Genomic DNA, 56,237 nt, shown 5'->3' with positions numbered 1-56,237 from the left:
GGCGGCGCCAAGGAAAATCTCACGGGCCCGGTTGGCGACCTTGCCGCCATGAGCGCCATGAGCTGCTACGACATTCCGCGCGCCATTGCGCAAAGCTCCGTGAGTTATACACCCGCGTTGTTCGGCGGCTCGCAGCGCGGCTTCGGCGGTCCTCAGGCTTATCTCGCCATCGAAACGCTCATGGACGAGGCCGCCCAGGCGCTGCACAAAAGTCCATTCGACATCCGGCGCACTAACCTGCTCCGCAAGCAGCACGGCAAAACGCTCACAGGCGCACCCATTCTGTTCCATCTGCAACTCGCCGAGCTGCTGAACCAGCTTGAAGCGCACGAGTTATGGCGCAACAGGGAAAGCGTGCGCGCGCAACGCCACGCGCTCGGGTTGCGATATGGCGTTGGGCTCGCCATGTCGAACCAGGCCTACGGTACCGGCAAAGACGCCGTATTCGCGATGGTGCAGATTCAGCCGAACGCGGGCCTGCACGTGCTCACGCATTACACGGACATGGGCAATGGCGCAGCGACGACGTTGGCCCTGGCGCCTGCGGCGTGCCTTGGGCAGAACGCGCAGAAAATCACCATGAACGAAGTCGAGGCGTTTCAAATACCGGGTTTCGATTACACAAAGCTGGGCATCCTGGATGCTCCCGGAAGCAAAGCGATCTCGGCCCCCTTTGGTTCTTCGAGCGCCTGCCTCGGTGCGTTCCATCACTTTCAGGCCGTAGACCGCGCCGCGATGGTGTTGTTGCTGCAAAGCGTGCTGCCCGCCGCACGTGCAATATGGACCAGCCCGCACGTCGAGCGGCATGACCTCGAGTGGACAAATGGCAAGCTGGGCGCCACCGGTCACCCGGCAATCAGCTGGCCCGCGTTGCTCGACGAGATCAACCGCCAGCAGTTGCCTACCGTGGCCGCCGCCCATGTCACCTATGCCGGCGGGTTCTGGAGAAGCCAGTACACGTTCGCGTCGGGCGCCGTCGTGATGGACTGCGACTACATCGCCGTTGGGCCCGATACGCACCATCTCAAGGGCTTGCCTCACGGCGCGTTGCTGCCGCCACGCGACACGTTCAATTTCGGGCGCACGAACTATGCGCCTTCGGCGGCGCTTGTCGCGGTCTCCGTGAGCCCCGAATCCGGGCACGTGAGGGTCGAACATGTCGTCACGACGCTCAGCGCCGGCCGCCTGATCTGTCCAGAGATCGTGCAAGGCCAGTCGCAAGGCGCGGTGGCCATGGCGATGAGCAATGTGCTGAGCGAATCGTGCCCGCTGGGCAATGACGGCCCCGGCAACGGTACGTGGAATCTCGACCGCTACCTGATCACGCGCATGACCGACGTCCCGCGGCAGGAACTGATCACGCTGCCGCCGCCAGATGGAGACCATCACAGCGCGCGCGGCATCGGCGAGGCCGTGATGTGCCCCATCGCGCCGGCGCTGCTGAACGCGCTGGCCATGGCGACCAGGCATCGCTTCAGGGAAACCCCCGTCACGCCCGACAAGATACGCGAGGCCCTGAAGTGAACGAAGCCAACATCAGGATTCACGTAAACGGACGCGCTGTCACGGTACCGGCCGCCGATACCGACATGAGCCTCGCCGAATTCCTTCACGAACGCCTGGACCTGACAGGGACCAAGGTGTGCTGCGGCATTGGCGCGTGCCGTGCGTGTACCGTGGGCCTGCGCGGCAGCCGCGACGCGCTGATGGAAAAGACCCTGGCGTGCGTCACGCCCGTGAGCGCGGTCGCGAATCAACATATCTACACCGTGGAGAGCCTCGCGGACGGCAACCGGCTTTCGGCGCTGCAGCAGACGTTTCTCGAGTCTTTCGCGTTTCAGTGCGGCTACTGCACGCCGGGCTTTTTGATGGCGGCGACCGCCATGCTCGAACATTTGAAGGCGTACCGTATCAGCGCAGATCAGCTCGAAACGGAAATCGACACCTGGGTGGGGGGAAACCTGTGCCGCTGCACAGGCTACGTGAAGTATCGCGAAGCGATTCGCAAAGTCGCGCAAATGCAGATGAAAAGCGGAGGATGACCATGTCTGTCCGCGCCCTCCTGTTCGCTCTGTGCTTCCTCTTCGCCGTGCCGCTTGCTGCCTTTACGCATGAGCAGACCTTGCTCGAATACGCCGATCAATGCGTGAGAGAAATTGGCGAGATGCCGCCATTCAACTGCAATGACGGGACGGATATTCCCATTACGATCGATGGAAAGCCGCCCGGGCTCAAAGAGTCCCCTACGCGATGCGACAAGCCTTCTTTGCTGAGCCCGACTTCAGAAGCAAAAGGTCAATGCATTCCGTTTTCGAAAATCCTGAATCTTTCGCGCGGCAGCACGCAAATTTCCGCGTATTGCCGTCGCGATGTGCTGCGCGAAGACAAGAGTCGGTTCTATGACCTCGTGGTCGTCGTGATGCATCACTCGGGCAACGGCAAGACCTGCTGGTTCGCCTCGAAGCCGCCACCGCCACCACCGATATCGCAAGCTGACGTGCCCGCGAGTAGCGGAATCGTTGCGACACGTGTGCCGCCGCCCAACGAGAGAAAGCCGCCTGCAGGACAGCCCTCCGCAGTCGAATTCTGGGCGACACCCACCATGGTTGCCACCAGCACGCCGAAGAACCCCACCTGCCTCAAATGCCACGACGCGGGCCCCTTCATCTTCAGCCCGTATATCGGGCAGGTGTGGGACAAGGTGCCCACCGACCCATGGGGGAAGTATTCGAGCATCGGTCAGGCTTTCTCGTCGTATCACCTCATGACGATGAGCACACCGGGCAACACCTGCATTGGCTGTCACCGCATTGGCAGCGAGCAAAGCTGCACCGCCTTTCTCGGGCTTTCGGTGGGCAAGCTGAAAGCGCCAGGCAACGACCAGCTCGCCAACACTTATCCACTAAACCACTGGATGCCGACCGACAACGCGATGAGCAAAGAGCAATGGGACAAGGCAAACGTCGCGTCGGTCGAGGCGTTACTGGCCTGCTGCAGTGATCCCTCGCACAAAGACCCGAATTGCACGTTCACACCCATGCCTTCGAGTTCGAACAACCGGTCATTGCACTGACCCAAACGAGGAGCCTGAAATGGCAGAGAACTTGAGCGCGAGCAACGTCATATCCGATGTCACGCAAACCCTGCAGACCTTCGATCTGCTCGAACTGCAGCAGGGCTACCTGGCGCAAAACAACACGCAGACCATCTTTACGGACCCCGACACGATCAACCGGTTTCAGACCGAATTGATCGCAGAGCACATGACGGCGAAAGCGCAGGGCTACACACTCGCCGCCGCACCATCGACCGCCACGCCGGCCGCGCTGGCCGTCAAAACCGCCGCGAAGACCACGACCACCGCTGCGGCCGCCAAAAAAATTGCGGCGGCGGCAAAACGCAGCAAGCGGAATTGAGCACTATCGTGCGGCCCGTTCAGGTCGGCATGCCAGCCCAGTAAGACACGGCGTCCTGCCGGTCGAACACGAACGTCTTGAGGGCGACCTGGCTCTCGGGAGAAAGCGTGTCGAACTCGAGACCATGCAGGGTGAGCCCTGCCTGTGGGGTATCGGCGCGCAGATTGCGTATCACGGCGACGGCCTGGAACGTCGCCCCGACGTTGCCTGCTTCGATGGGGAACACCACGCATATGCGCTCGCCGACCTCGCCGATCTTGCGTCCGGCGGCAAGCGACATCCCCAGCACGCTGATATCGCAGCCAATGCCGAGCCGGTCCAGTTCCGAGCCCGTCAGGTCCACGCCATAGCGCACCGCGAGTTGCGTGCGTATGCGCACGGCCCGGCGTTCGCGCAGCCGGCGAATCGTGCCCGGTTCGGAGAGCACGAGATAGCGGAACGGATGCGTGCAGACCGCCTCGACCGTGCAGACGAGCCAGAACACGGCTTGTGTTGCGATCGCAACGATCTCGACCTGTTCGCCCTGGAAGGGCTCCCACGCGGGCTTGGCCGCAGCGGGTGGCGTGACGAACATCGCGCCGCCCGGCCGGAAGCCGATCAGCCGGCACGGCAGCATCTCGCGCCCCGTGCCCGCCTGGCTGCGTATGCCCAGCAGCGCGCCAATGGCGAGGTTCATGTCGTCCAGCGTCAACGGCCCTTTGCCACGCTCGCCACGGTCGGTGTCTTGCGCGCTCGCGAGACTCGCCTGCTCCGCCGTGTTGCGATAAGGCTGGAAGTGCGCGAAGAGGAAGTCGCGCTGCTCGCCGTTCAGCATGCCGCCTTGCGGCAGCAGCATCGTTCCGTCATGGTGAAACACCGCCAATGGGAGCGGCGTTTCGAGGGGCAGTTGCCCAGGGTCCGCGAGGAGTTCCAGCGTTTTTGACGCAGTACCGCTGCCAGGCTCGTGAAGGTGCATGACCGATAGCGTGTGAATTTATTGGTTTTGTTCGACGCCTGCATTGTGACCGAAATATAGTGACCGATGTCAATAAAAATGCGGCTATCCCCGGTCTTGCTTAACGAATTATTCATGCCACATAAAACCGGAGATTACGCGTCACAATATTTCTCTTTCCGGATCGTCTACACGGGTATGGAACCGCCGCCCACCCCCAGCCCGCCAAGTACGCAGGACCGCGAAATCGCCGACACCGTCGCCCGCGAGCGCCCGAGGCTGCGCAATTTCATCCGCCGCCGCGTGCTCGACCAGGAGGAAGCCGAGGACATTCTTCAGGACGTGTTCGAGGAACTGGTTCAGGCGTGGCGGCTGCCGGAGCCCATCGAGCAGGTTGGCGCGTGGCTCTTTCGCGTGGCGCGAAATCGCATCGTCGACCGGTTTCGCAAACGCAAGGAAGTGCCGCTCGTCGAGCCGCAAGAAGATGAAAGCGAGTACCGCCTCGATCTTGCGCTGCCCTCGCCCGACGCCGGCCCCGAGGCCGCTTACGAACGCGCAGCGATGCTCGACGCGCTGCGCGCCGCGCTCGACGAATTGCCCGCCAGCCAGCGCGAGGTGTTCATCGCGCACGAACTGGACGGGCGTAGTTTCAAGGAACTGGCCGCTGCGAGCGGAGTTGGCGTGAACACGCTGCTGGCGCGCAAACGTTATGCGGTGCTGCATCTGCGCGAACGTTTGCGCGCGTCATGGGACGACCTCGAGAATTGAACCGAAGGAGAATGAAATGGAGTTTCGCCGCAAAATATTCGCCAAGGCGCTGCTGATGGTAGCGGTCATCGCCCTGCTGGGCGCCATCGTCATGGGCCTGTGGAACTGGATCGCACCGGCGATCGTGGCCAATGCGCATGCGATCGACTATCCACGCGCAATCGGCCTGCTGGTGCTGTGCCGGATCCTGTTCGGCGGCTTCCGCGGGCATGGCGGCTGCCGCCGGCGCATGCACTGGCACCAGTGGCAACAATGGCAGCACATGACGCCGGAAGAGCGCGAGCAACTGCGCAATGGCGCCGCGCCGCCCGCGCAGTAAGCCAGCCCATGGCCGGCCTCGCCCCGCCGCGGGCTGGCACAATCCCTTCATTGCCGATCCGCCAGGAAGCTCCATGTCAGATGTCGCCGCCCGCCGCCCTTCACGCGTCGCGCCCCTCTTCGCCCTTTTGCCCTTCCTGCGTCCCTACGCGGGGCGCTGGGCGCTCGCCTTCCTCGCGCTCCTGACCTCGGCGGGCGCGACGCTCGCGCTGCCGGTGGCGTTCAAGTACCTGATCGACCGTGGCTTCGCGAGCGGCGACCGTACGCATATCGACCGCTATTTCATCGCGCTTTTCGTGGTTTCGCTGATCCTCGCCGCGGCAACGGCGCTGCGCTTCTACTGGGTCTCGTGGCTCGGCGAGCGGGTGACGGCCGACTTGCGGCGCGCCGTGTACGACCACGTGATACGCATGAGCCCGCAGTTCTTCGAGACCACCCAAACGGGCGAAGTGCTCTCGCGCCTGACCACCGACACGACCCTGATCCAGACCGTGGTGGGCACCAGCCTCTCGCTGGGCCTGCGCAACGTGCTCCTCACGGTCGGCGGCGTGACGATGCTCGTTGCGACGAGCCCGGTGCTGTCCGGCTACATCATCGCGACACTGGTCGTTGTGGTCGCACCTATCGTCATTTTCGGGCGGCGCGTGCGGCGGCTTTCGCGCGCGAGCCAGGACAAGGTGGCGAGCGCCAGCGCCCTGGCGGGCGAAGTGCTCAACGCCATGCCCACGGTGCAGTCGTATGCCCAGGAGTCGTTCGAGGCCAAGCGCTTCGGCGGCGCCGTGGAAGCGGCCTTCGAAACGGCGCTCACCCGCATTCGGGCGCGTGCCGGGTTGACGGCCGTGGTGATCGTGTTCGTGTTCGCCGCTGTCGTGTTCGTGCTCTGGCTCGGCGCGCAGGCCGTACTGGCCGGGCAGATGAGCGCCGGCCAGCTGTCCCAGTTCATTCTCTACGCGGTGTTCACGGCCGGCGCCGTGGGCGCCGTTGCCGAAGTGTGGGGCGATCTGCAACGGGCCGCGGGCGCCACCGAACGGCTGCTGCAACTGCTCGCCGCGCGCTCGCCCGTGGCGCAGGCGGCGGCGACCGTGCCGCTGCCCGCTCACGGCGCGGGCATCCGCTTCGACAACGTTGGCTTCTCCTACCCTTCGCGCCCCGGCATTGCCGCGCTCGACGCCTTCTCGCTCGACGTGCGCCCGGGCGAGCATGTCGCGCTGGTCGGTCCGTCGGGCGCAGGCAAAACCACGCTCTTTCAATTGCTGCTGCGCTTTTACGACCCGCAATCGGGGAGCCTCAGCATCAACGGCGTGCCGACGCAACAGGTGTCGCTCGCCGCGTTGCGCCAGGCGATCGGCGTCGTGCTGCAGGAGTCGGTGATCTTTTCGGGCAGCGTGCTCGACAACATTCGTTACGGCTCGCCCGACGCCACGCTCGAAGCCGTCCAGCGCGCCGCGGCCATGGCGGCCGCGGCCGGCTTTATCGAGGAACTGCCGCAAGGCTACGACACCTTCCTCGGCGAGCGCGGCGTGCGCCTTTCAGGCGGTCAGCGTCAGCGCATTGCCATCGCGCGCGCGATCCTCAAGAACCCGCCCATTCTGCTGCTCGACGAGGCCACCAGCGCGCTCGACGCCGCGAGCGAACGCCTCGTGCAAACGGCGCTCGACAACGCTGCGCAAAACCGCACGACGCTCGTCATCGCGCATCGTCTCGCCACCGTGCAGCAGGCCGACCGCATCATCGTCATGGAGCAAGGCCGCATCGTGGCGCAAGGCCGGCATGCGGACCTGCTGCAGAGTTCGCCGCTTTACGCGCAGCTCGCGGCGCTGCAGTTCGGCGCGCAACACGCGCATACCGTCACGTAACCAGTAGCCGGGTGGCCAGCACCGATATTCGACGGCACGAATACGAACGCGGACAGCCTCGTCGGTTTCGACCGGTTGCCCGAAACACACGTGATCGACGACTGGCAGCGCTTCTTCCCGCGCGAGCATCCCTTGCCAGGCGAAAAAGGCGGCCCCGGACTCGACGGCGCGAACAAGGCCGCCGCCGGTGTTGCCGACGATGCTTCGAACGACGTCAAGCGTCTGCAATACGCGTACAAGCTCGATCCATCGCTCGTCGATCCGCTATCGCAACTCCCGCACAGCGTGTCCGAAGTGCCGATTCCCGTCGCGGCAGACAAGCTGGCATCGGCAAAGGGCTTTCGCTCGCTCGCCATGCTCAACCTGTTGCGCGGCAACGTCTATGGCCTGCCGAGCGGCGAGACGGTGGCAAGCGCGCTCGGCGTGACGCCGCTCGGTCCCGACGAACTCGTGGTCCGCACCCAGGTGTCGAGCAACCCGTCGAAGACCTTCCGCTTCGATCGCATTGCCTCACTGAATGCGGATGGCGCGAGCCCGGTGCTTGGCGACACGTTCAAGGACGACACGCCGCTATGGTTTTATATCCTCGCTGAAGCGCAAGTTCCGGTGCTCGAGCTTGCGCCCGTTGGCGAGATTTTCAGCGAGGACGACATGCTCGGCACGCAGGACGGCAAGCACGGCGTGGGCGCGTTGACACAGATCATCGCGTTCGCGACCGCCGGCGAATGGCGACTGATGCCGCTGAAGGCCGTCGTCGATCTGGCGGCCTGAAGTCCCCGCTACCGAGGGGCGGCCAGGCGCGCGACGCTGCGCGCCTGGCGCGGCAGCACGATATACATGCCCCATGCCACGAGCAGGATCGCACGCAGTGCGTTCGCGAGTGGCTGCGCAGAGGAGACCCCTACATTGGTAATGGCTAGGCTGGCCGGCAAGGTCCACGCGTAAGTGATCACGCCGAGCAGCGTGGCGCGCCAGAAGCCGAACTGCCGGGGCGCGGGCATGGCGTGCGCGGCCAGCCCGCGTCGCACCATGTACCCCACGAGCGGCAGGCTGAGCAGCAAATACGCGAGCATGGGCACGATGAAGGGCATGCCGGCAATCGCAAGCGAAATGGCCGGCGAGGATTGTGCGAGGTCGTGCGGCATCCGGTTCGCGGCGAACGCCATGAGCGGCGTCGCAATCTTTCCGAGCGAGAGACGCAACACGGAGAAGGCCACCACGAAGAGCAGCGCGCTCGCGAGCCACTGACGCCAGGCGCAGGACCACCAGAGATAAAGACGCCGGCCGAACGACACCCCGGGAGTCAGCGTAAACAGCGCCCACTTGTCCCGGCGCGCCCCGATGCATGCGAGCACAACGAACAGCATGCCCGCGATGACGAATACGTCCTCACTCCACACGATCAATTGCAGAGGCTGATTGACGCTCGCCGAAGCCGGCGTGGACGAGGCGAAATTCTGCAGATGCCGCGCAATATACTCCGAAGGGCTGAGGGCCTGCGAGGATAGCTGTGGAGTCATCGCGCCTCCGTCTTCCGTGATGCACTGCCGCATGGCGATTTCATTCAAAATACGCACACTGCATCACAACGTGATATATCATCGAGTTGTATAACAACGTCTCAACCCATGCCGATCAGGATGGAGCGATAGCAAGGGACGTATCACTTCTACCCGATCCGGCGAAGCCAACATCCCGGCCGATTGGGGCACGTTTTTTGCGCACCACCGGGACCCTGGTCATGCGTTTTGCATTGGCCATATCGCCCTTGCCTTGGGGGTGCGAAATGAATGTCGATCAACCGGGAGCCACGCTCCTTTCGGAGGAAGACGCCCATCGTCAGTTGCGCCGCGCTGTGATTGCCAGCACCATCGGCACGACGATCGAATGGTACGACTTTTTCCTCTACAGTATTGTCACCGGGCTTATCTTCGCGAAGCTGTACTTTCCCGAATCCGACCCGCTCGTTGGCACATTGCAAGCCTTTCTGATCTATGCCGTGGGCTTCGTCGCACGGCCAGTCGGCGCGGCCATCTTCGGCCACTACGGCGATCGCGTCGGCCGCAAAGCCACGCTGATCGTCACGCTGCTTCTCATGGGGCTCGCCACCTTCGCCGTGGCCTTTGTGCCGACCTATGCATCCATCGGCATCTGGGGCGCCGTTCTGCTCACGGTGCTGCGCTTCATTCAGGGCGTGGGCGTAGGCGGCGAATGGGGTGGCTCTGTCTTGATGTCGATGGAATGGGCGCGCACCAATTCGCACCGCGGCTTCGTCGCCTCCTGGCCGCAATTCGGCGTGCCGGCGGGACTCTTTATCGCCAATCTCGTGGTGCTCGCCGTCAGCGCGTTCTCCGGAGACGCCTTCATGACGTGGGGATGGCGGGTGCCGTTCCTGCTGAGCATCGTGCTCGTCGCGATCGGCCTCTATATCCGGCTGAGCATTCTCGAAACGCCGATCTTCGCGAAGCTCCTCGCCGAGAACAAAATCGAGAAAACGCCGATGCTCGAAGTCATTCGCCGCCAGCCCAAGGACATTCTCCTCTCGGCATTGGCGCGCATGGCCGAACAGGCGCCGTTCTACATCTACACGGCCTTCGTCTTCACGTATGGCGTGAAGACGCTGCACGTTTCGCGCGACCTCATGCTCACTGCGGTTCTGTCTGCCGCCGTGCTGCAGTTCGTGACCATTCCGTTCTTTGGGCACGTGTCCGACCTGATCGGACGCAAGCGCATGTACATGATCGGCGCGTTGGCCGCGGGCATCTTCGGCTTTATCTACTTCGGCATGCTGGATACGAAAAACACGGCTTTGATTTTCGCGGCCGTGGTGCTGTCGCTCGTGCCGCACGCCATGCTCTATGGTCCGCAGGCGGCGTTCATCGCCGAATCGTTCACGGGTCGGCTGCGTTACAGCGGCGCCTCACTCGGTTATCAGCTCGCTTCCGTGATTGCGGGCGGCCCGGCGCCGCTGATCGCAACGGCGCTCTTCGCGTACTACCGCACGGGTTATGCCATTGCGATCTATATCGCCGTGTGCGGTGTGATCAGTCTGCTCGCCGCCTGGCGCATGGGCGATTACACGAACAAGGATATTTCGCGCGAATACGACGACGCGCACGGAACAGGCGATCACGGGCACGCTTCCCACCCTGCGTGATCGCCTGCTGAAAAACACAGCGCGCCCCTGCTTGACGAATCTCGCAGGGGCGCGCTTCTTTTTACCCATCAACAACGGTCAGCGAACCTGAACGCTCAGACCTTCGGTGCCTTGTCGAGCGCCACGCCCGTCGTCGGGTCGAGGTACAGCCTGCGGTCTTCGTGGCCGCGGCCGCGGCGGTCGAAGTCGAACATGCCCATGATGCTGCCCGCCGTCGCATCGAACGAACCGCCGCCGATGCGCTGACCATCAAGCCAGTTGTCTTCGATGAAACGCACCACGGAAGACTGGTCGATCAGCGTATGGTCGACGTAGTTCTCGCGCGCCCACGGCGAGATCACGACGAACGGAATGCGCGTGCCCGGACCGCAGCGGCCGTTCACGGGCTTGCCGTTCAGGCCGGCAGGCGCCGAACCCGTGCCGCAGATGCCGGCGGCCGTCAGCTGGTCGGCCACGCTGTCGTACGAAGCGCTGGTGGGCTGCGCGTAGGCATGGTCGTACCAGCCGTCCGAGTCATCCCATGCCACGATCACGGCCGTATCTTCCCAGTCATGCTGTTCCTGCAGGAAGTTCACGACCTTCGTGACGAACGCCTGCTCGTCGAGCGGGTCCGAATAACCGGCGTGGCCATCCTGGTAGGCCGGAGCCTTCAGGAAGCTCACCGACGGGAAATTGCCCGCCTTCACGGCAGCGAAGAAGTCGTCGCTATCGTACTGGTGATTCGCCGGGTCGGGGTTGCCGTTCTTGCCTTCGGTGTGCCCGATCGCGGCGAGCGAGCTCGGACGCAGATGCTGCGGGTTCGACGTCGAAGCGTAGTACTGGAACCAGTTGTGGTGCGGAATATAGTCGGCCGTCGCTGCGCCCACCACCGGCGAGACCGTGCTGCGCTTGCAGCCGGTCGTGCCGTTGCTGTTCGTCGTCGCGAGGTTGAAGCCGCCCATGAAGCCACCCCACGAGACGTTACGCGCGTTCAGCAGGTCGCCGATATTCTTGCCGGTCATCTGCGCCTGATCGGTCGCGCTCGAGCAGAGGTCGTAGGCCGGATCGACGTCGTTGATCATCGTAAAGCCGTTCTGCCCGTCGTTCACATAGTACGAACCGGCGACCGAAGGCTTCTTGGTTGTGAGCACAACCTTCATGCCGTTGGTCTGGCCCGAGACCACTTCGAGCGCGCCGGGCGTCGACGGACCGTAGGTCGACGTATAGGCGTTGTCGCTCATCGCGAAGTGCTGGGCGTAGTTCCACAGCGCCGTGACGGTGTTGCCGTCGTAATAGCCCATCACCTGGCCCTTCGTGCCGAACGCGCCGGCGCCGCCGCTCGTGCCGTTACCCGTGTACAACGGGAACAGGTCGGCGTGGCCGTCGTCGTATGCCTGCTGCTCGGCCGTATACGCGTGGTTCTGGTCGGCCGTGGCCGCCTGCGTGCGATCCAGACGGAACGGATTGGCCGCGCCCGCGCCATTGGCCGTGTTCGTGAAGTTCGGGTTCTTCGTCAGCAGCGTGCCAGAAAGACCGTTCACTTCGGGCGTACCCGGTTGCGCCCGGAACGCAGGCTCGCCGGACGGGTTGGTCGCGTGCGGATAAGTCGCGAAGTAGTGGTCGAACGAGACGTTCTCGCCATAAATCACGACCAGGTGCTTGATCGGAGTGGCGGTGTGATTGTGTTCCGGATGATTCTTGTCGTGATCGTCACCAGCACTCCACGCAACTGTCGATGCGAGTGCTGCGGCTGTGAGCGAACCAACTGCGACATGACGCCATTGCATTTTCGGCTCCTGGTTGGTTTCGTATTGTCGGGATCACCGTGAAGCCGGGTGAAGGCGTTATGCAGCTCGCATCGTGGCGCTCATGCCAGCTGAATGCGGAGGCTACACGGCATGAGGATTAGAGCATCGAGGTATGAATGCTCGGCGTCAGACTCCTTACGAAATATTTTCGACTGGAAAGTTTGACGCCGAATCGCTGAAGCGATAAAGCCAGACTACATTCAGGTATGAAGATTGCGCAGCGCGCTGACGCGCACCGGTTAGCAAACAAGGTGAACCAATTGAACCGGGCCGCTACGCGGCGAGCCGAAAGTGAACAGGCGGCCTAGATGAAACTGACGCCGCCGTTGACGGCAATGGTCTGCCCCGTGACGAAACCGTTGCCGACCACCATCAACACGACCTGTGCGACCTCATCGGCTTCACCGAGACGGCCAACCGGCAGCCGCTCGGCGACGTTCGCGGCTTTCAGCGGCGCGGCCATTTCCGTGTCGATGGGTCCGGGCGCGACGGCGTTCACGGTCACGCCTTCCCGTGCCACGCGCGAGGCGTAGCCGCGCGTCAAGCCTTCGAGGCCCGCTTTCGAAGCGTTGTAATGAACGCCGACGAGGCCCCCGCCGCGCGCGGCCGCCGACGACAGATTGACGATGCGCCCCCAGCGGCGCGCGCGCATGCCGGGCAGCACCGCCTGCGTGCAAAGAAACGCCGACTTGAGATTGACGGCGAGCGTGTGGTCGAATTCGGCCTCTGTAAGCGACTCGATGTCGCTGAACGTGCCTGTACCGGCGTTGTTCACGAGCACATCGACCGCGCCGAGGCGGCGCTCGATCTCGCCGATCATGCTCGTGACCTCGCTGGCCGACGACACGTCGGCGCGCACCGCGAGAGCGCGGCCCCCGGCGCTTTCGATCTGCGCGACGACCTGCTCTGCTTCATTGGCGCGCTGCCGGTAGTTCACGCCGACCGCCGCGCCAGCCGAAGCCAGCGCCACGGCAATGGCGCGGCCGATCCCGCGCGAGCCGCCGGTCACGAGCGCAACGCGATGATTGAGGTCGGGTAAAAGAGCGGACATGGCGGACTCCTTCAGCGTTGGGTTGCCACTGCACCGCCGCCCTTGCGCAAGACGCTCGCCTTGACGCGCTCACGGCGCGGTGCCAATGCCGCCGCCCGGGCCCGCCAGTTCGCCGTCCACGCCCAGCCCGGCCGCATGGCCGTGGGCGTTCGCACGGCCGCCACGGCGCGAAAACGGCGGCGTGCGCAGCTTCGCGCGGCGACGCGGCCCGGAAACCGGGTCCAGATAAAACATGACGAGCGTGCCTGCCGCGGCAGCCGCCGCGAGATGGAACAGTGCCTTCATGGATGCCTCTCGATAGTTGCAACGCATGCAAAGCGCGGAAACCGGCGCGATCGGCGTGATCGAGTCGATCGGCCATTGCATCGATCCGCGCACCCAATTATGCCGCCGACAGCTGGGCGCAGGCATTGCTCCATTCCTTTGCAAAGCCCCTATGCCCACCCAGAATGAGGGACGATCATGCACCTCAATGTCGCTCAAAAACTCATCGCTTCGCATCTCGTACACGGCAAGCTTTCCGCGGGCGATGAAATCGGCATCTCCGTCGACCAGACCTTGACCCAGGACGCAACCGGCACGCTCGTCATGCTCGAACTCGAGGCCATGGGCCTCGATTACGCAAGAACGAAGCTCAGCGTGCAATACGTCGATCACAACCTGATCCAGGAAGATTACCGCAATGCCGACGACCACCTCTTCCTGCGCAGCGCCGCCGAACGTTTTGGCCTGTGGTACTCGAGGCCCGGCAACGGCGTGAGCCACCCCTGCCATCAGGAAAACTTCGGCAAACCCGGCGCAACCCTGCTCGGCTCCGACAGCCACACGCCCGCGGCGGGCGCACTCGGCATGCTGGCGATCGGCGCGGGCGGGCTCGAAGTGGCGCAGGCCATCGCGGGCGAACCGTTCCTCACGCGCATGCCGCAAATATGGGGCATCCGGCTCACGGGCAGCCTGCCCGACTGGGTCAGCGCCAAGGACGTGATTCTCGAAATGCTGCGCCGCCATGGCGTAGACGGCGGCGTTGGCAGGATCATCGAATATCACGGCCCGGGCCTTGCGTGTCTGAGCGCGATGGACCGTCACGTCATCGCCAACATGGGCGCGGAACTCGGCGCGACGGCAAGCATATTTCCCTCCGACCGCGAAACGCGGCGCTTCTTGCGCGCCTGGCAACGCGAGAACGACTGGAGCGAACTGGGCGCCGATGCGGGGGCGGCTTATGACATCGAGGACGAAATCGATCTCTCGTCGCTTGTGCCGCTCATTGCCATGCCTTCGAGCCCCGGCAATGTGGTCACCGTGAAAGAGGTGGCCGGCGAGCCCATTTATCAGGCCTATATCGGCTCCTCCGCCAATCCCGGTTACCGCGATTTCGCGGTGGCCGCGGCCATTGTGCGCGACAAGGCCGTGCACGAGCGCGTGTCGTTCGACGTCAATCCCACGTCACGCGCGCAGCTCGAGATGCTCTCGCGCGAAGGCTACGTGCAGGATCTGCTGCACGCGGGCGCACGCTTGCACCAGGCGGGCTGCAACGGCTGCATCGGCATGGGCCAGGCGCCGGCCACGAGCACGCTGTCGCTGCGCACCGTGCCGCGCAATTTTCCGGGCCGCTCGGGCACGCCCGAAGACAAGGTTTGTCTCGTGAGCCCGGAAACCGCCGCGGCGTCCGCGCTCGCGGGGGAAATCACCGACCCGCGCACGCTGCCCATGCCCTACCCGCGCATCAGCGACCCGGATCACCCCATTGTTCATCGCGCCATGTTCGCGAGACCGCTGGCGCGCGAAGACGCGGCCGAAGTCGCCTTGAAGAAGGGCCCCAACATCGCGAGCCTGCCGGACTTCGAACCCTTGCCCGAAAGCTTCGATTTACCCGTGTTACTGAAGGCGGCCGACAACGTGTCCACCGACGAAATCTTGCCTGCGGGCGCCCGCGTGCTGCCGTTTCGCAGCAACGTGCCGAAGCTGGCCGAGTTCGCCTTCGAGCGCATCGACGACACTTACGCGAAACGCGCGCGCGACACGGGCGATCACTGCGTGATTGGCGGCGGCAACTACGGGCAGGGCTCGAGCCGCGAACATGCCGCGCTCGCGCCGCGATTTCTCGGCCTGCGCGTGGTGATTGCCAAAAGCTTCGCGCGCATTCATGCCCAGAATCTAGTAAATTTCGGCATTCTGCCGCTCACGTTCGCCAATGAACAGGATTACGAATCGATCAAAGCCGGCGACACGCTCCATTTCGAGGGCATCCAGACGGCGCTAGCCTCGGGCAAGCCATTGAAGATCACGCTGGAGGACGGCAAACGCACGCTCGAAACCCGCCATACGCTGACGCAACGGCAGGTCGAGTACCTGCGCAGTGGCGGCGTGCTCAACTGGACACAGCAGCGATTGCAGCGTACGTAAGACGTGCGGCGTCGGCAGGGGCGCCGCGTTCAGGAAAAGCCTTCGTCCCAGCGTGTATCGCGCACCTGCACCATGCCCGCTTCCACGCGCACCGCGAACACCGCGACGTCCTCATACGCGGGCGGCGCGAGCACCTTGCCCGTCTTGATGCAAAAACGGGCGCCATGGCGCGGGCAAATCACCTCGTCGCCCTCCACGTCGCCACCCGTGAGCACGCCGCCGTCGTGCGGACAGGTGTCCTCGATCGCATAACAGGTCCCGTCGAGATTGAATACGGCGACCGCTGTGCCGTCCACATCGACGCTGCGTACGGAACCCGGTTGAAACTCGGCGTATGGCGCCACGTCCACCCAGTCGGCCATGTCAGAGCATCCCCAGTTGCAGCAGCGCCGCTTCGGACATGCGCGCCCTCGTCCACGGCGGGTCCCAGACCAGCTCCACGTTCGTCTCGCTCACGCCTTCCACCTCGTTCACGTATTCTTCGACCGTGCCGGGGAAGGTTTGCGCGACCGGGCAGCCCGGCGCGGTCAGCGTCATGCGGATCGTCACGTGACCCGTTTCGGCGTCCACGTCCAGTTGATACACGAGCCCCAGATCGTAGATGTTCACCGGTATCTCCGGATCGAACACCGAGCGCAGCGCGTCGATCACGCGTTCGCGCAGGTCGTTGCTCGCCGTTTGCGTATTCATCGTCAATTGCCTCCAGGCACGCGCAGAGTCATTCCGTCGAAACGGTCCCGCGCTCGTCGCGCAACGCGGCGTGCAGCGTGTGCCACGCGAGTGTCGCGCACTTGATGCGCGCCGGAAATTCGCGCACGCCCGCGAGCACCGCGAGCTTGCCGAGCCCTTCGGCAGAGGCCGGGCGGTCCGAAGGCGCCGTTGCCATCGCGTGAAAGCGTTCGAACAGCGCCTCGACCTCCGCTTGCGTGCGGCCCTTGAGCGCTTCGGTCATCAACGAGGCCGAAGCCGTTGCGATCGCGCACCCCGCGCCCTCGAAGCCGGCGTCCTTGACCACGCCGTCCTCGATACGCAGATACAAGGTGACGCGGTCGCCGCACAATGGGTTGTAGCCTTCGGCGCTATGCGTTGCACCGGGCACGGTGTGACAGTTCCGCGGCCGCCGGTAATGGTCGAAGATCGTTTCCTGGTACAGGTCGCGCAAGTCGCTCATAGCGGAAACACCTCCTCGACGCGCGCAAGGCCGTCCAGCAGCGCGTCGACTTCGGCGCGCGTGTTGTACAGCGCAAACGAGGCGCGCACCGTGGCCGGCACGCCATACCGGTCCATCACCGGCATCGCGCAATGATGGCCCGTGCGCACGGCCACGCCGCATTGATCGAGTATCGTGCCGATGTCGTGGGCGTGCGCGTTCTCCATGACGAACGAGACGATGCCGAGTTTTTCTTTCGCCGTTCCAATCCTTCGCACGTTAGGCATCGCACGCAATGCCGCGTCGGCATACGCGAGCAGATCGGCCTCGTGCCGTTGTGCCACTTCCAGGCCGATCGCACCGACGTAGTCCAGCGCGGCGCCGAGCCCGATCGCGCCGGCAATGTTCGGCGTGCCCGCTTCGAAGCGCCACGGAATGACGTTGTACTCGGTCTTCTCGAACGTCACGGAGCGGATCATGTCGCCGCCGCCCTGCCATGGCGGCATGGCTTCCAGCAGCGCAGCCTTCGCATACAGCGCGCCAATGCCGGTGGGACCGTAGATCTTGTGCCCCGAGAACGCGTAGAAGTCGCAATCGAGCGCGGCCACGTCCACGGGAAGATGCGCAATCGCCTGCGCGCCGTCGACCAGCACCGGCACGCCGCGCGCATGCGCAAGCCCGATCATCTGTGCAAGCGGATTGACGGTGCCCAGCGCGTTCGACGCATGCGCCACCGACGCCATGCGCGTGCGTGGGCCGAGCAGGCGTGCGAAAGCGTCGAGGTCGAGCGTGCTGTCGTCGTCGATCGGCGCCACCTTGAGCAGCGCGCCCGTCTGCGCGCAGACGAGCTGCCACGGCACGATATTCGAGTGATGCTCCATCGCGGTGATGAGCACTTCGTCGCCGGGTTGAAGGCGCGGCCGCGCGTAGCTTTGCGCCACCAGGTTGATCGCTTCCGTGGTGCCGCGCGTGTACACGATCTCCTTCTCGTGCGCCGCGTGAATGAAACGCGCAATGCGCGCGCGGGCGCCCTCGTAGGCATCGGTCGCCCGCTGCGACAGCAGATGCACGCCGCGATGCACGTTGGCATTGTCGTGCTCGTAATAGGCCTGCTCGGCGGCGATCACGCTCGCGGGCTTCTGCGTGGTCGCCGCGTTGTCGAGGTACACGAGCGGCTTGCCGTGCACGCTTTCCCGCAGAATCGGAAAGTCGCGGCGCCAGCCGATGACCGCTTCGGCGTCGGGAATGCCCACCGGTTCGAGTAGATTCATGACAGTCCCCGCAGGTACTCGCCGCCGGGCAGGCGCGCGAGCAGCTGTTGTGTGAGCCGGCCGCGCAGCGCGGCGCTTTCCACGCGATCCACGCTCACGCGCGCGAACGACCACACGAGGAGCGCCCGCGCCATGCGCTCGTCCATGCCGCGCGAGCGCAGATAAAAGAGCGGGCTCTCGTCGAGCTGGCCGACGGTCGCGCCGTGCGTGCACTTCACGTCGTCGGCGTGAATCTCCAGTTGCGGCTTCGTGTCGATCTCGGCGTTGCGCGAGAGCAGCAGATTGTCGTTGCCTTGGTGCGCGTTCGTCTGCTGCGCGTCCTGATGCACGATCACGCGGCCATCGAATACCGCATGCGAAGCGCCGTCGAGCACGCCGCGATAGTATTCCCGGCTCGTGCCGCGCGGCATCTCATGGTCGATGCGCGTGTGATGATCCACGTGCTGCCGCGCGCTGACGAAATACAGGCCGTTCAGGTCGGCTTGCGCGTCTTCCGCGTCGAGGCGCGTGTCGATCTGCGTGCGCGACAACGCGCCGCCGAACGCGAACGAGTGCGAGGTGAAGTGGCTCGCGCGCCGCTGCGAAACGCCCACGTGCGCGATATGAAACGCGCTGCGCGCTTCCTGCTGGATACGGCAATGCTGAACGTCGGCCTCTTCGTCGGCGACGATTTCCGTGGCGGTGTTGACGAAATAGGCTTCGTCGGTAATGCCCGCGAACTGCTCGACGATCGAGCAACGCGCCCCCCGCTCCGCCACCACCGCGTTGAACGGATGCATGGCGAGCGCGGCCTCGCTGCTGAAGAACAGCACGTGCAGCGGCAAGTCCAGCGCGCAGCCGGGCGGCAGCACGACCACGTAGCCGTCGCTGCGAAACGCGCCGTTGAGCGCCGCAAAGCCGTCCTCGGGCGCACGCCGCGCCATGATCGATTCGACCCGCTCAGGAATCCTGCGCATCGCCTGCGCGAGCGTGCCGACGAACGCGCCTTCCGGCAAAGGCGGCAAGGACGAGAGCTTCGGCACGTGGCGGCCGTTCACGAACACGATACGGCCGCCCGCGTCGGCGGGCACGAGGTCGTCGATCAGGCGGGCGTAGTCGGTTTGCTCGCCGTCCGAAGGCATGAAATGCCAATGCGGCTTCGCAATCGGCATCACATTGGTGTATTTCCACGCTTCGAGTTGCGTGCCAGGAAAGCCCAGCGTCTCGAACCGGTCGAACGCGTGCCGTCTCGCCTTACGCAACCACGGCAGCTCGACGCCCGCCAGCGTCCCCGCCATCGTGCGGAAGGCGTCGCGGTAATGCTCGCGCGTTGATTCGCTCATCGTTGCTCCCTGGCCGCTGCCGTGTGTTGCGTGCCGGCGCCTTGCCCCGCTGCCGGTCCGTCGTCATCCTGCTCGCCGAGCCAGCCATAACCCTTGCGCTCCAGCTCTAGCGCAAGCTCACGCGAACCCGAGCGCACGATGCGCCCCTGCGCAAGCACGTGCACCTGGTCCGGCACGATGTAGTCGAGCAGGCGCTGGTAGTGCGTCACGAGCACGATGGCCCGGTCCGCGCTGCGCATCTGGTTCACACCACGGGCGACGAGTTGCAACGCGTCGATATCGAGCCCCGAGTCGGTCTCGTCGAGAATGGCGAGACGCGGCTCCAGCACCGTCATCTGCAGCACCTCGTTGCGCTTTTTCTCGCCGCCCGAAAACCCTTCGTTCACGCCCCGGTAGAGCAGGTCTTCCTTCATCTCCATGGCCGCCATTTTTTCCTTCACCATTGCGAGAAAGTCCATGGCGTCGAGTTCCGCTTCGCCACGATGCTTGCGCTGCGCGTTGAGCGCGGCCTTGAGCAGATAGATATTGCTCACGCCCGGTATTTCCACCGGATACTGAAACGCGAGAAAGAGCCCGCGGCGCGCGCGCTCGTCGGGCGCAAGCGCGAGCAGGTCGCAGCCGTCGTACTGCACGCTGCCCCCCGTGACCACGTATTGCTCGCGCCCCGCCAGCACATGGGCGAGTGTGCTTTTGCCGGAGCCGTTCGGCCCCATGATCGCGTGAACCTCGCCCGCATTCACGCGTAAATCCACCCCGCGCAGAATCGGCTTGCTTTCCACTTCGACATTCAGATTGCGAATTTCCAGCATTCTTTTCTCCCTCTCAACCTACGCTGCCTTCCAGGCTCACGCCCAGCAGCTTCTGCGCTTCCACGGCGAATTCCATCGGCAGTTCCTTGAGCACGTCCTTGCAAAAGCCGTTGACGATCATCGACACCGCGTCCTCCTCACTGAGCCCGCGCTGCCGGCAATAGAACAACTGGTCTTCGCCGATCCGCGACGTGGACGCTTCGTGTTCGACTTTCCCGCTCGGGTTCTTCACCTCGATGTACGGAAACGTGAAGGCGCTGCAGCGGTCGCCGAGCAGCAGCGAATCGCACTGGGTGTAGTTGCGCGCGTTCTCGGCCGAGCGCGCCATTTTCACGAGCCCGCGATAGGCGTTCTTGCCGCGGCCGGCCGAGATCCCCTTGGAGAGAATCGTGCTGCGCGTATTGCGCCCGATATGCACCATCTTCGTACCGGTATCGGCCTGCTGATAGTGGTTGGTGAGCGCCGCCGAATAAAACTCGCCGATCGAGTTGTCGCCCTGCAGGATCACGCTCGGATACTTCCACGTAATGGCGGAGCCGGTTTCGACCTGGGTCCACGAAATCCTCGCGTTGGCCTCGCGGCAGTCGCCGCGCTTCGTCACGAAGTTGTAGATGCCGCCGCGCCCCTGCGCGTCGCCCGGATACCAGTTCTGCACCGTCGAGTAGCGGATTTGCGCGCCTTCCAGTGCGACGAGTTCCACCACAGCGGCGTGCAGCTGGTTTTCGTCGCGCATCGGCGCGGTGCAGCCTTCCAGGTAGCTCACGTAGGCGCCCTTGTCGGCCACGATGAGCGTGCGCTCGAACTGGCCCGTGTTGCGCGCGTTGATGCGGAAGTAGGTGGATAACTCCATCGGGCAGCGCACGCCCGGCGGGATATAGCAGAACGAGCCGTCGCTGAAGACGGCCGAGTTGAGCGTGGCAAAGAAGTTGTCGGTGTACGGCACGACCGAGCCGAGATACTGGCGCACGAGGTCCGGATGGTCGCGCACCGCTTCCGAGAACGAGCAGAAGACGATGCCAAGCTCGCCCAGCTGCCGGCGGAACGTCGTGGCGACGGAGACGCTGTCGAATACCGCGTCCACGGCCACGCCCGCGAGCATCTCGCGCTCCTGCAGCGGCACGCCGAGCTTTTCGTAGGTGCGCAGGAGTTCCGGATCGACCTCGGCGAGGCTCTTCGGACGGTTCGCCTGCGTGTGCGGCGCCGAGTAGTAGGCGATGTCCTGGAAGTCGATGGGCGGGTGTTCGATGCTCGCCCAATGCGGCTCGGTCATCGTGAGCCAATGCCGGTAGGCGGCGAGCCGCCATTCGAGCATGAAGTCCGGCTCCTGCTTGCGCGCCGAGATGAGACGGATCACGTCCTCGGACAAACCACGTGGCAACGTGTCCGACTGCACGTCCGAAACGAACCCGTGCCGATATTCCCGCCGCAGCAATTCCTCGAATGTTTTCGCTTGTGTATCCATGACGTTATTACGGTCTCCTTTACACTCATGACCTCATTCTAGAACCCCTGGCAAAACCCTGGCATGGCCGGGGTTTAACCGCAGCGCATGACGCGCGCAGCAGGCATGCCCGATGCGAAAGCCCCTTCTTACAAGAGAGAAATGACAACGCATCCGCGTGAAGCCGACCCTTCCACTACTGGCCGTCAGTTTCTTCGCCGCGGACGTGCAGGCGGGCGCGGGCCCCTTTCTCGGCATCTATCTGCAGGCGCATGGCTGGACGCCCGAAACGATCGGCACCGTGCTGACCATGGGCGCGGTGATCGGCACGCTCGCGACAGTGCCCGGCGGCGCGCTCGTCGACGCTGTTTATCGCCGCCGCGCGGTGGTCGTCGGCGCCAGCCTGTTGACCATCGTCGCCGCTTGCGTCATCTGGCTCTCGCACGGCTACTGGCCGATCGCGTTTTCGCAGACAGCCACAGCCGTCGGGGGTTCGGTCATGGGCCCCGCGTTGACGGGATTGACGCTCGGCATGGTCGGCCGCAAGAACTTCGACCGGCAATACGGGCGCAACCAGGTCGCGAACCATGCCGGCAACATCATCGCCGCGGCGTTGTCCGGCGCGCTCGGATGGTGGCTCGGCATTGCCTACGTGTTCGTGCTGGGCGCGGCATTCGGTCTCGCGTGTATCGCGTCCGTGCTGCTCATTCCCCCGCGTTCGGTGCACCGGCACTACGCGCGCGGCCTCGTGCACGACGACGCAAAAGATCGTTCGCAGGTGCGCGCCGAGCGCATGCGCATGCTGTTGCACTGCCGCCCGCTGCTGCTGCTCGCCGCGTCGCTCGCGGCGTTCAGTCTCGGCAATTCCGCTATGCTGCCGCTCTACAGTCTTGCCGTCGCGGCGGCGCATCACGGCGACGCCAACCAGATCACCGCCGCCAACATCATCATCTCGCAGGTCGTCATGCTCACGGCCGCAGTCTTCGCAAGCCGCATCATTCGCCGCTGGGGCTTCTGGTGGGTCATTCTCGCGACGCTCCTCACGCTGCCGCTGCGCGGCGTATTCGCCGCGTGGCTGGCGTCGCCGTGGGGCATCCTGCCCGTGCAGGTCTTCGACGGACTCGGCTCCGGTTTGCAGAGCGTCGCCATCCCCGCGCTCGTGGTGCATTTGCTGCATGGCAGCGGCCGCGTGAATCTCGGTCAGGGCGCCGTGCTTGCGGTGCAGGCCGCGGGCGGCTGCCTGAGTCCGCTGCTGGGCGGGTGGCTCGCCAACCGCTTCGGCTATCCAGCGGCGTTTCTCGCGCTCGGCAGCCTCGCCGTCGTCGCGCTGGCCATCTGGGTCACGCAGGGCGCGACCATCCGCCGGTCGTGCGACACGCGCCGCGACGAACTGGAACAACTCGCCGACGTCGACACATCGGCGTTGTTTCACTGACGACGATGGCCGCGAGTGCACGCGAGCAGGCATGCGATTCGCGACACCCTGCGGCACATGACGAAGAATGCCAACGGAGAAGCCATGAAGCCACTGCATGTTCCCGTCTGGGGCGCGATCGCCTGTGTGGCGCTCGTCGCCTCGCTGTCGGTCAACGCACAGACCCAAACACCCGCTCATCCCCCTGCGCCGCCGATGGTGAAGCCGCCGGCAGCCGTGCCTGGCACGGCAAGCGAATCGAACCCCACCAACCCCGACAACATGCCTGTGAAAAAACCCAAGGGGCCCGCCACCCACGACAAGATGATGCGCAGCGACCCCGCCAGCGACGCTCAGGCCAAGTAGCGCAAAAAGAAGCGCAAAAAGAACTCACCATTGGCTGCACCAGGCTCTACCCTTAAACGATAGAACTCACGGAGGACCAAGATGAGAATCGAATTCACGAGTCGCCGCCACGCTGTGGCTGCCGCACGCGTCGCGTTCGAAGCCAACGTGGACAACCGCCCGGTATGGTGCAGCGTGTCGCTCGACGCGCTGAACGATCGCTTCGGCAACACCGGCACCTCGGCGCATGCGCTATTGAGCGCCTTCGAGGCGAACCGCCCGAGCATCGAACTGGCCGCGCGGCACGCGCTGGAGAAAAACGGGGGCCAGTCCGTGGAGCTCGAAACGCGCGATCTGGAGTAAGCGCGCCGACGCAAGCGCAATCGCAACCGCAACCGCAACCGGGTTCGAATCGTCAGCCAGAGTGGCCTGCTCCAGGCAGGCCTCGATACTTCCCCAAAGAACTCAAGAGCGCTCGTCCGAGTGCCAGTCTGGCGAAGCCGAAGTGTCCACAATGGCCGGCATCCGTACACGCCCGCGCGGTTCAATTGCACATCGCAATCGGCTAATCTTTTCTTGCGTCCGCGACCAGCGCCACCCTTTCGTGTGCGTCGCGTTGTTTCCCCCGGCGCTTGCCGCGGAACGCACCCTGCCAGCCACACTACGCTTGAACCCGTTCGCCTCGACGCGACGGCCCTGACGTGACAAGGAGGCAGACATGGACGCACTGCAGTGGGGAACCGCCATCGGCGTCATGGTATTGGTCATCGCGGCCACGGCCGTGATCGCGCACTATCGCCGCGAACGGCGCCGCGCAAGCCTGTTGCGCAATCTCCACCATCACAACGGCATCCGCTCTTCGCACCTGCGCTAGCCGGCCTCGCGCCAGGCGTCTTGCGCGCACGTCGCGAGCATCGCGCGCAGCCGTCCGATATCGGCGGGCTTCGCGAGATGCGCATGGAAGCCGGCCGCCAGCGCGGCCGCCCGGTCACCGTCCGAAACATGGCCGCTCAGCGCGACCAGCATCACGTCGGCGTGATCCGGCATGGCGCGCATGCGCTCCGCCAGCTCGTAGCCGTTCATGCCCGGCATGCCGATATCGACGAGCGCGAGATGCGGCTTCCATTGCCTCAGCACAGTCAGTGCGCTCGTGCCGTCGCCGGCCGTTCTGACTTCATGCCCTTCCAGCTCGAGCAACGCGCCGAGTGCGAAACACGCGTCGGCATTGTCGTCGACGATGAGCACGCGCGCCGGGCCGTTGCCCGCCAGCACGGCGGCGAGCGGCTTGACGGCTTCGGCGCTGCCGGTTCGCACGGGAATCGAGAGACGCGCCAGCGTGCCGCGCCCGATCCCCTCGCTCGTCACGAGAATCTCGCCGCCATGCAGCTGCGCGAGCCGCTGCGCGATGGGAAGCCCGATGCCGAGCCCCCCTTCCAGCCGCGCACTCTTGCCCGCGAATTGCGCAAACGGCTCGAAAATGCGCGAGAGCACGGCCGGGTCGATCCCGATGCCGTTGTCGCGAATCGAGATCTCGACGCAGCGTGCGTCGCCCGTGTCCTTGTGTTCGACGACGAGCGCGATCTCGCCACCGTCGGGCGTATAGCGCACGGCATTGGACAGCAGGTTCACGATCACCTGCGTGAGCCGCGTCGGGTCGGCGAACAGCCGCAGGTCGCCGGCAAGCGGATGCACGCTCAGCGTATGCCTGCGCGCCTGCGCACGCTCGCGAATGGAGGCGAGCGCGTCGGAGAGGATTTCGTTCAACGACGCATCGGTGGGGTCGATGCTCAGCTTGTCATGGTCGAGGCGCGAGGCATCCTGCAGTTCGTCCATCAGACGTTTGAGCTGCGCGATCTGGCGCTGCGCAACCGCGAAGTATTCGCGCTGCGGCGCGCGGTCTTCGCAGATCATCTGGAGCGCCTGGAACGCGTTTTCGAGCGGCGCGAGCGGGTTGCGGAACTCGTGCGCGAGCACGGCGATCACTTCCGAATAGCGCTGCGTCTGCATGCGGCTATGGTCGCGCGCCTCGACCAAATCGAGCGCCGAGCCGGCCACGGCGGCAAACTCGCTGAGCACGCGCTGGTCTTCGCGGGTGAAGCGCGAACGTTCTTCGAGCGAGGCGGCCCAGATCGCACCCAGTTGCCGCTCTTTCGAAACGATGGGCAGGATGAGCGCCTCCTGCACGACGGCGCATGCGGGGGCGAGAACCGGGAAATCGTCGCTCAGCGCGGTGAAAAGCAGCGGCTTGCCGGCTTCGAGCACGACGGCGCACGGACAGTCGTTCCAGTGGATTCGGGTGCCGCACAGGTTCGCGAACTTGCCGGCCACGCTGTGCCAGCGAAAGTAGCGCTCTTCGCCTTCGTGTTCCAGCAAACTGATGCCGGCCGATTGCGCGCAGCACAGACGCATCGCAAAGTCAGCAATCCTCTGCAACAACACTTCGCGCGAGTCCAGTTGCGCGGTGACCAGAGCGAGCAGCGCCTGATTCTCGCGCGCATGGTCGGGCGCGCGAGACGGCCGCGCATCGATGTCGGCGATGGCGGGCGACCTGCCTTCCGGTGCCATTGCGGTCTCCTCCGGTGGCCCGATGAAGCTATTTATGGCGTACGTAATAGGGCTGAGCCATTTTATGCACCGCCGGAAAGAATGTTAATTGCCGCAGGTCGTTCGTAATGACAGCATTTCGGTCAGGCGCGTGCTGCACGCCGCAGCGCGACTTGCGCGCAATTCTGCCGACGAAAAAAGACGGGGACTGTGCCAGACGAGTGACAAGGGAAACGCCCGGAAATGCCGGGCGTTTCCCCTGAAGGGGACGCCGGCGGCTTCAGACCTTGCGCGCGCGGAGATATTTGAAGAACTCTGCGCCCTCCTGCAGGCGCCGCTTCATCATTTCCCAGCTCACCAGCATCTCGCGGACAATTTCCCAGATCTTCGACGGCCGGAAATAGAAGCGCTTGTAGAACTCCTCGACGCCAAGGTAGATCTCTTCGCGCGACAGGTGCGGATAGCCGATCGTCGAGGCCTGGGTGCCGGCCGAATTGATGAGTGTGATGACCTTGGTATCGTTCAGCCAGCCGTTTTCGACCGCCTGCTTATGCAGCACCGTGCCGGGATAAGGCGCGGCGAGCGAGACCTGAATGGTATGGGGATTGATCTCTTTCGCGTACTGAATGGTCTTCTGGATCGTTTCATGCGTCTCGCCCGGCAGGCCGAGGATGAAGGTCCCGTGAATCTTGATGCCGAGCTTGCGGCAGTCCTCGCTGAACTGGCGCGCGAAGTCCGTGCGCACACCCTTCTTGACGTTGACGAGAATCTGGTCGTCGCCGGATTCGAAGCCCACGAGCAACAGACGCAAGCCGTTGTCCTTCATCACCTTGAGCGTCGAGTACGGCACGTTCGCCTTGGCATTGCACGACCACGTCACGCCCAGCTTGCCCAGCCCGCGCGCGATCTCTTCGGCGCGCGGCCTGAGATCCGTGAACGTGTCGTCGTCGAACATGATCTCCTTGATTTCGGGCATGTTGTCCCGAATCCATTTCACCTCTTCCAGCACGTGCTCGACCGAGCGCGTGCGATAGCGATGGCCCCCCACCGTATGCGGCCAGAGACAGAAGGTGCAGCGGGACTTGCAGCCGCGCCCCGTGTAGAGCGAGAGATACGGATGCTTGAGATAGCCGCTGAAATAATGCTCGGGCGTGAGGTCGCGCTTGTAGATCGGCGAGACGAAGGGAAGCTGATCCATGTCTTCGAGGATCGGCCGGGCGTCGTTGTGCATGATGCCGCCGTCGGGCAGCCGATAGCTCAGGCCCAGGATCGAGTCGAACGGCCGCCCCTGGGAGATCTCGAGACACGTGAAGTCGAATTCTTCGCGGCACACGAAATCGAGCGCATTGCTTGCGGTCAGCGAACCATGCGGATCGACCGCCACCTTGGCGCCGATCATGCCGATGAGAATCGTGCTCTTGCGCCGCTTCAGGTGCTCGGCGAACTGGATGTCGCTCTGGAACGAGGGCGAACTCGTGTGAATGATAATGAGTTCGTATTCCTGTGCAATATCCAGGGTCGCTTCGAGCGTCAGGTCGTCTGCGGGGGCATCCACCACGCGGCTGCCTTCGACCAGCGCGGCGGGCTGAACGAGCCACGTGGGATACCAGAACGAACGGATTTCGCGCTTCGTCTGGAAGCGCGAGCCCGCGCCGCCATCGAAGCCTTCATACGAAGGTGCCTGCAGAAACAGCGTTTTCATGAATGCCCTCGGAGAAAAATCGTGAATTTGTCTCGAAGCCTACAAAAACATGACACTTTTGCTGGTTGGCGGCTTTGCCCGGGTCAAGAATACTACGACTTGCTGCCGCGGCACGTCGAAAAAACGTCTGTACCGCTTATCGAAAGCCCCACTTAACAAGGCCGCCGCCGGTCGAACACAGTAGAACCCCGCATTCGTCGGCATGAGCGATGCTTTCTGTACTATATTTTCCTGGCATCCGCAGCAGCATTCACAGCGCTCCAAACCGGGAGGCGATGTATGTCGCGATATCACGACATGCCGGAAGGCGTGCCGGTTGGCAATGGCCACCGTATCAGCCCAGCGGACTTTCTGCTGATGGCGGGCTTTCTCGCCTACCGTGCCCCGCTCGCATCGGTCGATGCCCGAGCGGCGGCCCGGCGTATCCTCGATGCGGTGCTCAGTGCAGCGGCCGCGCACGGCTTCGCGGATTCCGCCGTGCTCGAATCCATGATGGCGAGCGCCGAAAAATCGGCCGATGTGCGCAGTCTCGCGGAGCAAGCGAGCGCGGCAGTGGGTGACACGTTCGCTTACATGCAGGTGATACGCGGGGCGGGCGTCGCGCTGGAAGCCGACCCTTATACGCTGGTTACGTGAGATCCGGTGTTCCCGCGGCGGCGCGTATGCGCAGGACCGTCTGCCGCGAAGTGCCGAAGCGCCGCGCCACCTCGCTCACCGAGAGTCCGCTGCCCAGCGAGCTCATCACGCGCGCGCGGTCGTGCGCCGAGAGCGAGGCGGGCCTGCCCGTGGGGCGCCCGCTGCGCTGCGCGGCCTTCAGGCCGTTGCGGCTGCGTTCGCTGCGGGTGGCCGCCTCCATGCGCACCACCGCGCGCAGCATCTTGACCGCTTGCGGCTCGGGGCGCCCCGTGAGATCGACGCCGCCCAGTTCGACACAGCGCACGCCAATCTTTCCCTTGCGGCAGTTGAGCAGCGTGGCGAGCACGTCGCGCGCGTTGCAGCCCAGGGCGGAAAGCTGCAGAACCACGAGTTCGTCCTCGGGATCGATGCGTCCGAGCAGTCTCGTCAACGCGGGCCGTTCGGCGGCGGCCACATACGGCGCCACCGCGTCCATGGCCACACGGCTGAGCGCCACCGTGTAGCCCGCCTTGTCGAGCTGGATCAGTTCCCGCTCGGGAAACTCGCCGTCGCTTGCGCCGTTGATGTAGAAAAACGTCCGTTGCACACGTGGCTCCCGTACTCGCCCGGAGGCGCGCGAACTAGCGTCGCAAGCGCGCGAAAGTCGCCAGCAGGTCTTCGAGCAACACCGGCTTCTTGAGGTGCGCGTCGAAACCCGCCTGCTCGGACTGCTCGACATCGGCCTCCTGGCCAAAGCCGCTCAGCGCGATGCAGATCACCGATTCGAGCGCGGGCTGCGAACGCAGCTTGCCGATGAACTCGTACCCGTCCATGCCCGGCATGCCGAGATCGGAGAGCACGAGATCCGGCGCAGTGCCGTTGAGCAGCGTCAGCGCTTCCTCGCCGCTCGTGGCCGTCTGCACCTTCGCACCCTCGCTTTCCAGCAGCAGCTTGAACGTTTCGACTGTGGTGGTGTCGTCGTCGACCATCAGGATACGGAGCCCCTGCAGCGACGCGATGGCCGCGCCGTCGCGGCTTTCCGCATGCGCGAACGAACGCTGCATCGGCAGCGTCACCGTGAACGTCGCGCCGCGCCCGAGGCCTTGCGACTCCGCGCGCACGCTGCCGCCGTGGATCGTCACGAGTTCCCGCACGAGCGCAAGACCAATGCCGAGACCCGAGCGCCGCGCGGCGGACTGGCGGCTTTGCTTGTACATGTCGAAGATATGCGGCAGGAGCGCCGGTTCGATGCCGGTGCCGGTGTCCTTCACGCGCAGCACGGCTTCGTCTTCGGCGACGTCGAGCAAGACGTCCACCGAACCGCGATTGGTGAACTTCATCGCATTGCTGATGAGGTTCCAGACAATCTGCTCGATGCGCGTGAAATCGGCATGCAAAATCACCGGCGTCTGGCTGATCGAGACGTTCAGCACAATGCCGCGCTGCTGCGCCTCGAACTGCACGGCGTGGCAAACGCGCTGCACGATCTCGCGCATGTCCACCGCCGAACGCATGACCGAGAGCTTGCCGGTGCGCACGCGCGAAATGTCCAGCAGGTCGTCGATGATCTGCGCCTGGCCGACCACGGTGCGCCGGATCGTGTCCGCGGCGCGCGTGAGGTTCAGGCTCTGGCGCGTTTCCGGCGCCCGCGCAATGAGTTCCGCGCTCGCCGAGATCAGATTGAGCGGATGCTTGAGTTCGTGTGACACCACGGCGAGAAACTCGTCCTGGCGCCGCTGTCCGTCGCGCTCGCCGGCGTCGCGCACCTGTTCGAGCGTGGTCTCGCGCAGGTCCGCGTCCGCGGGCACGAGTTCGCCCAGGTCGCGCGCGATCTTGGCAAAGCCGCTCACGCCGGCTTCATCGAGGCGCGAAAGCACGCCGCTCGCGAAAAAGCGCGTGCCGTCCTTGCGCAGGTGCCAGCGCTCTTCGTCGGTGCGGCCGTGCTGGCGCGCGAGCGCGAACTCGCGGTCGGCGACCTTGTTCACGCGGTCTTCTTCGGTCGAGAGCAGATCGGCGGACTGGCCGATCATTTCGGCCTCCGTATAACCGAAAATGCGCTCCGCGCCCGCGTTCCAGCTCGTGATGTAGCCTTCGTCGTCGAACGTGATGATCGCGTAGTCCTTCGTGCCCTCGGCGACGATGCGCATGCGCCGCTCGCCTTCGCGCAACTGGTCTTCGGCCTGGCGGCGCCCGGTGATGTCGATGAACGAGAGCACCGCGCCGTCGATACGGTCTTCGGTCGTGCGGTACGGCACGAAGCGCGCGAGATACCACCGCCCGTCGTTGCTCTTCAGCTCGCGCTCGATCAGGCGCAGCGAGTCGAAGGCTTCGGCGGCGTCGTCGGCGAGCTTGTCGTATTCGAGCCGGTGCGTGATGTCGAGCAGCGAGCGGCCGATATCCGAGGGAATGATGCTGAACACGTCGGTCGCGCGCGGCGTGTAGCGCTTGATGCAGATGTTGCGGTCGACGAAGATTGTGCCGATATCGTTCGCGGCGATCAGGTTCTGCAAGTCGTCGTTGATCTTGCTGGTCTCTTCGACCTTCGACTTCAGCTCCGCGTTGACGGTGGTGAGCTCCTCGTTGATCGACTGCAGCTCTTCCTTGCTGGTTTCGAGTTCCTCGGTCGCCGAGCGCAGTTCCTCGTTGATCGCCTGCAGCTCCTCGTTGGACGCCTTCAGCTCTTCCGTCGAGGTTTCCGACTGCTCGATGGTCGACTGCAGCTGCTCCTTGGTGCGCTGCAGTTCGCGTTCGAGCTGCGTGATGATCGGGTCCTTCTGCACGTCCACGGAAACCGTTTCCGCCCCGCTCATGCTGTCTTCGACTTCGTCGAAGAGCACCAGCACGAAGTCGGCGTTGGCCTCGGGGTCGTGCACCGGCCGCGCCGTCATGTTGACGAAATACGAGCGCCCGTCGCGCTCCAGACGCACGCGCCGCGCCTCGACGCTGCGGTTCGTGTGCAGCGCCTGGTAGATCGCGGTGCGCAGCTCGAGCCGCAATTCCGGGCGCACGGCGGCAACGATGTTGTGCGAAGGCTCGCCGCCCGAATACTGGAGGAAGCGGCCCGCGCGGTCGGACAGATGCACGATTTCCGAATCGCGGCTCACCAGCACGCTAGGCGGCGCGTACTGTTCGACGAGGCGCTGGTGCAGGTCGCCGAACGAAAAGCGGCGGCGCCCCGGCGGCTGCACGGTCGCGACCACGGGCCGCGCGTTCATCGTGCCGGAAATCGCCACGGGCACGGGCGTGTCGCCGCGCACCGCCATGTTCGCGCGGTAAATGCGGTTGCGCTTGTCCACCACCGTGAACATCGAGCTCACGCTGTCCGCCGACTCGGAGCTGCCGAGGAACAGTACGCCGCCCGGGCGCAGCGCGAAGTGGAACATCTTGAGGATTTCGATCTGCGCTTCGCGGTCCAGATAGATCAGCAGGTTGCGGCAGCAGATCAGGTCGAGGCGCGAAAACGGCGGATCGCTCAGCACGTTGTGATGCGCGAACAGCATGTGCTCGCGCAGTTCTTTCTTCACACGATAATGCGCGGCGTCCTTGGAGAAGAACTGGCGCACGCGTGCCGGCGTGACGTCGGCGAGGATCGAGTCGGGAAAGAGACCCGTGCGCGCGAACGAAATCGCGCGTTCGTCGATGTCGGTCGCGAAGACCTGGAACGAGGTGCCTTCCGTCGACTTGAGCGAGCGCTCCTGGAGCAGCATCGCCAGCGAATAGGCCTCCTCGCCCGTGGCGCAGCCCACCGACCACACGCGGATGCGGTCCTGTTCGCCACGCCCTTCGAACAATTGCGGCAGGACTTCGCGCTCGAGCACGTCGAACGCTTCCTTGTCGCGGAAGAAGTTGGTGACGCTGATGAGCATGTCCTGCAGCAGCGCCTGGGTTTCCTCGGGATGCAGATGCAGATGGTCGCGATACGCCTGCAGGTCGGTGATGCCGTTGACCTGCAAGCGCCGTTCGATGCGGCGCAGGACCGTGGCGCGCTTGTAGTGGCGGAAATCGTGCGCCGTGCGCGTGCGCAGGATGATCATGATCTCGCGCAGCGCCCGCTCGGCCGCCTCGTTGATATGCTCTTCGCGCCGCTCTTCGGTTTCGGCGACGGGCAGTTGAATTTCCTTCGTCGTCGACCAGAGGTCCATCAGCCGCTGCGGCATCTCCGCCGCCGTGATGACGAAGTCGACCATGCTGGTGGCGATGGCGCTGCGCGGCATGCTGTCGTATTCCGCCTCCGAGGGATCCTGGGCAAACGTGATGCCGCCCATTTCCTTGACGCGCGAGAGGCCGGCGGAGCCGTCCGAGCCCGCGCCCGAGAGCACGATGCCGATGGCGCGCTCGCGATGCGTTTCAGCGAGCGTGCGGAAGAACACGTCGATCGCCGCGCGGCGGCCCTCCTGAGGCTGACTGGGGGACACGCGCAGATAGTCGTCCACCATCGCCAGATCGAGTGACGGGGTGATGACGTACACGTGGTCGGGCTCGATGGGCGTCGGGCTCGTCACCTCCGTCACGGGCATGCTGGTCGCCTTGCGCAGCAGCGCGGCCATACTGCTTTCGTGGTCGGGCGCGAGATGGACGACCACTACGAACGCCATCGAGGTGTGGGAGGGCAGGGATTCGAAGAAGGCCAGCAGTGCACTAAGGCCGCCCGCCGATGCGCCGATACCGACGATCGGGTAATTGGTCTGGCTGCGGGGCACATGGCCACGACGTTTCGGCATGGTTGCCAGGTCCTGAAGTTGGAATGAATCGCGTTCGCACTCGCTCGTCCCTCAGGCCGCGGGTGCTGCGCCGACATTATCCCTCCAGGAGCATCGACTGCAATAGTCCTGCCGCATCGCCCGCGCGCCGCGCGGTTTCGTCCTCCCGCTGTTGCGCATCGCGGTCGCCGCACTGCCGGTAGTGCTCGCTCTGGGCACGGCTCATCGATTCGCGCTCGCGCAGCGCCCGCAGCGCGTCGCGCAGCGCCCGCTCCACGTCGCGGCTGCGGCCCCGGTTGAGCGAGGCCGCCGTATAGGCGTGGCCCGTGTGGCAGCGGTAGCGCAGCAGACGCGAGTAGTCGAGGCGCCAGAGCGTGCCGTTGCACTCGGGACAGGTGAACGTCGAAGGCCTGCCGATGCGGTTCAGATCGCCGGCCAGTCCGTTGCCCTCGCGCCACGCGCGCTGCTCCGTGCTGATGAGTTCGGCGGTGCGGCGCCTCGCGAGGATTTCGTCGGCCGTCGCGGGCGGCACGCGGCCCGTCAACTCCACGAGCCGGTGGGCCATGCCCGCGATCGGCAGGATGTAGTCGGCAAAAGGCGCGGCGTTGAGTGGCATCTCGCTGGCGAAGGCGTCGGACGGGTCCTGGACGATCCCGGTGCCGCCACAGGCCTGGATGGCCTCGAGGCCGGCCGCGCCGTCGTCGAGCAGGCCCGTGAGGATCACGCCGATGCCGCGCGGCCCGAGTTCCGAGGCCACGCTGCGAAACAGCGGGTCGATGGCCGGGCGGGCAAAGTTCTCCTTCGCAGCGTGCACGAGACGCAGGCGCGAGCCCTCCACGATCATGTGCTGGTCGGGGGGCGCCACGTAAATCCGGCCCGGCGACCAGGTTTCGCCGTCCTCGGCATGGACCGCGCGCAGCGGGCCCGCGCTGCTGAGCAGCGACGGCAGATGGCTGTAGTGGCTGCCCACGTGGAGCACGATCGCGACCGTCGCCTGCAAGTCGGGCGGAAGCCCGGACACAAGACTTCGAAGCGCATCGACGCCGCCCGACGATGTGCCTATGGCGATGAAGTCTCGGTAGATCAATTTGTGTCCAGGCTGGCGGATGAATCGGGATTAATCAGTCATTTGGCGCAATTGCCGTGCCTGCACGGGCGGCAGAGAACGGGCGCGGGCGCCACGGCATCTGCCTTGCTGTTTCGTCTGGGACTGACGAAACTCGACGGAGGGCAGGTCGATGACACAATCCACGCGCGCCGCCGCGGCCGTCGCGAGCGTCGCCGCGGGCGCCGCGCTCGCGATCTGGTCCACGCGCAACCTACGCGAATCGGCGCACGCGCGTGCGAGCGGCAAGCACGTGGCCGCGGCGCGCAGCTTCAATCATGGGTCGGCGCTGCTCGCGCTCTCCGTGCTGGCCGACAGCGCCATGGAGCACTATCGCGGCTCGTTCGAAAACCGTGCGATGTATCTGCCGCCCGCCGTGGCGCTCTGCGCGCTCGCCGCGGCGCTGCACGGCGGCGCAGACCGGCGCGCCGCCTCGCACCGGCTGCGTCACGCGATCCAGCTCACCAGCGCCGCGACCGGCGTGACGGGCACCGCCTTCCATCTTTACAACGTGACGAAACGGCCCGGCGGATTCAGCTGGCATAACGCCTTTTACGGCGCGCCGGCGGGTGCGCCCTTCGCGCTGGTGCTCTCCGGCGTGCTGGGTGCGATCGCCGAGCAGTTGCGGGACGAGCCCGGGCACGACCCGCAGCTGTTCGGCATGCCCGCGGGCAAGGCGCTCGCCCTGGTGGCCGGCGCGGGGCTGCTCGGCACGGCGGCCGAAGCGGCGTTGCTGCATTTTCGCGGCGCATTCCAGCATCCGGCGATGTATGCGCCCGTGACCATCGTGCCCGTGAGCAGCGCGCTGCTCGCGCATGCGGCGTGGGCCCCACCCCGCCATGCGGCCCGCGCGAGCGTGTTCGCGCGCTTCTGGCTGCGGCTCACGGCGGCGCTCGGCTTTGCGGGCTTCGGCTTTCATGCGAACGGCGTGGCGCGCGCGCAGGGCGGCTGGCGCAACTGGTCGCAAAACCTGTTCGCGGGGCCGCCACTGCCCGCGCCGCCCGCCTTCAGCGCGCTCGCGCTCGCCGGGCTCGCCGCGTTACGCATGCGGGAGACCGAACGATGACCCGAACGCCGACCTATCCCGGCTACGACGTGCTCGCCAAACGCGACACGCCTTCGTGGGACGCCCCCACGCGCGCGGTGATCGACGCGCGCGTAAGCACACCGGACCGGGCGCGCTATCTCGGTCCGTCGCACTGGCAAACGCTGGTGGCGCTGTGCGACACGATCGTCCCGCAGCCCGGCAACGCCCACGGCGAGCCCGCCCCGCGCGTGCCGGTCGCCGCGCTCGTGGAAGGCAAACTGGTCGACGACCGCCGCGACGGCTTTCGCGACGCCCGCCTGCCGCCATTGCGCACCGCGTGGGAGACGGGGCTCGCCGCCCTCGATGCGGAAAGCGTGAAGGCCTACGGCGAGCACTTCGCGCAGTTGCAGGACGAACGGCGGCGCGCGCTGGTCGCCCGCATGCAGCGTGGCGAACTGCGCAGCCGGGCCTGGCGCACCATGCCTTGCGACGTGTTCTTCAAGAAGCGCGTGCTGCACGATGTGAGCGCCGCCTACTGGTCGCACCCGCTCGCGTGGAGTGCGATGGGCTTTGGCGGTCCGGCGAATCCGCGCGGCTACGTGCGTCTTTATACGAACCGGCGCGATCCGTGGGAAGCCGTCGAAGCCGCCGACGAGAGCGACGCGGCACACGAGGCCGCACGCAGGGAGAACGAGCGTGTGCGCTGATCTCGCCAACTTGACCGACGCCAACGAAGCGCCGCGCGGCAAGCACGGCCGCGCGCCCGACGTGTTCCGTCGCGGCGGCTGGATGACCATGCGCGAATACGCGCTCGACGACCCGGTCGATTTCGCCATCGTCGGAACGGGCGCGGGGGGGGGCGACGCTCGCCTGCCGGCTCGCCGAGGCGGGCTTTCGCGTGGTCGCGTTCGACGCGGGCGCATGGTGGCGGCCGCTGGAAGAATTCGCCTCCGACGAGACCCATCAGGCCAAACTCTACTGGACCGACGAACGCATCTGCGACGGCGAGAACCCCTTGCAGCTCGGCAGCAACAACAGCGGCCGCGCGGTGGGCGGCAGCACCGTGCACTTCGCCATGGTCTCGCTGCGCTTTCGGCCCGAATGGTTTCAAGCGCGCACGAAACTCGGCTACGGCGCCGACTGGCCGCTCGACTGGCGCGAGATGTGGCGCTACTACGCCGAAGTCGAGCAGGCGCTCGGCATCTCCGGACCGGTGAACTATCCGTGGGGACCCAAACGCCCGCGCTATCCGTATCGCGCGCATGAAATCAACGGCGCGGGCCTCGTGCTCGCGCGCGGCTGCGAGGCGCTCGGCATTCCGTGGGCGCCCACGCCGCTCGCGACGCTCTCCGCGCCGCGCGGCGACGCGCACCAGTGCGTCTATCGCGGCTTCTGCGTGTCGGGCTGCTCGACCAACGCCAAGCAGAGCGCGCTCGTCACGTGGATTCCGCGCGCCGTACGTGCGGGCGCCGAAATCCGCGATCTCGCGATGGTGGGCCGCATCGAAACCGACGCGCTGGGACGCGCCGCCGGCGTGCATTTTCATCGCGAGGGGCGCTGGCACTTCCAGCGCGCGCGCAACGTGGTCGTGGCGGGCTATGCGATCGAAACGCCGCGCCTGCTGCTGCTCTCCGCGAACGGACGCTTTCCCGAGGGTCTCGCGAACCGCTCGGGACTCGTCGGCAAGAATCTCATGGTGCAGACGAACCAGGCCGCGTGGGGCGCATTCGACGACGAGATCCGCTGGTACAAGGGGCCGCCTTCGCTGGCGCTCACCGAACACTGGAACTATCAGGACGCAGGCAAGGACTTTCACGGCGGCTATTGCTACATGAGCCAGGGTCCGCTGCCGCTCGTCTGGGCGGCGACGCAAACGAGCCGCGGCCTGTGGGGCGAAGCGCTCATGCGCGAGATGACGAAGTACAACCATCAGGCGGGCCTCAAGATGGTGGGCGAGACGCTGCCGCAGGAACGCAACCGCGTGACGCTCGCCGACGAGAAAGACGCGCTCGGCCTGCCCGTGGCGCGCGTCACCTGGTCGATGGGCGAGAACGACCGCCGGCTCGTGAACCACGCGCTGGACTATATGAGCCGCGCGCTCGCCGCGGCGGGCGCGCGCGACATCTGGACCCAGGACGACGACACCTGCCACCTGAACGGCACGGCGCGCATGGGCAGCGACGCGCAAACGAGCGTCGTGAATGCGGACTGCCGCTCATGGGACATCCCGAATTTGTGGATCTGCGACGGCTCCGTGTTCCCGACCGTGGGCGGCGTGAATCCGTCGCTCACCATTCAGGCCGTTGCGTGCCGCACCGCCGACCGCATCCGGGCGCTGGCCGCGCGCGGCGAGCTTTGACGATCATCGCGCGGGCACGCATTGTGCGTTGACGCAGGTGTTTTTCAAAAGGAGGCCACCATGCCACTCAGCAAGGGAAAAACTCGCGAAGCGATCTCGAAGAACATCAAGACGGAAGTCAAGCAAGGCAAGTCGCAGAAGCAGGCCGTTGCCATTGCGCTGAATCAGGCGCGCAAGTCTGGCGCGAAGATTCCAAAGAAGAACCAGAAGTGATCCGGCGCGCCGCGCATGCGGCGCGTCTTTCATTGCGCGCCGGGTTCCGTGCCCGGTTAGTTAGCCATCCTCGCCAACTTCGGCAGGCTCCGGCAGATCCGGCAACTCGTGCGGCTCCGCCTGCGGGGCGCCGGGCTCGCGCTCGTCGGGTTCCGCGCCCTGGCCGGGGTCGTTCTTTCTGGGCGGCGTGGCCGGCACCCCTTGGGCGCGAGGAAAACGGGGTAGGTCGTAAGGGCTTTGCATGCTCGATCTCCATGAAGGCGCCGCTAAAGGCGCGTAGCGGGAATGCCGGGATCGCGCAGCGCGTATGCCTGGCTCGCGCAGCGAAGCGGCGCGCACGGGCATGCCCGGTGCGCAAGCGAAAAACATTCTGGATGCCTGGTTGCTGCGCCGCTCATGACCCCACTCGCCTACTTCCTGCACAGCGCGGGCCCCGCATCGGGTCCGGTGCAGGCGCTCGACTGGGGCCTCGCCGCCCTGTGCGTGGGGGTATGCATCGTCATTGCGTGGCTGCTCTATCTGGCGATACGGCGCAAGCGTCGCGGTCGCGCGGCGCAAGGCGAAGCGTTGTCGCAAACCAACGTCGCCGACGAGCAAGGAGAGCGCACGGCGAACCGCATCGTTGCCGTCGGCACGGCGATTTCCTCGCTGCTGCTGCTGGGCGCCCTCGTGGCGATGCTGCGCGTGCTGGCCGCCGTGGCCGACCCGCCGCGCGCGCCCTCGCTCACCGTGACCGTCACGGCTTACGACTGGTGGTGGAAAGTGACCTATCGAACGCCGGCGGGCGCGAGCTTCGAGACCGCCAACGAAATCCATATCCCCACGGGCGAGCCCGTGCGCGTCGATCTGCAGAGCGCCGACGTCGTGCACGCGTTCTGGGTGCCGGCGCTCGCGGGCAAGACGCAGGCCATACCCGGCCAGGTCAATCACCAGTGGATCGAGGCAGACCGTCCCGGCGTATGGCGCGGGCAGTGCACGCAGTTCTGCGGGCCCCAGCACGCGCACATGGCCATGGAAGTGGTGGCGCAGGCCCCCGCCGATTTCTCGCGCTGGCTCGATGCGCAACAGCAGCCCGCGGCCGCTGCGCAAAGCGGCGCGGCGCGGCGTGGCGAGCAACTGTTCGCCGCGCGCTGCGGCGGCTGCCATGCCGTGCGCGGCACGCAGTCGGGCGGCATGCAGGCGCCCGACCTCACGCATCTCGCCTCGCGGCGCCTGATCGCCGCGGGCACGCTCGCCAACACGTCCGTCAACCGGCTCGACTGGGTCGCGCATGCGCAGCAGCGCAAGCCCGAATCGCTCATGCCCGACATTGCCCTCACCCCCGCCGAGGCGAGCGACCTCGGCGCGTGGCTCGACACACTCCAATGACATGAACGATATCCCAGCCTCTCGTGCCGCTTCCGACCGTCCCGCCAGCGCGACGGTGCCGCGCCGCCCGCGTGCGGGGCGCCTCTCGCGCGTGCCGGAAACGGGCACGGCGCCGCTCGACGAAGCCACGCTGCGCCGCCTCGAAGAGATCTGGGAAACGCGCCCCGGCTGGCGCGGCTGGCTCTCCACGGTGGATCACAAGACCATCGGCATCCGCTACCTCGTCACGGCATTCGTGTTCCTCGTGCTGGGCGGCGTGGAGGCGCTCATCATGCGCGCGCAGCTCGCGCGTCCCAACGAAACGCTGCTCACGCCCCAGCAATACGACCAGCTCTTCACGATGCACGGCGTGACGATGATCTTTCTCTACGCGCTCCCCGTGTTGAGCGGCTTCTCGAACTACCTGTGGCCGCTCGTGCTCGGCTCGCGCGACATGGCGTTCCCGCGTCTGAACGCGCTCTCGTACTGGGTCTTTCTCGGCGCGGGTATTCTGCTCTACGCGAGCTTTCCCGCGGGACAGGGCGCCAATGCGGGCTGGTTCAACTACGTGCCGCTTTCCACGGCCGCCTACGACCCCGGGCCGAACATCGACGTCTACGCGCTCGGCATGGTGCTGCTCGGCATCTCCACCACGGTGGGCGCGGGGAACTTCGTCATCACGTTCCTGCGCATGCGCGCCAGCGGCATGTCGGTGGCGCGTCTGCCGATTCTCGTCTGGGGCACGCTCACGGCTTCGGCCGCCAATCTGCTCGCCGTGCCCTCCGTGAGCCTCGCGTTCCTCATGCTCTGGCTCGACCGCAACGCAGGGGCGCACTTCTTCGACATCTCCACCGACGGGCGCCCCCTGCTGTGGCAACACCTCTTCTGGATCTTCGCGCACCCGTGGGTCTACGTGGTCGTGCTGCCCGCCATGGGCATCGTGTCCGACGCGCTGCCCACGTTCTGCCGCCGCCCGATCGTCGCCTACGCGGCCGTTGCGCTCTCAACGGTCGCGACCATGCTCGTGGGCTTCGAAGTATGGCTCCATCACATGTTCGCGACGGGCCTGCCGCCGCTCGCGCTGGCCTTCTTCGGCGCGGCCAGCATGGTGATTTCCGTGCCTAGCGCGATTGCCGTGTTCGCGTGGATCGCCACGATCTGGACCGGCAGGCCCGTGTTCAAGACGCCGTTCTACTACTTTGCGGGCTTCGTGTTGATGTTCACCGTGGGCGGCGTTTCGGGCGTGATGACCGCCGCCGTGCCGCTCGACTGGCAGCTCACCGACACCTACTTCGTCGTGGCCCACCTCCATTACGTGCTGCTCGGCATCAACGTGTTTCCAGTGCTGGGCGGCCTCACGTACTGGTTCCCCAAGTTCACCGGACGGCTCATGCACGAGCGCTTCGGCAAGTGGACCTTCTGGGTCACGTTCGTCGGCTTCAATCTGGGCTTCTTTCCGATGCACATCTCCGGGCTCCTCGGCATGCCGCGGCGCATCTATACCTACCCGGAAGGCATGGGCTGGGATACGGCCAACCTGCTCACGAGCATCGGCGCGTTCGTGTTCGCGATCGGCATCGCCATGTTCATCGGCAATGCGCTCGTGAGCGCGCGGCGCGGCGCACGCGCGAGCGCGAACCCGTGGAACGCGGCGGGCCTCGAGTGGGCGACCTCGTCGCCGCCGCCTCCGTACAACTTCGCGATCCTGCCGAGCGTGCGCTCGCGAGACCCGCTCTGGCAGCCCGATGCCAATGTGCCGCGCCCCGGCTACCTGCTCCATCGCGGACGCGAGGCGCTGGGCGTCACGCCGCTCGCGGGCGAGCCCGATGTGATCCTCAAGATGCCTGAGGACAGCTACGCACCGTTCGTGCTGGGCGTGGCCTCGACGCTCGTGTTCGTCGGGTTGCTGTTCCATTCGACTCAGTTCACCGCGCTCGCCGGGCTCGCCTGCGGACTCGCGCTGCTCTCGTGGTTGTGGCCGCGGCGCTCGCTCGGACAGCGCGAACCGTTCGCGCCGCAAGGCACCACGCCCGCCGGCAAAGTCGCCGAGACGACCGCGATCCGAAGCGAAGACGAAACCCTCGCCCTGCCCGTGGGCAGCGCCGGCGAACATGCGGGCGGCTGGTGGGGCGTGCTCACGCTCGTCGTGACGGAAACCGCGCTGTTCGGCTATCTGCTTTTCTCTTACCTCTATCTCGCTTCGCAGAGCGCGCAGCCGTGGCCGCCCGAAGGCCTGCCCAAGCTCGGCATGAGCGGACTGAACACGGCGCTGCTGCTCACCAGCAGCGTGTTCGTGTGGCTCGCGGGCGCGTTCGTGCGGCGCGCGCGCTCATGGCCCGCGTTCTGGTCGATGATCGTCGGCATTGCACTCGGCGTCGCGTTCGTCACGATCCAGTTCTTCGAGTGGCACGACCGGCCCTACGGGCTCGCGACGCATCTTTATGGTTCGCTCTACTTCACGATCACGGGCTTTCACATGGCCCACGTGATGGCGGGCGTGCTGATGCTCGCCGCGCTCGCGTTCTGGATCGCGCGCGGCTATTTCGACGGCAGACGCGATGCGGCGCTCACCATTGGCGGCCTGTACTGGCACTTCGTCGATGTGGTGTGGCTCTTCATCTTCTCCGTGCTCTACCTGTCGCCTTACTGGATGCGAGGACGATGATGCAGCCCGCCGCTCCCGCTCCCCCGGCCCCGCCAGCGCCCGTGCCCGCGCGCGTCAGGCCCACGCTGCGGCAGCAGGTTGCCGTGTGGTACGGCATTTTTGGCGTGCCGGCCATCTGGGCCGGCCACGTGCTGTTCTGCCAGACGCTCGCGGCCACCGCCTGCGTGGGCGGCGTCCCGCAACGCAATGGCGAGCCCTGGCAGGTCGTGCACTGGACGCTGGCGCTCGTTTCCACCGCCGCGTTCGCGCTGGCGCTCACCGGCGTGCTGCTGGCGCGGCGCACGTGGCGCGCCAGCGCCGCCGTCAACACGCCGCAGCGCGACACCTTCCGCTTTCTCGCGTGGAGCAGCACGGCCGTTGCCGTGGCGTTCACGATCGCGCTCGTGTTCACGATATCGGTGCTGTTCGCGTTGCCGCTCGAACGGCTATGCGGGGCGTTGCGATGAATGCGCGCGCCAGTTCGAGCGCGTTGCTCGCCGCTCTCGTGCTGCTCGCCGGCTGCCACCGCGACGAGCCGTTCGCGACGACGAAACCGCCGCCCGATGCCGCCCAGATCGCGCTCGGCGAAAAGCTCGCGAAAGCGGGCGATTGCGCCTCGTGTCACGACTCCGCCAAACGCGAACCCTTCGCCGGCGGCCTCGCCGTGAATTCGCCGTTCGGTCCGATCTACGCGAGCAACATCACGCCCGACCCCGTGCACGGCATCGGCGACTACACGCCCGCGCAGTTCGCGGCGGCCTTGCAGCGCGGCGAAGCGCGTGGCGGCAAGCGGCTCTATCCGGCGATGCCATATCCGTCGTTTGCGGCGCTGGCGGCAAGCGACGTGAACGCGCTCTACCAGTACTTCATGTATGGCGTGAAGCCGGTGCCGAATGCCGCGCCGCGAACGCAGCTGCCGTTTCCGTTCAATCAGCGCTGGGTGATGATGTTCTGGCGTCTCGCGTTCGCACAACATGGCCGCTTCGAGCCCGATCCCGCGCACTCCGCGCAGTGGAATCGCGGCGCGTGGCTGGTGCAGGGACTCGGCCACTGCGGCGCGTGCCACACGCCGCGCGGACCCGCCTACAACGAAATGGGCTACACGCAAAGCAGCCCGCTCTACCTCACGGGCGGCGTGACCGACCACTGGTACGCGCCGAATCTCACGGGCGACCCCGGCAGCGGCCTGGGCCGCTGGAGCGCCGACGACATCGCCGCGTTCCTGCGCGATGGCCACAACGACCGCGCCTATGCGTTCGGCGCCATGGCGCCCGTGGTGGGCGCGAGCACGCAATACCTGGGCGACGACGATCTGCACGCCATCGCCACCTATCTGAAGTCGCTGCCCGCACGCGAGGCGAGCGGCCAGTATGCCGATTCCGCCGCCGCGCGCGCCTCGACCATGGCGGCATTGCACGGCGGCACGCCGGAGCGGCCCGGCGCCGGGCTCTATCTCTCGTACTGCGCGAAATGCCACGGCGTCGACGGCGCCGGCAAACCCGACAAGGCGCCGCCGCTTGCGGGCAGTGCGCTCGCGCTCTCGTCCGACGCGACCAGCGTGCTGCGCCTCATCGTCGAAGGCAGCCAGAGTCCGCAAACGAGCAACGGCGGCACGCCGCGCAAGATGCCCGCGTTCCGCACGCAGTTCACGGACAGCGAAGTCGCCCAGGTGGCGAGTTTCGTGCGCGGCGCGTGGGGCAACAACGCCCCGCCCATCGCGCCCGCCGAAGTCACGCGGCTGCGCGGCGCGATCCACCGTTGAGTACGTCCTTAACCACATGGCGCGCGGTTGCGAACGACCGCGCGCCATGTGGATCAGGGGCTACCCGACGGGTTTATTGCCCCTTGGTGTCGCTGCTTGCGTCCGCACCTGGGGTGTTGGTCGTGTCGTTCATCTGTTTGGACATCTTCTTCGTGTGCTTCTTGTGATGGGTAGTCTTGTGCGTCGTACCGGTCGCGGAAGGATTCTGCTCGACGCCTTGCGTCTGCGCCGGATACACCTCGCTCGCGCCGCCGGTTGCAGCGCCCGGACTCGTGCCGCTGCTGCCGCCGCCCGAGCCCTGTGCGAGCGCGAGACCCGATGCGGCAAGCGTCACGCCTGCCAGTGCAGATATGAAATAGTGTCGTGGCTTCATGGTTGGCTTTCCTCGTCATCGTCTGGATGGAAAAACGGGCGGCCATGCTGAACACCACCCGCGCGCGAGCCCTTCATCCCGCACAGGGTGTGCCACACCCGCAAGCGTCCGCCGCAGCGCAAGGGCATACGGCTTGCGCGCGCTTTTGCGTCACTATGGCCCGAGCCCGCGATGAACCCCGCCGCACTCATGAACCCGATGCCGCTCGTCGTCACCTGGCCCGATTTCGCGGCCCGGCTGATCGTGGCCATCCTGGCCGGCGCGCTGATCGGCCTGAATCGCGGCGAGTCGGGCAACGCGGCCGGGCTGCGCACGACCTTGCTCGTGTGCCTCGCCGCCTGCCTCACCATGCTTCAGGTGAACGTGCTGCTCGTGCTGCATGGAAAACCTCAGGATTCCTTCGTGACGCTCGACCTGATGCGGCTGCCGCTGGGCATTCTTTCGGGCGTGGGCTTCATCGGCGCGGGGTCGATCCTGAGAAAAGACGGACTCGTGCAAGGCGTCACGACCGCGGCGACGATGTGGTATGTCACGGTGATCGGGCTTTGCGCGGGCGGCGGCCAATACGTGCTCGCCATTGCGGGCACCTTGCTCGGACTCGTCGTGCTGCATACGCTCGAGCACATCGAGCATCGGCTGCCGCGCGGCAGACGCGCCTATATCACGCTGGGCCACGATGCCGGCGATGATGCCCGCAAGCTGCTCGACGACGCGTTGCGAGGACGCCGCTGCCGCGTGGTGCTGCTCGGTGTCACGCATCACACGGCGGAAACGGCGTCGCACCAGCGCCTCGATGCGTCGTTCGAAGTGCGCTGGCTGGCACCCGCCGGCGACGACGCCGTGGAAACCGCGCTTTCCTCGCTCGTGGCGCGGGTGCATGAAGAGGCGTCGTGGTCGATCGAGCGATGAGCCTGGCGCTGTGCTCGCGCGGGCTCACCTGGCGCGGCGATGGCCTTGCGCCGATCCGCTGAGCAGCATCGCCGTCTTGACCACGGCCAGATGACTGAGCGCCTGTGGGAAATTGCCCGCCAGCCTTTTCGCGCGCACGTCATATTCTTCGGCGAGCAAGCCGACGTCATTGGCCACGGCGAGCACGCGCTCGAACTGGGCGACGGCCTCGTCCTCGTCGCCGCGCAGGTAGAGACAGTCGGCCATCCAGCATGAGCACGCGAGGAAGGTGCCTTCGTCGGGCGCTTCGTCGCCGCCGCGCCGCCAGCGTCGAATCAGCCCGCCTTCGCCCAGTTCCGCGCGAATCGCGTCGATGGTGGCCGACATGCGCGGCTCGTCGGCTTGCATGAAGCCGACCAGCGGCAGGAGGAGCACGCTCGCATCGAGCGCCTCTTCGCCGTAACCGCGCACGAAGGCGCCGCGCCGGGCGTTCCAGCCGCGTTCGCAAACCTCTTCGTGCAGGGCCTTGCGCATCTGCAGCGCACGTTGCACCTGCGGGTCGCCCATGCCCGGACCGTCTTCGCACCAGTGCTTGATGAAGCGGTCGAGCGCGACCCACGCCATGACGCGCGAGAGCGTGTAGTGGCGCGCGTGGCCACGCGTCTCCCAGATTCCCGAGCCCTGCTTCCCGCCATGATCGAGCAGCCAGCCGATCAGGCGCGCTTCGAGTTCGGCTTCCTCCTGCGCCGCGACGATGCCCGCGCGCCGCGTGAGATAGAGGCAATCGAACGCCTCGCCGAACACATCCGGCTGATACTGCGTGCACGCTGCATTGCCGAAGCGCACGGGCCGCGCGCCCTGCCAGCCCGCCAGGCGCTCGACCTCGCGCTCGCGCGGCACGTGGCTGCCATCCACGCAATACATGACGTGTATGTGCCCGCGCACGTGGCCGATCGTGCGCAGCAGCCAGTCGCGCCAGGCGCGCGCTTCGTCGTGAAAGCCCGCTTCGAGCAGCGCTTCCAGCGCGAAGCTCGCGTCGCGCAGCCAGCAATAGCGGTAGTCCCAGTTGAGTTCGCCGCCCGGCGCCTCGGGCAAGGACGTCGTGGGCGCGGCGACCATCGCGCCCGTCGGGCGGTAGACCAGCGCATAGAGCGTGAGCAGCGAGCGCCGCACCGCCTGCGGCCAGAGCGTGCGATCGTTGTCGAAGCGGTCGATCCAGCGGCGCCAGTGACGCTGCGTGTCGTGCAGCGCCGTGACCGCGGATGCCGGATCGACGCCCCCGGCCTCGCCCTGGCATAGCGTGAAGACGAAGCGCTCGCTCGCGCGCACGGTGAACGCGGCCTTGAGCGCCTGCGCGTGAACGCGCAACGGCACCTCCGCGCGCAAGGTCAATGGGCCACACGCAGCGTGCAGGGTCGCCGCGCCGTCTGCGTCTATCGCGGCTCGCGCGGCGGACCCATCGGCGCCTCGCGGCTGCACGATCATGTGCATATCCACACTGCCGTGCGCGCCTTCGACGATGCGCATGATGGACGCCTCGCTGCTATCGGCCGCCATGAAGTCGGTCACGCGCACGCTGCCGCGCTCGCCCTCCCAGCCGGTTTCGACCACGAGCGTGTCGCGCTGGTAGCTGCGGCTCGCGCGGCACGCCGGATCGGAGGGCGCAAGGCGCCAGTGGCCATCGTCTTCGCCGCCGAGCAGCGCGGCGAAGCAGGGCTCGCTGTCGAAGCGCGGCCAGCAGAGCCAGTCGATCGAGCCGTCGCGAGCGAGCAGCGCCGCGCTGCAACCATCGGCAAGCAATGCGTAATCTTCGATGAGGCGTGTTCGGGTCATGGACTTTAGCGCCATCCGCGCACGAATGGGCGCGATCGAACCTGTGCAAGCACTTCGGATTCCCGAAAGGTTCGCAAGCATAATGAGGGCGCGTCCCTTTGCGACGGCTGCGTACTGTCTTTTCGCGTTGCAGTGGGCCACGCGCCAACTTGCATCAATTACGCGTAAGGCTTGAAACGCGTGCGCAGCGCGCCTTCACTCTGGGGCATGCGGTTTTTGGCGGCGCGCGGCACGCGCGATGCGCGCTCCAGCGTTCGTTCCGTAGCCGTACTTGTCAACGGAGGAACACAATCGGAGATGCCTATGAGCCAGATACGCGAAATCATGTCGAGCGACGTGGTGAGCATCGGGTCCGCCGCGACGATCCAGCAAGCTGCCGAACTGATGCAGCATCACGATATCGGCGCCCTGCCTGTCTGCGACAGCGGACGCGTGGTCGGCATGGTGACCGACCGCGACATCGCCGTGCGCGCGCTGGCGGCGCGCCGCGCGCCGCACGACCCCGTCTCGCGCATCGCCACCGCAGGCGTGGAATGGTGCTACGACGACGAAGACGTCGATACCGTCCAGCGCCGCATGGCCGAGGCGCAGGTGCGCCGCGTGCCGGTCGTGAACCGCCGGCGCGAAATGGTCGGCGCGATCTCGATCGGCGATATCGCCACGCGCTGCGCAGGCGTCCAGCGCGAACGCCTCACGAATACACTCGAGGACATCTCGCAGCGCCGCGTCCGCGCAGCGTGATAGCGCAAAACGCGATCAAAGCGCGTCGTGCCACTGACGCATCACCACGAGCTTGCCGTGCGGATGCCCCCCGGCGAGCCGCTCGAAGCCCCTGGGCGTGTGATCGAAGTCGAAGCGCTCCACCACTTCGGCCTTCACCGCGCCCTTCTCCACGAGATCGACGATATGGGCGAGCTGCGCGCCGTCCGCTCGCGCGGTGTAGCGCGTGGCGCGAGCGCCGTGGCGGCTCGCCTGCGTCTGCGAAGGTTCGCCCAGCGTCGAGACCATCGCCCCGCCGTTCCTGACGACCTGCCAGGAGCGTTGCTGGGCTTCGCCGCCCACGAGGTCGAACACGAGGTCCACCTCGCCCGTTTCCTCTTCGAAGCGCTGCGCGTGGTAGTCGATGACTTCGCTCGCGCCGAGCGCCAATAGCGCGTCGCGTTCGCTCGCCGAGGCCGTCGCGACGACGCGCGCGCCGCAATGGCGCGCGAACTGCACGGCGAAGCGTCCCACGCCGCCGCTCGCGCCTTGAATCAGCACGCGCTCGCCGCCTTGCAGCTTGCCATGCTCGAACAGCCCCTGCCACGCCGTGAGCGCGGCCAGCGGAATGGCGGCCGCCGCGTCCACGGCACAGGTGGCGGGCGCGGCCGCCAGCGCGGTTGCGTCGACCACCACGTAATCGGCGAGCGCGCCAGGTCCCTGGCCCACGAACGCGCAGATGCGCGCGCCTTGCGGCCAGGCCTGGGCGCCTTCGCCCCTGCTCACCACCACGCCCGCCACATCGCGGCCGAGCGTATAGGGCAAGTCGCCTTCGGTAACGAGCGGATAGCGGCCCTGCAGCGTCTTGAGATCGACGGGATTGAGCGCGGCGGCCTGCACTTCGACCAGCACTTCGCCATGCCCGGGCTCGGGCACGCTCAGGCTCTCCTCGCGCAACGACTCCACGCCACCGAAGCGCGGCACGCGCCACGCGAGCATCGTCTCGGGAATATCAGCGTCCATCGATGGCTCCTTGTGCACGCATCACTTCTTGCCCGGGATGACGCTCGCCATCACCTGGCGCGCCGTGTTCGCAATCACGCCGCCCTCGTCCGGGTCGCCTTCCATGAGCGCGCGCGCGAAATGGCGCGCCTGTTCGATCGTCACGTGCGGCGGCAGCGGCGGCACATCGGGATCGGTCTTCACTTCGAGCACCACGGGGCGCGGCGAGGCGAGCGCCTGCTCCCAGGCGTCGCCCAGTTGCTCCGCGTTGTCCACGTAGATGCCCGTGAGCCCCACCAGTTCCGCAAAACGGTGATACGGCACGTTGGGAATGTCCTGCGAGGCTTCGAACTTCGCGTCGCCCTGCATCACGCGCTGCTCCCAGGTGACCTGATTCAGGTCCTCGTTGTTGAACACGCAACAGATCCAGCGCGGGCTCGCCCACTGGCGCCAGTACTTCGCCACGGTCACGAGTTCGGCCATGTTGTTCATCTGCATGGCGCCGTCGCCCACGAGCGCGATCACGGGCCGCTCGGGATGCGCGAACTTCGCCGCGATGGCGTACGGAACCGCCGCCCCCATCGAGGCGAGACCGCCCGACAGCGAACACATCATGCCGCGCCGGATCTTGAGGTCGCGCGCATACCAGTTCGCGCACGAGCCCGAGTCGCTCGTGACGATCGCGCCATCGGGCAGGCGCGGCGACAGCTCGGTTACCACGCGCTGCGGGTTCACCTTGCCGCTCGTCGCCGCGTGCGCGCGGTCCTCGAGCACGCGCTGCCAGCGCTCGCCCGCATGGATGAGGCGGTTGCGCCAGCTCGTGGCGTTCTTCTGCTCGAGCAGCGGCAGGAGCGCACGCAGCGTGGCCGCGCTGTCGCCCACGAGGCTCACCTCCATCGGATAGCGCACGCTCAGCATGCCCGCGTCGATATCGATCTGCACCGCGCGCGCGTCGCCTTCCTTCGGCAGGAATTCCGAATACGGGAAGCCGGAGCCGACCATCAGCAAGGTGTCGCATGAGGACATCATCTCGTCGGTCGGCTTGGTGCCGAGCAGGCCGATGCTGCCCGTCACCCAGGGAATGTCGTCGGGCACCACGGCCTTGCCTAGCAGCGCCTTCGCGACGCCCGCGTGCAGGCGCTCGGCCACGGCGACCACCTCGTCGCCGGCATGCATCGCGCCCGCGCCGACCAGTATCGCCACCCGGTTGCCCGCGTTGAGCACCTCGGCCGCGCGCCTGAGGTCCGCCTCGCGCGGCACCACCTCGGGCGCGCTGTAGCCCACGCCGGAATGCGCCGTGCCGTGCTTGCGCGCGGGCGGCTCGTACTCCAGTTCCTGCAGGTCGTTGGGCAGCACCATGGCCGTGACCGTGCGCCGCGAGCGCGCGATGCGCACCGCGCGGTCCACCACGTGGCGCACCTGTGCGGGCACGCTGGGCTGCTGCACGTAGGCGCCCGCCACGTCCTTGAACATCGAGACGAGGTCGAGTTCCTGCTGATAATGCGCGCCGAGCGCGGCGCGCGCCTGCTGGCCCGCGATGGCGAGCACGGGCATGTGGTCGAGCCGCGCATCATAGAGCCCCGTGAGCAAGTGTGCCGCGCCCGGCCCCGACGTGGCGATGCACACGCCCAGCTCGCCCGTGAACTTGGCGTGCGCGCTCGCCATGAAGGCGGCCATTTCCTCGTGGCGCGCCTGCACGAATTCGATCTTGCCGTGCGCGCGCTGCAGCGCGCCGAACATGCCGTTGATGCCGTCGCCGGGATAGCCGTAGATGCGTCGCACGCCCCATTCGTGCAGCCGCTCGACGATGAAGTCACTCACTGTGGTGGTCGCCATGTGCCGTTCTCCTTGCGGATGGTCCGAGTCGTTTGCCGTGTTGGCGTCACCCGCGCAAACGCCGAACCTGGAGCCGGGCGAGACTGGCGGCTTTCATGTCCCCTTAATCGAGCAGCTTCGCCGCGTTTTTCCGGCGCTTCTTGCGTTCGCGCCGCAGCGCCGAGAGCGCGGCATCGGCCTTCGCACCGTCCGGGAAGATCTCGCGATGCTGCGCGAGCAGGTGTTCGCTCGCGACCGCATCGTTCAGCCTGCCGAAACGATCCTGGAGTTTCTTGAGCGACTTCACACCCCGGTTATCGCGGCGCGGCAGTATCGATCCGAAGAACTCCAGCAGATAACGCAGGCGCTTCGCCCCCTTGCGCACCTCGTGCCACGCGGCATAATCGCGGCGTTTTGCGCTGCGCGCTCGCCGCATGCGCTTAGCCAGCGACCGGCGCGCCACGCGCACGCGTTCGCGCGCGAGGCGCTTGAGCGGCGTGCGGCGTGGCGACGTGTTCAACGCCCGGTTCACCTCATGCAGCATGTTGCGCAGCGCGTGCTTGAGATCGGCGGCAGAAAGCGTCTGTCGAGCATGCTCGCGGGCCGCGTGTCGTACCGACGAAAGACGCTCGTTCGCGAGCGCGCCGTCCTCGCCCAGCAGCGAGACAGCGATGTCCCAATCGCGCGCCTCGCCCGCGGCCGATGCCGCACGCTTGAGAAATGCGCGCTGCCGCTCGACCCGCGTGCCGCCGAGTAGCGGCCGCCACGCCCACAACAGCGTGCGCAGCCGCCGCAACGCGACGCGCAGCCTGTGCAGCGTCTCCGGCTCGGTGTCGAGCGCGGCGACACGCCCAAGCGCCTCGTGCACCAGCGGCTGCGCATAGCGTGAGAACTGCGATTGCGCGTCGCTGCGCGCGTTTTTCGGTCGTGTACCTGGCTTGTCCATTTGAACTTTCCCTCCCACCCGCGCTCACGCCGGCACTGCCAGCGTCTGCGTCATGCGTGACCACACGCGATGCTGTCCCGCCGCTTCGATGAATTCCTCGAGCACGCGCTTGAGTTCGGCTTCGTCGCCGCTCGCGACGCCGTCCGCGTGATCGGGCAGCTGCGCGGCGGACAGCACCAGCCGCCCCGTATCGACCGCGCCGATCGCCTTCAGATGCTTGAACGCTTCGAGCACGAAGTGACGCGCATCGCCCGACTGCGTGAGCGCCTCCGTGGCCTTCTCGCCGCCGGGGACGAACACCGCATCGAACATGACGGAAGGCATGCCGGTGACGGTCGCATCGGGCGCGATATCGCCGATCGGCGCGAGCGTGGGCGCGATGACGAGCGCCGTGGCGCCCTCCAGCGCAAAGGCATCGCGCAGCCGCGTGAGCATGGCGGGGTCCGCGCCGGGCGCGGTGAGCAAGGCGATTTTGCGCGCCTTGATGCCGGGCTGCACCCGATTGAGCAGGCTGAGCGAGGGCGAACTGGCCGTGCGCGGCTTGCCGGGCTTCGCGCCCGCTTTTGGCTTTGGCAAGCCGAGCGCCTGCGCCACGCTCGAGGCGAGGTCCGCGTCGATATTCGCGAGAATGGCGTTGACCTGGCGCTCGCGTATTTCCGGCTTCGTGACCTTACCCAGTTCGAAGGTATAGGCGGCCTTGATATGCTCCTTCTCCGACTCCGACATGCTGTGGTAGAACATCGTCGCCTGCGAGAAGTGATCCGCGAACGACTCGCTGCGCACGCGGATCTTCACGCCGTCCATGCGTTCCTGGTAGCTTTCGAAGCCGCCGTCCTTCGGCTGCGTTTCCTTCGGCCACCCGCCGCTCACCGAATTCGGTTCGTACGAAGCCTGGCCGACGTTGAGGGTTTGCCGGTGGATCGCATCGCGCTGATTGTTCTGGTACGGGCAGACCGGCCGGTTGATCGGAATCTCGTGAAAGTTCGGGCCGCCAAGACGGCTGATCTGCGTGTCGGTATAGGAGAACAAACGCCCTTGCAGCAAGGGGTCGTTCGTGAAATCGATGCCCGGCACGATATGGCCCGGATGGAACGCGACCTGTTCCGTCTCCGCGAAGAAGTTGTCCGGGTTGCGGTTGAGCGTCATCTTGCCGATGATCTTCACCGGCACCTCTTCTTCGGGCACGAGCTTGGTCGGGTCGAGCAGGTCGAAGTCGAACTTGTGCTCGTCGCTCTCCTCGATGACCTGCACGCCCAGTTCGAACTCGGGATAGTCGCCGCGCTCGATCGCTTCCCACAAGTCGCGCCGGTGAAAGTCGGGGTCCTTGCCCGCGATCTTCTGCGCTTCGTCCCACAGCAGCGAGTACGAGCCCAGCACGGGGCGCCAGTGCCACTTGATGAAGCGCGCGTGGCCCTTGGCGTTGACGAAGCGAAACGTATGCACTCCGAATCCTTCCATGGTGCGCAGGCTGCGCGGTATCGCGCGGTCGGACATGGCCCAGATGACCGTGTGCGCGCTCTCCGGCACGAGCGAGACGAAGTCCCAGAACGTATCGTGGGCGGTACCGCCCGTGGGCATTTCGTCGGGGGCTTCGGGCTTCACGGCATGCACGAAGTCGGGGAACTTGATCGCGTCCTGAATGAAGAACACCGGCACGTTGTTGCCGACCAGATCGAAGTTGCCCTCGTCCGTGTAGAACTTGGTGGCGAAGCCGCGGATGTCGCGCACGGTGTCCGATGAGCCGCGCGGGCCCTGCACCGTCGAAAATCGCACGTAGACGGGCGTTTCCTTCGCGGGGTCCTGCAAAAAGCCCGCGCGCGTGAGTTCGGCCTGGGACTCGTACACGCGAAACACGCCGTGTGCAGCGGAACCGCGCGCGTGCACGATACGCTCGGGAATCCGTTCGTGGTCGAAGTGCGTGATCTTCTCGCGCATGATGAAGTCTTCGAGCAGCGAAGGGCCGCGCGCGCCCGCACGCAAGGTGTTCTGGTTATCGGCGATCTTCACGCCCTGGTTGGTGCGCAGCGCCTCGCCGTCCGCATGCGCGCGAAACGATTCGAGGCTCTGCGATTTCGCGTCGGTGGGCTGATGCTTGCCGTGGGGGCGTTTGTGTTGTGTCATGGGGTGGCTCCTGGTTAGTGTTCCGAACGGCTCGCCACAATGGGAAGGCGAGCGCCGACACCACCCGGAGCGCAAGCGATGTGCCGTTGCAATCGCGCATGGGGCGTGTGCCCACGGCACGCGATTTGCGCGCCCGCAGTCAGGAACGCGTGAACGGGAGCACACGATGGCTGCAGGGATCAACGCGATCGACGTTGCGGCGCGCGACATGCCGGAGTTCTGATGGTGCGCGGCGCGCCTGCACACGCGAACGCCACGGTCCCGCGCGCCGTCTACTACGCGCTCGCGTCGAATGTCGTGGTGGCCTTGTGCAAGTTCGCCGCCGCGGCTTACACGAATTCGGGCACCATGCTCGCCGAGGCCGCGCACTCCAGCGCCGATTGCCTGAACCAGTTTTTGCTCATCGCGGGCCGGCGCGCGGCCCGCAACCAGCCCGACGAACAGCATCCGCTCGGCTTTGGCCGCGAGACGCACTTCTACGCCATGCTCGTCGCGCTGCAGTTCTTTTTCGTGGGCGGCCTGGTTTCGATGGCCATCGGCGCATGGCGGCTCTGGCATCACAGCGGCGTGGATCATGTGCAGGTCGCCCTGGCCGTGCTGGCCGTTGCCGCCCTCGCCGAGGGCAGCGCGTTGCGCGCGTCGATCCGCTCCATCGACCGGCGGCGCCGCGCAGGCGGTCTATGGCGCTGGTTTCGCGAAACCGGCGAACTGGAGAACATGCTCTCGATCGGCGAGGACGCCGCGGCGCTCGTGAGCCTCGTCGTCTCGATCACGGGCACGGGGCTGGCCGCGCTCACCGGCTGGGCGGGCTTCGACGCGCTCGGCAGCATCGGCGTGGGCGGCGTGATGATGGCGACGGCCGTGTTCGCGCTTCGCGAGATCAAGTCGCTGATCGTGGGCGAAGCGGCACGCGAGAGCGTGCGCCGGGCCATGCGCGCCTGGCTCGATGCACGCCCCGAGATCGGCCGCGTGGTGAGCCTCGTGGTGCTGCGCTGGTCGGACAGCCTCTTCGTCGCGGTGCAGGCCGAACTCGCCGAGCGCTGCGATGCCGTCGAACTGGTGCGCATCATCGACCGGGTCGAGAACGACTTGCAGCAGGCGTTTCCTGCGGCGCGCTGGGTGTTTTTCGAGCCGGAACTGCGCGAGCATGGCGAGCATCCGCTATAGGTTCAAGGGCGCAATCGCACGCGCCCCCGCACGCAATCAGCCACCAGGCAAGCGCATTGCGCACTGCGTGATCTCGACCCACACCCACCCGCCCTGACAACGAGGCCGTCATGCACACAGCCACCCGCACCCGCGCGCCGCGCGCGCACGACGCAAAGGCGAGGCACGATGACACGCAGCTTCGCAGCGAGGCCGCGAGCCCGCCCGAAGCCGTGCCGATCGAACTCACGATCAACGGCGCACACCATGCGCTGCGCGTCGAACCGTGGACCAGCCTGCTCGACCTGCTGCGCGAGCAGCTGCATCTCACCGGCACGAAGAAAGGTTGCGATCACGGCCAGTGCGGCGCGTGCACGGTGCTCGTGAACGGCACGCGCATCAACGCGTGTCTCGCGCTCGCCGTGTCGCACGACGGCGCGGAAGTCACGACGATCGAGGGGCTCGCGCAGGACGGCGCGCTGCACCCCGTACAGCAGGCGTTCATCGACCACGATGCGTTTCAGTGCGGCTACTGCACGCCAGGCCAGATCTGCTCGGCCGTGGGGCTGCTCGCCGAAGGCCACGCGCATTGCCACGACGACGTGCGCGAGCAGATGAGCGGCAATCTGTGCCGCTGCGGAGCCTACGTGAACATCGCGAACGCCGTGGAAGGCGTGCGCCGCGCGCAGCACCTCGCCAGCCGCGAACGGGAAGAAGGAGACGCGCCATGAACCGCTTCTCGTACGCGCGCGCGAAGAGCGTGGCCGACGCCGTGCGCCTGCACTACGTCACCCCCGGCGCCGAATTCCTCGCCGGCGGCACGAATCTCGTCGATCTGATGCGCGAGGACGTCATGCGCCCCGCCGCGATCATCGACATCACACGGCTGCCGCTGCGCGACATCGAGACGACGAACGACGGCGGCCTGCGCATCGGCGCGCTCGCCACCAACAGCGCGCTGGCATGGGACGCGCGCGTGATCGAGCGCTATCCGCTGCTCGCGCAGGCGCTGCTCGCCGGGGCATCCGCGCAGATCCGCAACGCGGCGACCGTGGGCGGCAATCTGCTCCAGCGCACGCGCTGCCTCTACTTTTACGACCCCGCCACCTGCTGCAACAAGCGCGCGCCGGGCACCGGCTGCGCCGCGCTCGACGGCGTGAACCGCATGCACGCGATCTTCGGCGCGAGCGAACACTGCATCGCCACGCATCCATCGGACCTGTGCGTCGCGCTCGAAGCGCTCGACGCCACCCTCCACGTAGCGGGCCGGCACGGCACGCGCACGCTGCCCTTCGACAGCCTGCACCGCCTGCCGGGCCACACGCCGCACCGCGAAACGACGCTCGCCGACGAGGAACTGATCACCGCCGTCGAGCTATCGCGCGAGGGCTATGCGCAGCACTTCACGTATCTGAAGCTGCGCGATCGCCAGTCGTATGCGTTCGCGCTCGTTTCGGTCGCGCTCGGCGTGCGCGTGGAAGACGGCACGATGCGCGCGCTAGGCTGCGCGCTGGGCGGCGTCGCGCACAAGCCCTGGCGCGACCGCGAAGCGGAACAGCGGCTGATCGGCCGCGCCGTCGACGACACGCGCGCCATCGAGCGCTACGCCGACGCCGTGGTCGCGCACGCCGACCCGCGTCCCGGCAATGCGTTCAAGGTGGATCTCGCGCGGCGCGCGATCATGCGCGCATTCGAACAGGCGCTGGCGCCCCGAACCCGGGGCGACGGCGCAGCAGACTCCGGGGAGGAATCAGCATGAGTACCGCCTATGAATCTCGCCGTGCCGCCACGCCGGCCACGCGCATCGGCGCGCCGCTCTCGCGTGTGGACGGCCGCAGCAAGGTCACGGGCGCCGCGCGCTACGCCGCCGAATTCACGGCCACAGGGCTCGTGCACGGTGCGGTCGTCAACGCCACCATCGCTCGTGGCAAGATCGCTGCCATCGACGCGT

At 66.2% G+C, this 56,237-nt stretch carries 51 protein-coding genes and 2 pseudogenes (1 of these 53 running past the window's edge); 29 read left to right on the top strand and 24 right to left on the bottom strand.

All coding sequences use genetic code 11. The features are described 5' to 3' along the window. The 4 genes from AB4Y42_RS16835 to AB4Y42_RS16820 form a co-directional block, all read left to right on the top strand. Nucleotides 1-1,524, top strand: partial view of a xanthine dehydrogenase family protein molybdopterin-binding subunit gene (locus tag AB4Y42_RS16835; protein WP_368694781.1) — the 3' portion only. The gene continues 1,206 nt to the left of window position 1, outside the view; the window shows 1,524 of its 2,730 coding nt (coding positions 1,207-2,730); its start codon lies off the left edge, out of view; it ends in the stop codon at nt 1,522-1,524. After that, a complete protein-coding gene (locus AB4Y42_RS16830) occupies nt 1,521-2,042 on the top strand; it encodes a (2Fe-2S)-binding protein (RefSeq protein ID WP_368694780.1) in 522 nt (173 codons plus the stop codon). Before AB4Y42_RS16835 ends, AB4Y42_RS16830 begins: the two co-directional genes overlap by 4 nt. A gap of 80 nt (nt 2,043-2,122) precedes the next feature. Continuing rightward, the gene (locus tag AB4Y42_RS16825; protein WP_368694779.1) at nt 2,123-3,073 is read left to right on the top strand and encodes a hypothetical protein; all 951 of its coding nucleotides are present in this window, start codon (nt 2,123-2,125) and stop codon (nt 3,071-3,073) included. Nucleotides 3,074-3,092: 19 nt separating this feature from the next. Continuing rightward, nucleotides 3,093-3,416 (top strand): hypothetical protein, encoded by a 324-nt coding sequence (locus AB4Y42_RS16820; protein WP_368694778.1) that lies wholly within the window; start codon nt 3,093-3,095, stop codon nt 3,414-3,416. 19 nt (nt 3,417-3,435) lie between these two features. Here the strand turns inward: AB4Y42_RS16820 and AB4Y42_RS16815 are convergent, their stop codons facing one another. Further along, a complete protein-coding gene (locus AB4Y42_RS16815) occupies nt 3,436-4,251 on the bottom strand; it encodes a flagellar brake domain-containing protein (protein ID WP_368694777.1) in 816 nt (271 codons plus the stop codon). A gap of 297 nt (nt 4,252-4,548) precedes the next feature. On the opposite strand from AB4Y42_RS16815, the gene AB4Y42_RS16810 reads away from it, so the two are divergent. The 4 genes from AB4Y42_RS16810 (at nt 4,549) to AB4Y42_RS16795 (ending at nt 8,063) form a co-directional block, all read left to right on the top strand. Beyond that, a complete protein-coding gene (locus tag AB4Y42_RS16810; RefSeq protein WP_368694948.1) occupies nt 4,549-5,118 on the top strand; it encodes an RNA polymerase sigma factor in 570 nt (189 codons plus the stop codon). A 16-nt stretch (nt 5,119-5,134) separates the two neighbouring features. Further along, the gene (locus tag AB4Y42_RS16805; protein ID WP_368688041.1) at nt 5,135-5,437 is read left to right on the top strand and encodes a hypothetical protein; all 303 of its coding nucleotides are present in this window, start codon (nt 5,135-5,137) and stop codon (nt 5,435-5,437) included. Nucleotides 5,438-5,510: 73 nt separating this feature from the next. After that, the gene (locus AB4Y42_RS16800) at nt 5,511-7,292 is read left to right on the top strand and encodes an ABC transporter transmembrane domain-containing protein (RefSeq protein WP_368694776.1); all 1,782 of its coding nucleotides are present in this window, start codon (nt 5,511-5,513) and stop codon (nt 7,290-7,292) included. A gap of 90 nt (nt 7,293-7,382) precedes the next feature. Then, complete coding sequence (locus tag AB4Y42_RS16795; RefSeq protein WP_368694775.1) at nt 7,383-8,063, top strand: hypothetical protein; 681 nt, start codon at nt 7,383-7,385, stop codon at nt 8,061-8,063. Between the two features lie 8 nt (nt 8,064-8,071). On the opposite strand, the gene AB4Y42_RS16790 is transcribed toward AB4Y42_RS16795, so the two are convergent. Beyond that, on the bottom strand, nt 8,072-8,812 hold the full coding sequence (locus AB4Y42_RS16790) for a hypothetical protein (RefSeq protein ID WP_368688044.1): 741 nt from the start codon (nt 8,810-8,812) through the stop codon (nt 8,072-8,074). 266 nt (nt 8,813-9,078) lie between these two features. On the opposite strand from AB4Y42_RS16790, the gene AB4Y42_RS16785 reads away from it, so the two are divergent. Then, a complete protein-coding gene (locus tag AB4Y42_RS16785) occupies nt 9,079-10,449 on the top strand; it encodes an MFS transporter (protein WP_368688045.1) in 1,371 nt (456 codons plus the stop codon). Nucleotides 10,450-10,544: 95 nt separating this feature from the next. On the opposite strand, the pseudogene AB4Y42_RS16780 reads toward AB4Y42_RS16785, so the two are convergent. The 3 genes and pseudogenes from AB4Y42_RS16780 to AB4Y42_RS16770 form a co-directional block, all read right to left on the bottom strand. After that, nucleotides 10,545-12,104 (bottom strand): annotated as a pseudogene (locus tag AB4Y42_RS16780) (phospholipase C); the annotation flags it as partial. Nucleotides 12,105-12,540: 436 nt separating this feature from the next. After that, nucleotides 12,541-13,287, bottom strand: coding sequence for an SDR family NAD(P)-dependent oxidoreductase (locus AB4Y42_RS16775; protein ID WP_368694774.1), 747 nt, complete (start codon nt 13,285-13,287; stop codon nt 12,541-12,543). A gap of 69 nt (nt 13,288-13,356) precedes the next feature. Then, nucleotides 13,357-13,572, bottom strand: coding sequence for a hypothetical protein (locus AB4Y42_RS16770; protein ID WP_368688047.1), 216 nt, complete (start codon nt 13,570-13,572; stop codon nt 13,357-13,359). A 177-nt stretch (nt 13,573-13,749) separates the two neighbouring features. Between AB4Y42_RS16770 and AB4Y42_RS16765 the strand changes: the two genes are divergently transcribed. Next, entirely contained in the window at nt 13,750-15,693 is a 1,944-nt protein-coding gene (locus tag AB4Y42_RS16765; protein ID WP_368694773.1) for an aconitate hydratase, read from the top strand. Between the two features lie 29 nt (nt 15,694-15,722). Here the strand turns inward: AB4Y42_RS16765 and AB4Y42_RS16760 are convergent, their stop codons facing one another. Genes AB4Y42_RS16760 through sufB form a run of 7 tightly spaced genes read right to left on the bottom strand, consistent with a single transcriptional unit; the run spans nt 15,723 to nt 21,707 of the window. Continuing rightward, nucleotides 15,723-16,055, bottom strand: a complete 333-nt coding sequence (locus tag AB4Y42_RS16760; RefSeq protein WP_368688049.1) for a non-heme iron oxygenase ferredoxin subunit — start codon at nt 16,053-16,055, stop codon at nt 15,723-15,725. 1 nt (nt 16,056) lies between these two features. Then, nucleotides 16,057-16,383: an SUF system Fe-S cluster assembly protein gene (locus AB4Y42_RS16755; protein WP_368694772.1), complete on the bottom strand. Its 327-nt coding sequence runs from the start codon at nt 16,381-16,383 to the stop codon at nt 16,057-16,059. Nucleotides 16,384-16,411: 28 nt separating this feature from the next. Further along, the gene (sufU, locus tag AB4Y42_RS16750; RefSeq protein WP_069262276.1) at nt 16,412-16,864 is read right to left on the bottom strand and encodes a Fe-S cluster assembly sulfur transfer protein SufU; all 453 of its coding nucleotides are present in this window, start codon (nt 16,862-16,864) and stop codon (nt 16,412-16,414) included. Then, nucleotides 16,861-18,114 (bottom strand): cysteine desulfurase, encoded by a 1,254-nt coding sequence (locus AB4Y42_RS16745; protein ID WP_368694771.1) that lies wholly within the window; start codon nt 18,112-18,114, stop codon nt 16,861-16,863. The genes sufU and AB4Y42_RS16745 overlap by 4 nt, the downstream gene beginning before the upstream one ends. Continuing rightward, the gene (sufD, locus tag AB4Y42_RS16740) at nt 18,111-19,436 is read right to left on the bottom strand and encodes a Fe-S cluster assembly protein SufD (RefSeq protein ID WP_368694770.1); all 1,326 of its coding nucleotides are present in this window, start codon (nt 19,434-19,436) and stop codon (nt 18,111-18,113) included. The genes AB4Y42_RS16745 and sufD overlap by 4 nt, the downstream gene beginning before the upstream one ends. Further along, nucleotides 19,433-20,245, bottom strand: a complete 813-nt coding sequence (sufC, locus tag AB4Y42_RS16735) for a Fe-S cluster assembly ATPase SufC (protein WP_368694769.1) — start codon at nt 20,243-20,245, stop codon at nt 19,433-19,435. The genes sufD and sufC overlap by 4 nt, the downstream gene beginning before the upstream one ends. Before the next feature lie 13 nt (nt 20,246-20,258). Beyond that, entirely contained in the window at nt 20,259-21,707 is a 1,449-nt protein-coding gene (gene sufB / locus AB4Y42_RS16730; protein WP_342923286.1) for a Fe-S cluster assembly protein SufB, read from the bottom strand. Between the two features lie 157 nt (nt 21,708-21,864). On the opposite strand from sufB, the gene AB4Y42_RS16725 reads away from it, so the two are divergent. From AB4Y42_RS16725 to AB4Y42_RS16710, 4 genes are all read left to right on the top strand, one after another. Beyond that, on the top strand, nt 21,865-23,121 hold the full coding sequence (locus AB4Y42_RS16725) for an MFS transporter (RefSeq protein ID WP_368694768.1): 1,257 nt from the start codon (nt 21,865-21,867) through the stop codon (nt 23,119-23,121). Nucleotides 23,122-23,205: 84 nt separating this feature from the next. Continuing rightward, nucleotides 23,206-23,466: a hypothetical protein gene (locus AB4Y42_RS16720; RefSeq protein WP_368694767.1), complete on the top strand. Its 261-nt coding sequence runs from the start codon at nt 23,206-23,208 to the stop codon at nt 23,464-23,466. 81 nt (nt 23,467-23,547) lie between these two features. Continuing rightward, nucleotides 23,548-23,808 carry a DUF1488 domain-containing protein gene (locus tag AB4Y42_RS16715; protein ID WP_028204289.1) on the top strand — a complete coding sequence of 87 codons (261 nt, stop codon included), beginning with the start codon at nt 23,548-23,550 and terminating at the stop codon, nt 23,806-23,808. Nucleotides 23,809-24,163: 355 nt separating this feature from the next. Continuing rightward, entirely contained in the window at nt 24,164-24,319 is a 156-nt protein-coding gene (locus tag AB4Y42_RS16710) for a hypothetical protein (protein WP_169739106.1), read from the top strand. Here the strand turns inward: AB4Y42_RS16710 and AB4Y42_RS16705 are convergent. Then, nucleotides 24,316-26,010 (bottom strand): ATP-binding protein, encoded by a 1,695-nt coding sequence (locus AB4Y42_RS16705; RefSeq protein WP_368694766.1) that lies wholly within the window; start codon nt 26,008-26,010, stop codon nt 24,316-24,318. The genes AB4Y42_RS16710 and AB4Y42_RS16705 overlap by 4 nt on opposite strands. Nucleotides 26,011-26,269: 259 nt before the next feature. Continuing rightward, complete coding sequence (hpnJ, locus tag AB4Y42_RS16700; protein WP_368688057.1) at nt 26,270-27,691, bottom strand: hopanoid biosynthesis associated radical SAM protein HpnJ; 1,422 nt, start codon at nt 27,689-27,691, stop codon at nt 26,270-26,272. A gap of 279 nt (nt 27,692-27,970) precedes the next feature. Here hpnJ and AB4Y42_RS16695 point away from each other — a divergent pair, with 279 nt between their 5' ends. Further along, the gene (locus AB4Y42_RS16695; protein ID WP_324141858.1) at nt 27,971-28,327 is read left to right on the top strand and encodes a hypothetical protein; all 357 of its coding nucleotides are present in this window, start codon (nt 27,971-27,973) and stop codon (nt 28,325-28,327) included. Here AB4Y42_RS16695 and AB4Y42_RS16690 read toward each other — a convergent pair. The 3 genes from AB4Y42_RS16690 to AB4Y42_RS16680 all read right to left on the bottom strand — a co-directional run bounded on the left by AB4Y42_RS16690 (nt 28,320) and on the right by AB4Y42_RS16680 (nt 34,093). Beyond that, nucleotides 28,320-28,913 carry a recombinase family protein gene (locus AB4Y42_RS16690; protein ID WP_368688058.1) on the bottom strand — a complete coding sequence of 198 codons (594 nt, stop codon included), beginning with the start codon at nt 28,911-28,913 and terminating at the stop codon, nt 28,320-28,322. The genes AB4Y42_RS16695 and AB4Y42_RS16690 overlap by 8 nt on opposite strands. A 34-nt stretch (nt 28,914-28,947) precedes the next feature. Next, nucleotides 28,948-33,027, bottom strand: a complete 4,080-nt coding sequence (locus AB4Y42_RS16685) for a CheR family methyltransferase (protein WP_368694765.1) — start codon at nt 33,025-33,027, stop codon at nt 28,948-28,950. 76 nt (nt 33,028-33,103) lie between these two features. Further along, a complete protein-coding gene (locus AB4Y42_RS16680; protein WP_368688060.1) occupies nt 33,104-34,093 on the bottom strand; it encodes a chemotaxis protein CheB in 990 nt (329 codons plus the stop codon). Nucleotides 34,094-34,244: 151 nt separating this feature from the next. Here AB4Y42_RS16680 and AB4Y42_RS16675 point away from each other — a divergent pair, with 151 nt between their 5' ends. From AB4Y42_RS16675 to AB4Y42_RS16660, 4 genes and pseudogenes are all read left to right on the top strand, one after another. Further along, nucleotides 34,245-35,177, top strand: coding sequence for a hypothetical protein (locus AB4Y42_RS16675; protein ID WP_368694764.1), 933 nt, complete (start codon nt 34,245-34,247; stop codon nt 35,175-35,177). Continuing rightward, nucleotides 35,174-35,845, top strand: a complete 672-nt coding sequence (locus AB4Y42_RS16670; RefSeq protein WP_368694763.1) for a gluconate 2-dehydrogenase subunit 3 family protein — start codon at nt 35,174-35,176, stop codon at nt 35,843-35,845. Before AB4Y42_RS16675 ends, AB4Y42_RS16670 begins: the two co-directional genes overlap by 4 nt. A gap of 82 nt (nt 35,846-35,927) precedes the next feature. Then, nucleotides 35,928-37,497: pseudogene (locus tag AB4Y42_RS16665) on the top strand (GMC family oxidoreductase). Nucleotides 37,498-37,557: 60 nt separating this feature from the next. Next, nucleotides 37,558-37,710: a DUF6496 domain-containing protein gene (locus AB4Y42_RS16660; RefSeq protein ID WP_176732830.1), complete on the top strand. Its 153-nt coding sequence runs from the start codon at nt 37,558-37,560 to the stop codon at nt 37,708-37,710. A 60-nt stretch (nt 37,711-37,770) separates the two neighbouring features. Here AB4Y42_RS16660 and AB4Y42_RS16655 read toward each other — a convergent pair whose 3' ends face one another. After that, nucleotides 37,771-37,953, bottom strand: a complete 183-nt coding sequence (locus AB4Y42_RS16655; RefSeq protein WP_368688064.1) for a hypothetical protein — start codon at nt 37,951-37,953, stop codon at nt 37,771-37,773. Nucleotides 37,954-38,106: 153 nt separating this feature from the next. Here AB4Y42_RS16655 and AB4Y42_RS16650 point away from each other — a divergent pair, with 153 nt between their 5' ends. From AB4Y42_RS16650 to AB4Y42_RS16635, 4 genes are read left to right on the top strand one after another with little or no spacing between them, the layout of a single operon-like run. Next, nucleotides 38,107-39,078 (top strand): cytochrome c oxidase subunit II, encoded by a 972-nt coding sequence (locus tag AB4Y42_RS16650; RefSeq protein ID WP_368694762.1) that lies wholly within the window; start codon nt 38,107-38,109, stop codon nt 39,076-39,078. A 1-nt stretch (nt 39,079) separates the two neighbouring features. After that, entirely contained in the window at nt 39,080-41,722 is a 2,643-nt protein-coding gene (gene ctaD, locus AB4Y42_RS16645) for a cytochrome c oxidase subunit I (RefSeq protein WP_368694761.1), read from the top strand. Continuing rightward, nucleotides 41,719-42,168 (top strand): hypothetical protein, encoded by a 450-nt coding sequence (locus tag AB4Y42_RS16640; RefSeq protein WP_368694760.1) that lies wholly within the window; start codon nt 41,719-41,721, stop codon nt 42,166-42,168. Before ctaD ends, AB4Y42_RS16640 begins: the two co-directional genes overlap by 4 nt. After that, on the top strand, nt 42,165-43,463 hold the full coding sequence (locus AB4Y42_RS16635; RefSeq protein WP_368694759.1) for a cytochrome c: 1,299 nt from the start codon (nt 42,165-42,167) through the stop codon (nt 43,461-43,463). Before AB4Y42_RS16640 ends, AB4Y42_RS16635 begins: the two co-directional genes overlap by 4 nt. Nucleotides 43,464-43,536: 73 nt before the next feature. Here AB4Y42_RS16635 and AB4Y42_RS16630 read toward each other — a convergent pair whose 3' ends face one another. Continuing rightward, on the bottom strand, nt 43,537-43,836 hold the full coding sequence (locus AB4Y42_RS16630; RefSeq protein ID WP_368688069.1) for a hypothetical protein: 300 nt from the start codon (nt 43,834-43,836) through the stop codon (nt 43,537-43,539). 171 nt (nt 43,837-44,007) lie between these two features. On the opposite strand from AB4Y42_RS16630, the gene AB4Y42_RS16625 reads away from it, so the two are divergent. Beyond that, nucleotides 44,008-44,745 (top strand): MgtC/SapB family protein, encoded by a 738-nt coding sequence (locus AB4Y42_RS16625; protein WP_368688070.1) that lies wholly within the window; start codon nt 44,008-44,010, stop codon nt 44,743-44,745. Between the two features lie 24 nt (nt 44,746-44,769). On the opposite strand, the gene AB4Y42_RS16620 is transcribed toward AB4Y42_RS16625, so the two are convergent. Continuing rightward, nucleotides 44,770-46,557: a glycoside hydrolase family 15 protein gene (locus AB4Y42_RS16620; RefSeq protein WP_368688071.1), complete on the bottom strand. Its 1,788-nt coding sequence runs from the start codon at nt 46,555-46,557 to the stop codon at nt 44,770-44,772. 303 nt (nt 46,558-46,860) lie between these two features. Here AB4Y42_RS16620 and AB4Y42_RS16615 point away from each other — a divergent pair, with 303 nt between their 5' ends. Beyond that, nucleotides 46,861-47,298: a CBS domain-containing protein gene (locus AB4Y42_RS16615; protein ID WP_368694758.1), complete on the top strand. Its 438-nt coding sequence runs from the start codon at nt 46,861-46,863 to the stop codon at nt 47,296-47,298. 15 nt (nt 47,299-47,313) lie between these two features. Here AB4Y42_RS16615 and AB4Y42_RS16610 read toward each other — a convergent pair whose 3' ends face one another. The 4 genes from AB4Y42_RS16610 to katE all read right to left on the bottom strand — a co-directional run bounded on the left by AB4Y42_RS16610 (nt 47,314) and on the right by katE (nt 53,140). Then, nucleotides 47,314-48,279, bottom strand: a complete 966-nt coding sequence (locus AB4Y42_RS16610; RefSeq protein ID WP_368688074.1) for an NADP-dependent oxidoreductase — start codon at nt 48,277-48,279, stop codon at nt 47,314-47,316. A 21-nt stretch (nt 48,280-48,300) separates the two neighbouring features. Continuing rightward, entirely contained in the window at nt 48,301-50,094 is a 1,794-nt protein-coding gene (locus AB4Y42_RS16605) for a thiamine pyrophosphate-requiring protein (RefSeq protein ID WP_368688075.1), read from the bottom strand. A 103-nt stretch (nt 50,095-50,197) separates the two neighbouring features. Continuing rightward, on the bottom strand, nt 50,198-51,019 hold the full coding sequence (locus AB4Y42_RS16600) for a CHAD domain-containing protein (RefSeq protein WP_368694757.1): 822 nt from the start codon (nt 51,017-51,019) through the stop codon (nt 50,198-50,200). A 24-nt stretch (nt 51,020-51,043) separates the two neighbouring features. Next, complete coding sequence (katE, locus tag AB4Y42_RS16595; RefSeq protein ID WP_368694756.1) at nt 51,044-53,140, bottom strand: catalase HPII; 2,097 nt, start codon at nt 53,138-53,140, stop codon at nt 51,044-51,046. 222 nt (nt 53,141-53,362) lie between these two features. Between katE and AB4Y42_RS16590 the strand changes: the two genes are divergently transcribed. The 4 genes from AB4Y42_RS16590 to AB4Y42_RS16575 form a co-directional block, all read left to right on the top strand. Next, nucleotides 53,363-54,307, top strand: a complete 945-nt coding sequence (locus AB4Y42_RS16590) for a cation diffusion facilitator family transporter (protein ID WP_368688078.1) — start codon at nt 53,363-53,365, stop codon at nt 54,305-54,307. A gap of 110 nt (nt 54,308-54,417) precedes the next feature. Next, complete coding sequence (locus tag AB4Y42_RS16585; protein ID WP_368688079.1) at nt 54,418-55,017, top strand: (2Fe-2S)-binding protein; 600 nt, start codon at nt 54,418-54,420, stop codon at nt 55,015-55,017. After that, nucleotides 55,014-56,045, top strand: coding sequence for a xanthine dehydrogenase family protein subunit M (locus AB4Y42_RS16580; RefSeq protein ID WP_368694755.1), 1,032 nt, complete (start codon nt 55,014-55,016; stop codon nt 56,043-56,045). Before AB4Y42_RS16585 ends, AB4Y42_RS16580 begins: the two co-directional genes overlap by 4 nt. Continuing rightward, on the top strand, nt 56,042-56,237 hold a 196-nt coding region (locus AB4Y42_RS16575), incomplete at its 3' end, for a hypothetical protein (protein WP_368694754.1). The genes AB4Y42_RS16580 and AB4Y42_RS16575, both read left to right, overlap by 4 nt.

The organism is Paraburkholderia sp. EG286B, assembly GCF_040965655.1.
Classification (GTDB): Bacteria; Pseudomonadota; Gammaproteobacteria; order Burkholderiales; family Burkholderiaceae; genus Paraburkholderia.
The sequence above is the reverse complement of the archived record's forward strand: the minus strand, read 5'-3'. Positions and strand labels throughout refer to the sequence as shown.

Excerpts from the sequence above, each read along its gene's own strand:
- katE (WP_368694756.1), bottom strand. The coding sequence starts at position 53,140 with ATGACACAACACAAACGCCCCCACGGCAAGCATCAGCCCACCGACGCG.
- AB4Y42_RS16760 (WP_368688049.1), bottom strand. The coding sequence starts at position 16,055 with ATGGCCGACTGGGTGGACGTGGCGCCATACGCCGAGTTTCAACCGGGT.
- AB4Y42_RS16820 (WP_368694778.1), top strand. The coding sequence starts at position 3,093 with ATGGCAGAGAACTTGAGCGCGAGCAACGTCATATCCGATGTCACGCAA.
- AB4Y42_RS16630 (WP_368688069.1), bottom strand. The coding sequence starts at position 43,836 with ATGAAGCCACGACACTATTTCATATCTGCACTGGCAGGCGTGACGCTT.
- AB4Y42_RS16635 (WP_368694759.1), top strand. The coding sequence starts at position 42,165 with ATGAATGCGCGCGCCAGTTCGAGCGCGTTGCTCGCCGCTCTCGTGCTG.
- AB4Y42_RS16705 (WP_368694766.1), bottom strand. The coding sequence starts at position 26,010 with ATGGCACCGGAAGGCAGGTCGCCCGCCATCGCCGACATCGATGCGCGG.
- AB4Y42_RS16815 (WP_368694777.1), bottom strand. The coding sequence starts at position 4,251 with ATGCTGCTGCCGCAAGGCGGCATGCTGAACGGCGAGCAGCGCGACTTC.
- AB4Y42_RS16600 (WP_368694757.1), bottom strand. The coding sequence starts at position 51,019 with ATGGACAAGCCAGGTACACGACCGAAAAACGCGCGCAGCGACGCGCAA.
- AB4Y42_RS16745 (WP_368694771.1), bottom strand. The coding sequence starts at position 18,114 with ATGAATCTACTCGAACCGGTGGGCATTCCCGACGCCGAAGCGGTCATC.
- AB4Y42_RS16800 (WP_368694776.1), top strand. The coding sequence starts at position 5,511 with ATGTCAGATGTCGCCGCCCGCCGCCCTTCACGCGTCGCGCCCCTCTTC.
- sufC (WP_368694769.1), bottom strand. The coding sequence starts at position 20,245 with ATGCTGGAAATTCGCAATCTGAATGTCGAAGTGGAAAGCAAGCCGATT.
- AB4Y42_RS16765 (WP_368694773.1), top strand. The coding sequence starts at position 13,750 with ATGCACCTCAATGTCGCTCAAAAACTCATCGCTTCGCATCTCGTACAC.
- AB4Y42_RS16650 (WP_368694762.1), top strand. The coding sequence starts at position 38,107 with ATGACCCCACTCGCCTACTTCCTGCACAGCGCGGGCCCCGCATCGGGT.
- AB4Y42_RS16810 (WP_368694948.1), top strand. The coding sequence starts at position 4,549 with ATGGAACCGCCGCCCACCCCCAGCCCGCCAAGTACGCAGGACCGCGAA.
- AB4Y42_RS16615 (WP_368694758.1), top strand. The coding sequence starts at position 46,861 with ATGAGCCAGATACGCGAAATCATGTCGAGCGACGTGGTGAGCATCGGG.
- AB4Y42_RS16775 (WP_368694774.1), bottom strand. The coding sequence starts at position 13,287 with ATGTCCGCTCTTTTACCCGACCTCAATCATCGCGTTGCGCTCGTGACC.
- AB4Y42_RS16580 (WP_368694755.1), top strand. The coding sequence starts at position 55,014 with ATGAACCGCTTCTCGTACGCGCGCGCGAAGAGCGTGGCCGACGCCGTG.
- AB4Y42_RS16585 (WP_368688079.1), top strand. The coding sequence starts at position 54,418 with ATGCACACAGCCACCCGCACCCGCGCGCCGCGCGCGCACGACGCAAAG.
- sufD (WP_368694770.1), bottom strand. The coding sequence starts at position 19,436 with ATGAGCGAATCAACGCGCGAGCATTACCGCGACGCCTTCCGCACGATG.
- AB4Y42_RS16670 (WP_368694763.1), top strand. The coding sequence starts at position 35,174 with ATGACCCGAACGCCGACCTATCCCGGCTACGACGTGCTCGCCAAACGC.
- AB4Y42_RS16660 (WP_176732830.1), top strand. The coding sequence starts at position 37,558 with ATGCCACTCAGCAAGGGAAAAACTCGCGAAGCGATCTCGAAGAACATC.
- AB4Y42_RS16605 (WP_368688075.1), bottom strand. The coding sequence starts at position 50,094 with ATGGCGACCACCACAGTGAGTGACTTCATCGTCGAGCGGCTGCACGAA.
- AB4Y42_RS16590 (WP_368688078.1), top strand. The coding sequence starts at position 53,363 with ATGGTGCGCGGCGCGCCTGCACACGCGAACGCCACGGTCCCGCGCGCC.
- AB4Y42_RS16675 (WP_368694764.1), top strand. The coding sequence starts at position 34,245 with ATGACACAATCCACGCGCGCCGCCGCGGCCGTCGCGAGCGTCGCCGCG.
- sufB (WP_342923286.1), bottom strand. The coding sequence starts at position 21,707 with ATGGATACACAAGCGAAAACATTCGAGGAATTGCTGCGGCGGGAATAT.
- AB4Y42_RS16785 (WP_368688045.1), top strand. The coding sequence starts at position 9,079 with ATGAATGTCGATCAACCGGGAGCCACGCTCCTTTCGGAGGAAGACGCC.
- AB4Y42_RS16790 (WP_368688044.1), bottom strand. The coding sequence starts at position 8,812 with ATGACTCCACAGCTATCCTCGCAGGCCCTCAGCCCTTCGGAGTATATT.
- sufU (WP_069262276.1), bottom strand. The coding sequence starts at position 16,864 with ATGAGCGACTTGCGCGACCTGTACCAGGAAACGATCTTCGACCATTAC.
- AB4Y42_RS16625 (WP_368688070.1), top strand. The coding sequence starts at position 44,008 with ATGAACCCCGCCGCACTCATGAACCCGATGCCGCTCGTCGTCACCTGG.
- AB4Y42_RS16770 (WP_368688047.1), bottom strand. The coding sequence starts at position 13,572 with ATGAAGGCACTGTTCCATCTCGCGGCGGCTGCCGCGGCAGGCACGCTC.
- AB4Y42_RS16755 (WP_368694772.1), bottom strand. The coding sequence starts at position 16,383 with ATGAATACGCAAACGGCGAGCAACGACCTGCGCGAACGCGTGATCGAC.
- AB4Y42_RS16720 (WP_368694767.1), top strand. The coding sequence starts at position 23,206 with ATGAAGCCACTGCATGTTCCCGTCTGGGGCGCGATCGCCTGTGTGGCG.
- AB4Y42_RS16655 (WP_368688064.1), bottom strand. The coding sequence starts at position 37,953 with ATGCAAAGCCCTTACGACCTACCCCGTTTTCCTCGCGCCCAAGGGGTG.
- AB4Y42_RS16685 (WP_368694765.1), bottom strand. The coding sequence starts at position 33,027 with ATGCCGAAACGTCGTGGCCATGTGCCCCGCAGCCAGACCAATTACCCG.
- AB4Y42_RS16805 (WP_368688041.1), top strand. The coding sequence starts at position 5,135 with ATGGAGTTTCGCCGCAAAATATTCGCCAAGGCGCTGCTGATGGTAGCG.
- AB4Y42_RS16710 (WP_169739106.1), top strand. The coding sequence starts at position 24,164 with ATGGACGCACTGCAGTGGGGAACCGCCATCGGCGTCATGGTATTGGTC.
- AB4Y42_RS16715 (WP_028204289.1), top strand. The coding sequence starts at position 23,548 with ATGAGAATCGAATTCACGAGTCGCCGCCACGCTGTGGCTGCCGCACGC.
- AB4Y42_RS16695 (WP_324141858.1), top strand. The coding sequence starts at position 27,971 with ATGTCGCGATATCACGACATGCCGGAAGGCGTGCCGGTTGGCAATGGC.
- hpnJ (WP_368688057.1), bottom strand. The coding sequence starts at position 27,691 with ATGAAAACGCTGTTTCTGCAGGCACCTTCGTATGAAGGCTTCGATGGC.
- AB4Y42_RS16640 (WP_368694760.1), top strand. The coding sequence starts at position 41,719 with ATGATGCAGCCCGCCGCTCCCGCTCCCCCGGCCCCGCCAGCGCCCGTG.
- AB4Y42_RS16610 (WP_368688074.1), bottom strand. The coding sequence starts at position 48,279 with ATGGACGCTGATATTCCCGAGACGATGCTCGCGTGGCGCGTGCCGCGC.
- ctaD (WP_368694761.1), top strand. The coding sequence starts at position 39,080 with ATGAACGATATCCCAGCCTCTCGTGCCGCTTCCGACCGTCCCGCCAGC.
- AB4Y42_RS16620 (WP_368688071.1), bottom strand. The coding sequence starts at position 46,557 with ATGACCCGAACACGCCTCATCGAAGATTACGCATTGCTTGCCGATGGT.